The sequence below is a fragment of the Ruegeria sp. K5 genome (assembly GCF_056531805.1).
Genome location: NZ_JBQFML010000009.1, coordinates 1 through 56,454, shown reverse-complemented (window position 1 = coordinate 56,454; position 56,454 = coordinate 1). Strand labels below are relative to the sequence as shown.

Annotated in this window: 57 protein-coding genes (1 of these 57 only partly in view); 27 read left to right on the top strand and 30 right to left on the bottom strand. The window is 60.1% G+C overall.

Annotated elements, in window-relative coordinates; translation table 11 throughout:
- Positions 1-1,771, top strand: partial view of an esterase-like activity of phytase family protein gene (locus ACR0MO_RS18445; RefSeq protein ID WP_480892683.1) — the 3' portion only. The gene continues 413 nt to the left of window position 1, outside the view; 1,771 of the gene's 2,184 nt are visible here — the last part of the coding sequence; its start codon lies off the left edge, out of view; it ends in the stop codon at positions 1,769-1,771.
- Between the two features lie 116 nt (positions 1,772-1,887).
- Here ACR0MO_RS18445 and ACR0MO_RS18440 read toward each other — a convergent pair whose 3' ends face one another.
- The 7 genes from ACR0MO_RS18440 to ACR0MO_RS18410 form a co-directional block, all read right to left on the bottom strand.
- On the bottom strand, positions 1,888-2,301 hold the full coding sequence (locus tag ACR0MO_RS18440; RefSeq protein ID WP_170455868.1) for a DUF7684 family protein: 414 nt from the start codon (positions 2,299-2,301) through the stop codon (positions 1,888-1,890).
- A gap of 220 nt (positions 2,302-2,521) precedes the next feature.
- Positions 2,522-2,989, bottom strand: a complete 468-nt coding sequence (locus tag ACR0MO_RS18435) for an Hsp20 family protein (protein ID WP_170455870.1) — start codon at positions 2,987-2,989, stop codon at positions 2,522-2,524.
- A 124-nt stretch (positions 2,990-3,113) separates the two neighbouring features.
- On the bottom strand, positions 3,114-3,929 hold the full coding sequence (locus tag ACR0MO_RS18430; protein ID WP_170455872.1) for a trypsin-like serine protease: 816 nt from the start codon (positions 3,927-3,929) through the stop codon (positions 3,114-3,116).
- On the bottom strand, positions 3,926-4,717 hold the full coding sequence (locus ACR0MO_RS18425; protein WP_480892680.1) for a trypsin-like serine peptidase: 792 nt from the start codon (positions 4,715-4,717) through the stop codon (positions 3,926-3,928). The genes ACR0MO_RS18430 and ACR0MO_RS18425 overlap by 4 nt, the downstream gene beginning before the upstream one ends.
- A 110-nt stretch (positions 4,718-4,827) precedes the next feature.
- On the bottom strand, positions 4,828-6,147 hold the full coding sequence (glcF, locus tag ACR0MO_RS18420) for a glycolate oxidase subunit GlcF (RefSeq protein WP_480892677.1): 1,320 nt from the start codon (positions 6,145-6,147) through the stop codon (positions 4,828-4,830).
- A 4-nt stretch (positions 6,148-6,151) separates the two neighbouring features.
- Entirely contained in the window at positions 6,152-7,252 is a 1,101-nt protein-coding gene (gene glcE / locus ACR0MO_RS18415; protein ID WP_170455876.1) for a glycolate oxidase subunit GlcE, read from the bottom strand.
- Between the two features lie 67 nt (positions 7,253-7,319).
- Positions 7,320-8,759: an FAD-linked oxidase C-terminal domain-containing protein gene (locus ACR0MO_RS18410; RefSeq protein WP_480892674.1), complete on the bottom strand. Its 1,440-nt coding sequence runs from the start codon at positions 8,757-8,759 to the stop codon at positions 7,320-7,322.
- An 82-nt stretch (positions 8,760-8,841) separates the two neighbouring features.
- Between ACR0MO_RS18410 and ACR0MO_RS18405 the strand changes: the two genes are divergently transcribed.
- Positions 8,842-9,552: a DUF599 domain-containing protein gene (locus tag ACR0MO_RS18405; RefSeq protein WP_480781893.1), complete on the top strand. Its 711-nt coding sequence runs from the start codon at positions 8,842-8,844 to the stop codon at positions 9,550-9,552.
- A 35-nt stretch (positions 9,553-9,587) separates the two neighbouring features.
- Positions 9,588-9,935: a hypothetical protein gene (locus ACR0MO_RS18400; protein ID WP_170455882.1), complete on the top strand. Its 348-nt coding sequence runs from the start codon at positions 9,588-9,590 to the stop codon at positions 9,933-9,935.
- 3 nt (positions 9,936-9,938) lie between these two features.
- On the opposite strand, the gene ACR0MO_RS18395 is transcribed toward ACR0MO_RS18400, so the two are convergent.
- Genes ACR0MO_RS18395 through rsfS form a run of 3 tightly spaced genes read right to left on the bottom strand, consistent with a single transcriptional unit; the run spans position 9,939 to position 11,300 of the window.
- Positions 9,939-10,424, bottom strand: a complete 486-nt coding sequence (locus tag ACR0MO_RS18395; protein WP_480892671.1) for a flavodoxin family protein — start codon at positions 10,422-10,424, stop codon at positions 9,939-9,941.
- Position 10,425: 1 nt separating this feature from the next.
- Positions 10,426-10,896: a 23S rRNA (pseudouridine(1915)-N(3))-methyltransferase RlmH gene (rlmH, locus tag ACR0MO_RS18390; RefSeq protein WP_480627168.1), complete on the bottom strand. Its 471-nt coding sequence runs from the start codon at positions 10,894-10,896 to the stop codon at positions 10,426-10,428.
- A gap of 44 nt (positions 10,897-10,940) precedes the next feature.
- Positions 10,941-11,300, bottom strand: coding sequence for a ribosome silencing factor (gene rsfS / locus ACR0MO_RS18385; protein WP_039525373.1), 360 nt, complete (start codon positions 11,298-11,300; stop codon positions 10,941-10,943).
- 233 nt (positions 11,301-11,533) lie between these two features.
- Between rsfS and ACR0MO_RS18380 the strand changes: the two genes are divergently transcribed.
- The 6 genes from ACR0MO_RS18380 to ACR0MO_RS18355 all read left to right on the top strand — a co-directional run bounded on the left by ACR0MO_RS18380 (position 11,534) and on the right by ACR0MO_RS18355 (position 16,505).
- Complete coding sequence (locus ACR0MO_RS18380) at positions 11,534-11,632, top strand: isopropylmalate isomerase (RefSeq protein WP_170455888.1); 99 nt, start codon at positions 11,534-11,536, stop codon at positions 11,630-11,632.
- 52 nt (positions 11,633-11,684) lie between these two features.
- Entirely contained in the window at positions 11,685-13,088 is a 1,404-nt protein-coding gene (gene leuC, locus ACR0MO_RS18375) for a 3-isopropylmalate dehydratase large subunit (protein ID WP_170455890.1), read from the top strand.
- A 37-nt stretch (positions 13,089-13,125) separates the two neighbouring features.
- Positions 13,126-13,668: a DUF308 domain-containing protein gene (locus ACR0MO_RS18370; RefSeq protein ID WP_170455892.1), complete on the top strand. Its 543-nt coding sequence runs from the start codon at positions 13,126-13,128 to the stop codon at positions 13,666-13,668.
- Between the two features lie 43 nt (positions 13,669-13,711).
- Positions 13,712-14,317, top strand: coding sequence for a 3-isopropylmalate dehydratase small subunit (gene leuD / locus ACR0MO_RS18365; protein WP_170455894.1), 606 nt, complete (start codon positions 13,712-13,714; stop codon positions 14,315-14,317).
- A gap of 332 nt (positions 14,318-14,649) precedes the next feature.
- Positions 14,650-15,480: a hypothetical protein gene (locus ACR0MO_RS18360; protein ID WP_170455896.1), complete on the top strand. Its 831-nt coding sequence runs from the start codon at positions 14,650-14,652 to the stop codon at positions 15,478-15,480.
- Entirely contained in the window at positions 15,477-16,505 is a 1,029-nt protein-coding gene (locus ACR0MO_RS18355; RefSeq protein WP_480892668.1) for an endonuclease/exonuclease/phosphatase family protein, read from the top strand. The genes ACR0MO_RS18360 and ACR0MO_RS18355 overlap by 4 nt, the downstream gene beginning before the upstream one ends.
- Here ACR0MO_RS18355 and ACR0MO_RS18350 read toward each other — a convergent pair.
- Complete coding sequence (locus tag ACR0MO_RS18350) at positions 16,469-17,383, bottom strand: Rossmann-fold NAD(P)-binding domain-containing protein (protein WP_480892665.1); 915 nt, start codon at positions 17,381-17,383, stop codon at positions 16,469-16,471. The genes ACR0MO_RS18355 and ACR0MO_RS18350 overlap by 37 nt on opposite strands.
- 83 nt (positions 17,384-17,466) lie before the next feature.
- Here ACR0MO_RS18350 and ACR0MO_RS18345 point away from each other — a divergent pair, with 83 nt between their 5' ends.
- The gene (locus ACR0MO_RS18345; protein ID WP_170455902.1) at positions 17,467-18,360 is read left to right on the top strand and encodes a LysR family transcriptional regulator; all 894 of its coding nucleotides are present in this window, start codon (positions 17,467-17,469) and stop codon (positions 18,358-18,360) included.
- Here ACR0MO_RS18345 and ACR0MO_RS18340 read toward each other — a convergent pair.
- Complete coding sequence (locus tag ACR0MO_RS18340; RefSeq protein WP_480892663.1) at positions 18,357-18,884, bottom strand: redoxin domain-containing protein; 528 nt, start codon at positions 18,882-18,884, stop codon at positions 18,357-18,359. The genes ACR0MO_RS18345 and ACR0MO_RS18340 overlap by 4 nt on opposite strands.
- 91 nt (positions 18,885-18,975) lie before the next feature.
- Here ACR0MO_RS18340 and leuB point away from each other — a divergent pair, with 91 nt between their 5' ends.
- The gene (leuB, locus tag ACR0MO_RS18335; protein WP_170455906.1) at positions 18,976-20,079 is read left to right on the top strand and encodes a 3-isopropylmalate dehydrogenase; all 1,104 of its coding nucleotides are present in this window, start codon (positions 18,976-18,978) and stop codon (positions 20,077-20,079) included.
- A gap of 55 nt (positions 20,080-20,134) precedes the next feature.
- On the opposite strand, the gene ACR0MO_RS18330 is transcribed toward leuB, so the two are convergent.
- Positions 20,135-22,321: a transglycosylase domain-containing protein gene (locus ACR0MO_RS18330; protein ID WP_480892658.1), complete on the bottom strand. Its 2,187-nt coding sequence runs from the start codon at positions 22,319-22,321 to the stop codon at positions 20,135-20,137.
- 259 nt (positions 22,322-22,580) lie between these two features.
- Here ACR0MO_RS18330 and ACR0MO_RS18325 point away from each other — a divergent pair, with 259 nt between their 5' ends.
- Together ACR0MO_RS18325 and ACR0MO_RS18320 are read left to right on the top strand one after the other, a co-directional pair.
- A complete protein-coding gene (locus tag ACR0MO_RS18325) occupies positions 22,581-22,919 on the top strand; it encodes a P-II family nitrogen regulator (RefSeq protein ID WP_170434072.1) in 339 nt (112 codons plus the stop codon).
- Positions 22,920-22,953: 34 nt separating this feature from the next.
- Complete coding sequence (locus tag ACR0MO_RS18320; protein WP_170524184.1) at positions 22,954-24,264, top strand: ammonium transporter; 1,311 nt, start codon at positions 22,954-22,956, stop codon at positions 24,262-24,264.
- A 68-nt stretch (positions 24,265-24,332) separates the two neighbouring features.
- On the opposite strand, the gene ACR0MO_RS18315 is transcribed toward ACR0MO_RS18320, so the two are convergent.
- The 4 genes from ACR0MO_RS18315 to ACR0MO_RS18300 form a co-directional block, all read right to left on the bottom strand.
- Complete coding sequence (locus ACR0MO_RS18315) at positions 24,333-25,517, bottom strand: amino acid aminotransferase (RefSeq protein WP_480585860.1); 1,185 nt, start codon at positions 25,515-25,517, stop codon at positions 24,333-24,335.
- Positions 25,517-26,371: a 3-mercaptopyruvate sulfurtransferase gene (gene sseA, locus ACR0MO_RS18310; RefSeq protein ID WP_480781901.1), complete on the bottom strand. Its 855-nt coding sequence runs from the start codon at positions 26,369-26,371 to the stop codon at positions 25,517-25,519. The genes ACR0MO_RS18315 and sseA overlap by 1 nt, the downstream gene beginning before the upstream one ends.
- Positions 26,372-26,441: 70 nt before the next feature.
- Positions 26,442-26,714: a CBU_0592 family membrane protein gene (locus tag ACR0MO_RS18305; protein ID WP_170455916.1), complete on the bottom strand. Its 273-nt coding sequence runs from the start codon at positions 26,712-26,714 to the stop codon at positions 26,442-26,444.
- A 4-nt stretch (positions 26,715-26,718) separates the two neighbouring features.
- Positions 26,719-27,282 carry a helix-turn-helix domain-containing protein gene (locus tag ACR0MO_RS18300; protein WP_480883040.1) on the bottom strand — a complete coding sequence of 188 codons (564 nt, stop codon included), beginning with the start codon at positions 27,280-27,282 and terminating at the stop codon, positions 26,719-26,721.
- 107 nt (positions 27,283-27,389) lie between these two features.
- Here ACR0MO_RS18300 and ilvD point away from each other — a divergent pair, with 107 nt between their 5' ends.
- The gene (gene ilvD / locus ACR0MO_RS18295) at positions 27,390-29,222 is read left to right on the top strand and encodes a dihydroxy-acid dehydratase (RefSeq protein WP_480892655.1); all 1,833 of its coding nucleotides are present in this window, start codon (positions 27,390-27,392) and stop codon (positions 29,220-29,222) included.
- A gap of 96 nt (positions 29,223-29,318) precedes the next feature.
- On the opposite strand, the gene ACR0MO_RS18290 is transcribed toward ilvD, so the two are convergent.
- Complete coding sequence (locus tag ACR0MO_RS18290) at positions 29,319-29,675, bottom strand: immunity protein Imm33 domain-containing protein (protein ID WP_480892652.1); 357 nt, start codon at positions 29,673-29,675, stop codon at positions 29,319-29,321.
- 129 nt (positions 29,676-29,804) lie between these two features.
- Complete coding sequence (locus tag ACR0MO_RS18285; RefSeq protein WP_170455924.1) at positions 29,805-30,623, bottom strand: sulfotransferase family protein; 819 nt, start codon at positions 30,621-30,623, stop codon at positions 29,805-29,807.
- Between the two features lie 141 nt (positions 30,624-30,764).
- On the opposite strand from ACR0MO_RS18285, the gene ACR0MO_RS18280 reads away from it, so the two are divergent.
- Positions 30,765-32,342 (top strand): DUF5928 domain-containing protein, encoded by a 1,578-nt coding sequence (locus tag ACR0MO_RS18280; RefSeq protein WP_170455926.1) that lies wholly within the window; start codon positions 30,765-30,767, stop codon positions 32,340-32,342.
- A 36-nt stretch (positions 32,343-32,378) separates the two neighbouring features.
- Here the strand turns inward: ACR0MO_RS18280 and amaB are convergent, their stop codons facing one another.
- The 11 genes from amaB to ACR0MO_RS18225 all read right to left on the bottom strand — a co-directional run bounded on the left by amaB (position 32,379) and on the right by ACR0MO_RS18225 (position 42,710).
- On the bottom strand, positions 32,379-33,875 hold the full coding sequence (gene amaB / locus ACR0MO_RS18275) for an L-piperidine-6-carboxylate dehydrogenase (RefSeq protein ID WP_170455928.1): 1,497 nt from the start codon (positions 33,873-33,875) through the stop codon (positions 32,379-32,381).
- An 18-nt stretch (positions 33,876-33,893) separates the two neighbouring features.
- Entirely contained in the window at positions 33,894-35,000 is a 1,107-nt protein-coding gene (locus tag ACR0MO_RS18270) for a saccharopine dehydrogenase family protein (protein WP_480892649.1), read from the bottom strand.
- A gap of 208 nt (positions 35,001-35,208) precedes the next feature.
- Positions 35,209-35,466, bottom strand: a complete 258-nt coding sequence (locus ACR0MO_RS18265; RefSeq protein ID WP_170455933.1) for a hypothetical protein — start codon at positions 35,464-35,466, stop codon at positions 35,209-35,211.
- A gap of 13 nt (positions 35,467-35,479) precedes the next feature.
- On the bottom strand, positions 35,480-36,175 hold the full coding sequence (locus ACR0MO_RS18260; RefSeq protein ID WP_170455934.1) for a NapC/NirT family cytochrome c: 696 nt from the start codon (positions 36,173-36,175) through the stop codon (positions 35,480-35,482).
- A gap of 32 nt (positions 36,176-36,207) precedes the next feature.
- Positions 36,208-36,645 (bottom strand): nitrate reductase cytochrome c-type subunit, encoded by a 438-nt coding sequence (locus ACR0MO_RS18255; RefSeq protein WP_170455936.1) that lies wholly within the window; start codon positions 36,643-36,645, stop codon positions 36,208-36,210.
- A 12-nt stretch (positions 36,646-36,657) separates the two neighbouring features.
- Entirely contained in the window at positions 36,658-37,575 is a 918-nt protein-coding gene (gene napH, locus ACR0MO_RS18250; protein ID WP_170455938.1) for a quinol dehydrogenase ferredoxin subunit NapH, read from the bottom strand.
- Positions 37,572-38,393: a ferredoxin-type protein NapG gene (gene napG / locus ACR0MO_RS18245; protein ID WP_170455940.1), complete on the bottom strand. Its 822-nt coding sequence runs from the start codon at positions 38,391-38,393 to the stop codon at positions 37,572-37,574. The genes napH and napG overlap by 4 nt, the downstream gene beginning before the upstream one ends.
- A 27-nt stretch (positions 38,394-38,420) precedes the next feature.
- Positions 38,421-40,913 carry a nitrate reductase catalytic subunit NapA gene (gene napA, locus ACR0MO_RS18240; protein ID WP_170524143.1) on the bottom strand — a complete coding sequence of 831 codons (2,493 nt, stop codon included), beginning with the start codon at positions 40,911-40,913 and terminating at the stop codon, positions 38,421-38,423.
- The gene (locus ACR0MO_RS18235) at positions 40,910-41,203 is read right to left on the bottom strand and encodes a chaperone NapD (RefSeq protein ID WP_170455944.1); all 294 of its coding nucleotides are present in this window, start codon (positions 41,201-41,203) and stop codon (positions 40,910-40,912) included. The genes napA and ACR0MO_RS18235 overlap by 4 nt, the downstream gene beginning before the upstream one ends.
- Positions 41,200-41,715, bottom strand: coding sequence for a ferredoxin-type protein NapF (gene napF / locus ACR0MO_RS18230; RefSeq protein ID WP_170455946.1), 516 nt, complete (start codon positions 41,713-41,715; stop codon positions 41,200-41,202). The genes ACR0MO_RS18235 and napF overlap by 4 nt, the downstream gene beginning before the upstream one ends.
- Before the next feature lie 119 nt (positions 41,716-41,834).
- Positions 41,835-42,710 (bottom strand): LysR family transcriptional regulator, encoded by an 876-nt coding sequence (locus ACR0MO_RS18225; protein ID WP_170634592.1) that lies wholly within the window; start codon positions 42,708-42,710, stop codon positions 41,835-41,837.
- 104 nt (positions 42,711-42,814) lie between these two features.
- On the opposite strand from ACR0MO_RS18225, the gene ACR0MO_RS18220 reads away from it, so the two are divergent.
- From ACR0MO_RS18220 to ACR0MO_RS18165, 12 genes are all read left to right on the top strand, one after another.
- On the top strand, positions 42,815-44,257 hold the full coding sequence (locus ACR0MO_RS18220) for an aldehyde dehydrogenase family protein (RefSeq protein WP_170624796.1): 1,443 nt from the start codon (positions 42,815-42,817) through the stop codon (positions 44,255-44,257).
- Positions 44,257-45,255: a membrane dipeptidase gene (locus tag ACR0MO_RS18215; RefSeq protein WP_170624797.1), complete on the top strand. Its 999-nt coding sequence runs from the start codon at positions 44,257-44,259 to the stop codon at positions 45,253-45,255. The genes ACR0MO_RS18220 and ACR0MO_RS18215 overlap by 1 nt, the downstream gene beginning before the upstream one ends.
- Positions 45,248-46,909 carry a hypothetical protein gene (locus tag ACR0MO_RS18210; protein ID WP_170624798.1) on the top strand — a complete coding sequence of 554 codons (1,662 nt, stop codon included), beginning with the start codon at positions 45,248-45,250 and terminating at the stop codon, positions 46,907-46,909. Before ACR0MO_RS18215 ends, ACR0MO_RS18210 begins: the two co-directional genes overlap by 8 nt.
- Complete coding sequence (locus ACR0MO_RS18205; protein WP_170624799.1) at positions 46,906-47,469, top strand: DUF3726 domain-containing protein; 564 nt, start codon at positions 46,906-46,908, stop codon at positions 47,467-47,469. Before ACR0MO_RS18210 ends, ACR0MO_RS18205 begins: the two co-directional genes overlap by 4 nt.
- A 12-nt stretch (positions 47,470-47,481) precedes the next feature.
- Positions 47,482-48,492: an Ldh family oxidoreductase gene (locus ACR0MO_RS18200; RefSeq protein WP_170624800.1), complete on the top strand. Its 1,011-nt coding sequence runs from the start codon at positions 47,482-47,484 to the stop codon at positions 48,490-48,492.
- 97 nt (positions 48,493-48,589) lie between these two features.
- Positions 48,590-49,615 (top strand): LacI family DNA-binding transcriptional regulator, encoded by a 1,026-nt coding sequence (locus ACR0MO_RS18195; RefSeq protein WP_170455962.1) that lies wholly within the window; start codon positions 48,590-48,592, stop codon positions 49,613-49,615.
- A gap of 95 nt (positions 49,616-49,710) precedes the next feature.
- Complete coding sequence (locus tag ACR0MO_RS18190) at positions 49,711-51,015, top strand: ABC transporter substrate-binding protein (protein WP_170455965.1); 1,305 nt, start codon at positions 49,711-49,713, stop codon at positions 51,013-51,015.
- 107 nt (positions 51,016-51,122) lie between these two features.
- Positions 51,123-51,989 (top strand): carbohydrate ABC transporter permease, encoded by an 867-nt coding sequence (locus tag ACR0MO_RS18185; protein ID WP_170455967.1) that lies wholly within the window; start codon positions 51,123-51,125, stop codon positions 51,987-51,989.
- A 12-nt stretch (positions 51,990-52,001) separates the two neighbouring features.
- On the top strand, positions 52,002-52,832 hold the full coding sequence (locus tag ACR0MO_RS18180; RefSeq protein ID WP_170455969.1) for a carbohydrate ABC transporter permease: 831 nt from the start codon (positions 52,002-52,004) through the stop codon (positions 52,830-52,832).
- A gap of 12 nt (positions 52,833-52,844) precedes the next feature.
- Positions 52,845-53,849 carry an ABC transporter ATP-binding protein gene (locus ACR0MO_RS18175; RefSeq protein ID WP_170634606.1) on the top strand — a complete coding sequence of 335 codons (1,005 nt, stop codon included), beginning with the start codon at positions 52,845-52,847 and terminating at the stop codon, positions 53,847-53,849.
- Positions 53,846-54,619 (top strand): L-iditol 2-dehydrogenase, encoded by a 774-nt coding sequence (locus ACR0MO_RS18170; RefSeq protein WP_480585804.1) that lies wholly within the window; start codon positions 53,846-53,848, stop codon positions 54,617-54,619. Before ACR0MO_RS18175 ends, ACR0MO_RS18170 begins: the two co-directional genes overlap by 4 nt.
- Complete coding sequence (locus ACR0MO_RS18165; protein WP_480892642.1) at positions 54,619-56,109, top strand: mannitol dehydrogenase family protein; 1,491 nt, start codon at positions 54,619-54,621, stop codon at positions 56,107-56,109. The genes ACR0MO_RS18170 and ACR0MO_RS18165 overlap by 1 nt, the downstream gene beginning before the upstream one ends.
- Positions 56,110-56,454 lie beyond the last annotated feature (345 nt).

Sequence of the window (56,454 nt, the reverse complement as noted above, 5' to 3'; positions counted from 1 at the left end):
CGGTCAGCCCGACAGCGTGGCGATCGCACCCGATGGCAGCTTTGTTGCCGTAGCGATCGAGAATGAGCGGGACGAAGACCTGAACGACGGCATCATCCCGCAATTGCCCGCCGGATCGCTGGCACTGGTGCCACTGAAAGACGGCGCGCTGGATTGCGCGGGCATGAAAATGGCCTCGCTGACCGGTTTGGCCGAAGTTGCGCCCACCGATCCCGAACCGGAGTTTGTTGACATCAACGCCCTCGGCGAAACCGTCGTTACCTTGCAGGAAAACAACCACATTGCGGTTGTCGACAAGGACGGCAATGTGGTCAGTCATTTCTCGGCAGGCAACGTGGATCTGGAAGGCATCGACGCCACCGACGAACGCGGCGCGCTGATCTTCACCGAAAGCCAGCCGGGCCGCCTGCGTGAACCCGATGCAGTGAAATGGATCGACGACAGCCACTTCGCCACCGCCAACGAAGGCGACTATCAGGGCGGTTCGCGCGGTTGGACCATCTTCCACAAGGACGGAACCGTTGTTTACGAGAATGGCACCGAGTTCGAGAAGGCGATCATCCAGATCGGCCACTACCCGGATAAACGCTCGGACAGCAAAGGCGTAGAGCCCGAAAGCGTGACCGCAGCCACCTTTGACGGCACGCCGATGATCTTTGTCGGGGCCGAGCGTGCCTCGGTCGTTGGTGTCTATGACGCCACCGACCCGGCCAATCCGGTGTTGAAACAACTGCTGCCCTCGGGAGTTGGTCCGGAAGGGTACGTGGCGATCCCCGAGCGCAACCTGCTGATCTCGGCCAACGAAAAGGACCTGATCGAAGATGGCGGCCCGCGCGCGCATGTCTCGATCTTCGAGTATCAGGACGCCCCCGCCAGCTATCCGCACCTCACTTCGGAAGGCGCGGATGAACTGATCGGTTGGGGCGCACTCTCCGGTCTGGTCGCGGATGAGGACGGCATGATCTATGCGGTCAATGACAGCTTTTACGGTTTCCAGCCGTCGATCTTCAAGATCGACCCCAGCCAGCAGCCCGCCCGCATCGTGGACGTGATCCGCATTCACCGTCAAGACGGCAACCCGGCGCAGAAGCTGGACCTGGAAGGCATCACGCTGGACGGCAAGGGCGGCTTCTACGTCGCCTCGGAAGGTCGCACTGACCGGGTGATCCCGCACGCGATCTACCATGTCTCGGCCGACGGTCTGATCAAGGACCGCAAGGGCGAGATTGGCCTGCCGCCGGAATTGATGGCCGTCGAAAAGCGCTTTGGTTTTGAGGGCATCACCAAGACTGGCGACACCCTGTGGATGGCGGTTCAGCGCGAATGGCAGGACGACCCGGAAAACCACGTGAAACTGGTCGCCTACAATCTGGAGACCCAGGAATGGGGAGCGGTGCATTATCCCAAGGCGGATCCGGAAACAGGCTGGGTTGGCCTGTCGGAAATCGTGGCCTTCGGTGACCATGTCTATGTCATCGAACGCGACAACCAGCACGACCACCGCGCCGTGACCAAAAAGATCTACCGCATCCCGCTGTCCGAAATGACCCCGGCCCCGCTGGGCGGCCCACTGCCTGTGGTCAGCAAGGAAGAGGTCCGCGACCTGCTGCCCGACCTGACCTCGACCGGCGGTTACGTTCTGGACAAGATCGAAGGTCTGGCCATCCTGCCCTCGGGCGAGGCATTTGTTATGACCGACAATGACGGCGTCGACGATGCCTCGGGCGAGACGATGTTCTGGTCGATCGGGTCGGTAACTGCTGGGAATTGAACCCACTTGCAACACGTTGGATGACCCCGCGCGAATTTGTGCGGGGTCATCTTGTTTTTTGACGTCAGCTTTGAGCCCAAACTACCGGATGCTGCGTGACAGACGAATGGCGGCCATCACATGTTCAGGTAAAGCTTCTCGATAAAGTCCCCGCGCTCCTGGGGCCCAAAATCGAGAACCAGAATGTCGTCTAGTTTTACGTCAGAATACTTGGTGCAATGCTTCGCGAACTCCACGGCTTCTTCAAGCGTTTCTTCGTCATGCCACGAAGTCATTACGAACTTTTCTTCGGGGTATTCGCCGTAGTCATAGAGTTCAAGAAAAGCCCAATCCACGCTATCGTCCCACAAGGTGCAGTCTAGACCCCACGCCAAAGCAAAGAGACACCCAGCTTTCACGAGAGCCCCGCTGACTTCGTGCCTGTAGTCAGCATCCACCTCGCGCTCAATAAGTATGAGGCACTTGAAGCTCGTCATTTCTTTTGGAACCGAAATTGGAATATCGGCAGGGAGAAACAGGTACTTGAACATCATAAAATTGGGCGATGTAAACGCGCCAAAGTCAAGTTCGTATCAACTATGAGATGTATGGATTGATGTCAAAACAGACATCTAACAGCCTTTGCGAACGGCAGGTTTGTCCGCATAGCGAACCTCCAGACACAAAAACAACGCCCCGCGTCTGGAGGAACGCGGGGCGTGTGTTGCGGCAGTCTGGGAGGAGGCGACTGCCGCGGAACGTTAAAGCGTGTTAGTTGACCGCTTTGGCGTCAACCACGTCCTTCTCGATGGCTTTGGCCGAAGAAATCTCGATCCGGCGCGGTTTCAGGGCTTCGGGCACTTCGCGCTTCAGGTCGATGTTCAGCATACCGTTTTCGTGGCTCGCGCCGGTGACGCGGACGTGGTCGGCCAGCGCGAAACGACGCTCGAATGCGCGGGTGGCGATGCCACGGTGCAGATAGCTGCGCTCCTGATCCTCGGCGGCTTTCTTACCGGCCACGACAAGCGAGTTTTCCTTCACTTCGACGGACAGGTCTGCTTCGGAAAAACCAGCGACAGCGACGGAAATCCGGTAGGTGTCTGCGTCGGTTTTCTCGATATTGTATGGGGGATAGCTGGGCTGAGCCACGTCATTGGTCAGAACGCGGTCCATCATGTCGGCGATCTGGTCAAAGCCAATGGTGGCGCGGTGCAGCGGTGCAAAATCAAATGTACGCATGTGTCGTATCCTCATCCTTGAGCGATTTACGATATATGCCCTCCGAACGGACGGGCGATTTCAACTGCCAGGCCCCGTTTGTGGCGACCCGGTACAGTTCACATGGGTAGCATTTTGACCAAGTTCAACCCCCGCCCGAGCTGATGAATTTCGCGCCGGAACTGGACTTGCCGGTTCCGACCTGCAACCGGCGGATCGACGCTTTGGGCTGGGGCGCGTCGCGGCGCATGATTGCTTTGAGGTCCGAGACCACGCCCTCAAGCTCCATCCCAAATCCGGTCTTTCGGCCACCCTGCACACTGACGGCCGAAACCACGGACAAAATCTGCCAGCGCGAGCCGTTCTTGGCCAGAATGGCTGACCCGGACGAGCCGAAGGTGATGTCGCAATCAAAGGTGATCAGCCCCTGCCGCCGTTGCAGAATACGGCACGAGCGTTCGCGCGTAATCGCCTCGGCCCGTCCGCGTCCGTATGAGGCGATGCTGATCTCTCCGTTCGCCACCCGCCCGTTATGCAGGGCAAACGGGTCGGCAATGTCATAGGGGATCGGTTCTTCCAGCCGCATCAGGGCGACATCGTCCTGAATGCTTTGAACGGACAGGGGCGCGTTTGCGACATAACCGGGATGGGCGGCGATCTGCACCACCTTGCGTTCAGCCAACGCGGTGCCGTTGCTGAGGCCCGCGCGAAACGTAACCTCGCCCGGCACATAAGGTTTGCCCGTCCGTTTGTCCAAAGCGCAATGTGCGGCGGTCAAAACCAGATCCTGTGCAATCAGCGTTCCGGTACAGAAGGAACGCGTGCCGACGTCCAGCCGGCCAATCGCTTCCCACCCGTACAGATCCTCTCGATCTGTCAGTTTGCGCTTGTTGGTCTGGGCCTGCGCGGTGGTTGCAATGACAGAAAGACCGAGAAGAAAACAAAGAATGACCCTGATCATGGCTTGACGAACCTCGCCCCTACGTTTTTGCCCCCACCGTTTCCTGACGCCGAGGATGTGAACCCGCGCCCTGCCGCAAGCTCGGCCTGCAACAGCTCAAGCGCGTGTTCGACTGCGGTGCCAATGGCCACGCTTTGCCCGTCCATGCTGGCCTTGGCGGCCACGACCGAGACGATGCGCGGCTCGGGCCCCGAGAAGGAAAAGACTGGCGCGCCGGAAGCCCCGAAATCCACATCGCAGGACATGACCAGAATGCCCGCCTGCCGATTCATGACCGAACAGACCTCTTGCAACGACGGGGCCTCGGCCCGATCCGCCGCGTAGGACACCACGCCGACCTCTTCGCCGCGTTTCGGCTGCGCGCCGGTGTCAAACGGGGTCACGGAGGTGTTTCGAATTGGCTGCCACAGCTCGATCAAGGCAATATCCGTGCTGACACGGTCAGGCGACGCGTCGGCACCAAAGCTATAGCCTGGGTGAATCACTGCCTGCCGTGCATCGCGATAGGCCAAGGCCCGCCCCAGACGCCAGCCTGCTAGAAATTCGATATCCGCCAGATCGATGATCTGACCGGTGGCTTTGTTGAAAAGGCAATGCGCGGCGGTCAGGACCAGATTCGGCGCAACCAGCGTGCCGGTGCAAAACCCCACGCCCTTGATGTTCAACCGACCGACAGCCATCCAATCCCGACCGGAATCAGAGGTTTCCAGGCTTTTAAGCCCAGTGTCCTGTGCCGCTGCCGTGAAAGGCAACACGCACAGCGCCATCGCTTTGATCCATTTGCGCACGCGGTACTCCGCCCGTTTCCTCCGGCCCACTGTCTTATGGGGCGCGTGCGGCGAAAATAGGGCGGGTTGGGTTTTGTGACCGATATGATGCCACCGGGCATCACGCGGTTTCAGCGCAGGATTGGCACGTCTTGATTTGCCCGGCTGGTGGTCAGTGCCCGGGGCTTCGGCCCCCCGGTTGCCCAGTCCAACAGCTCGACCGTATGCACAATCGGAACCTCGGTGGCCGAGCCGATCTGCATCATGCAGCCGATATTCCCCGCAGCGATAATATCGGGCCGTTTCGCCTCAAGCGTTTTGACCTTGCGCTGCTTCAACTGGCCCGAGATTTCCGGCTGCATCAGGTTATAGGTGCCCGCGCTTCCACAGCACAAATGGCTGTCGGCAGGCTCCACCACCTTGAACCCGGCACGCTTCAAAAGGTCCTTTGGATAAGTCTTGATCTGCTGCCCATGTTGCAAAGAACAGGCAGCGTGATAGGCCACGGTCAGATCCTGATCCGATTGCTCAGGCAGCTCCAACTGCATCAGAACTTCGCTGACATCCATGGCAATCGCCGACACCCGGGCCGCATCCTCGGCCAGCGCATCATTGCGGAACATATGCCGGTAATCCTTGACCGTGGTGCCGCAGCCCGAGGTGTTGATAACGATGGCGTCCAGCCCGTCCCCGTCCATCTCGCGCGTCCAGGCGCGGATATTCGCCGCTGCCGCCGCGTGGCTGTCGCGGCTTTTGCCCATGTGATGGGTCAAGGCACCGCAACACCCGGCCCCCTCGGCCACCACAACTTCGCATCCCAATCGGGTCAGCAACCGGATCGTGGCATCGTTGATATCGGTGTTCAGAGCCTTTTGCGCACAGCCCGTCATCAGCGCGACGCGTTTTCTGCGCGGGCCGATGGGCGCAAAGCTCTGCGGATCGTCATTGCGACTGACCGGAGGGATCTGTTTCGGTGCCATGTCCAGCATTGCCCGCAACCGCGCATCCGGCATCAGGAACCGAAACGGACGGCCCAGCTTGGCCCCAATCAGGGCCCAACGAAACCGCATCGGATAGGGCAGAATTTGCGCCAGCACCCAGCGCAATACCCGATCCGACAGAGGGCGCTTGTAATTGTTCTCGATATATTCCCGCGCGTGATCGACCAAATGCATGTAATGCACCCCCGACGGGCAGGTCGTCATGCAAGCGAGGCAAGACAAACAACGGTCGATATGTTTGACCGTTTTCTCATCCGGCACACGCTCATTCTCCAGCATGTCCTTGATCAGGTAGATGCGACCGCGCGGGCTGTCGAGCTCATCCCCCAGCACCTGATAGGTGGGGCATGTGGCAGTGCAAAAGCCGCAATGCACGCAACTGCGCAGAATTTCATTGGAGCGCCGGATCGCCGGGTCCTGCAGTTGCTTTTCGGTAAATGTCGTCTGCATCTGTCTACCCCATCAGGCCCGGATTGAAACGGCCATGCGGGTCGAACCGCTGCCGCAACCCACGGGTCAAGGCTGCAACCTGTGCGGGTTCAGGCTGAAACCGGCCCAGAGCATTCACCGTCTCCGGGGCCGCCCGCACCAGCGTTGCATGGCCTGAAAAATCCCCCAATCGCGCCCGAACGTCCGACCCGTCATCCACCAGCGCCCAGATCAATCCGCCACCCCAATCCAGCAACAGCCCGCTGGCCTCAAGCCGCGCAGAAATCTCAGGTGCGTCGCTCGGCTTGACCGAGATACGCCAGACATCGCCATCCTTGCCCGCAAACGCGCGGGCATCCCGGATCGCGCACCAAATATCTTCAGGGTTTTCCATGCGCGAAACCTCGCCAAACCCGGATAAAACCGTCTGCAACCGCTCCGCGCGATAGGCAACCGAATCCTCAAACCCCTCAACCCGTAGCAGAGCCTGCCCCATCGCTGGATCATACGCGGCGCCGCTGACCTCGAAGGGGGATTTCAACGCCGCAGACAGAACCTCAATCGCACTCGCGACATGGGGGGCCGAAACGCCCAAAGTCGCCGTCGCCTTGGGCATGGGCAGCACCTTCAACGATACCTCGGTCAACACGCCCAAAGTGCCCCAGGACCCGGCCATCAGCTTGACCAGATCATAGCCGGTGACGTTCTTCATCACCCGCCCGCCATTCTTGACCACCTGGCCGCGCCCATCGACAAAGCGCACGCCAAGCAGAAAATCCCGGCACGCCCCGGCCTGCACCCGGCGCGGGCCCGAGATATTGGCGGCCACGACCCCACCAATCGTCGGCTCTCCCGAATGTCTAAGCAGTACCCGATAATCCGCAGGCTCAAACGCCAGTTGCTGCCCTTCCGCTGCCAATGCAGCCTCGATCTCAGCCACCGGGGTCCCCGCCCGCGCCACCAAGGTCAGCGCACCCGGCTCATAAAGCGTTATTCCGCTCAGAGCGGCCGTGCTCAAAACCGGCTCGGGTCCCTGCACGCCGCGCGTGCCGCCGCCCTCAATACGCACCGGCCCGTTCAGCCCGGCCACGATCTCGGCCAGTTCCATCTCTGTCTCAGGTCTCATGATACTTCTTCTTGTTCAAAAATACGGCGGGGTGAATTGGCCCGCAGGGCCAAGAGGGGCTGGCCCCTCATTCCGCCGCCATCCGCCGCCCTTGCGACGCATCCAATGGAAACACCTTGGCCGGATTCAGCAGCCACCGTGGGTCGAACACATCCTTTACCGCCATCTGCGCCTCAAGATCGGCGGGCGTGTATTGATGCGACATCAGATCCCGCTTTTCGATTCCCACCCCATGCTCTCCGGTCAGGCACCCGCCGACATCGACGCACAGCTTCAGGATATCCGCGCCAAACGCCTCGCATTTCTCAAGATCACCGGGCTTGTTGGCATCGAACAGGATCAAGGGGTGCATGTTGCCATCGCCCGCATGGAAGACATTGCCTACGGGCAGGCCATATTCCTCGCTCAACTCACCGATCCGGCGCAACACCTCGGGTAAGGACGACACGGGGATCGTCCCGTCCAGGCACATATAGTCATTCATCTGCCCCATCGCCCCAAAGGCCGACTTCCGCCCCAGCCAAATCTTGGCGCTTTCTTCCGCCGACTGGCTCTCGCGCAATTCGACCGGGTTGTGACGCTTGGCAATCTCGATGATCTTCGAAAGCTGATAGTCGATCTCGGCCTCGGACCCCTCGACTTCGACTATCAGCAAAGCCGTGCAATCGGGATAACCCGCATGGGCGAAGTTCTCGCAGGCCTTGATGCACAGCGTATCCATGAACTCGATCGCCACCGGCAGGATGCCCGACTTGATAATGTCCGAAACGCATTGCCCGGCCACCTCATTGTCATCGAACCCCATCAGCACAGGCCGCGCGCCTTCGGGCTTGCGCAGAATGCGCAGCGTTGCCTCGGTCACGACGCCCAACTGCCCTTCAGAGCCGCAGATCACACCCAACAGGTCCAGCCCACCGGAATCCAGATGCGCGCCGCCGATCTCGACAACGCTGCCATCCATCATCACCATCTTGACGCCTAACAGGTTATTGGTGGTCACACCGTATTTCAGACAATGCGCCCCGCCCGAGTTCATCGCGATGTTCCCCGCAATCGCGCAAGCCAGTTGCGAGGACGGATCGGGCGCATAGAAGAAATCCTCCTCCTCGACCGCGCCGGTCACACTCAGATTGGTGCGACCGGTCTGAACGCGGATGAAGCGGTTGTCGTAATCCGTCTCCAGCACCTCATTCATGCGCGCCACACCCAGAATCACGCAATCCGCCGTGGGCAGCGCTCCGCCCGCCAGCGATGTGCCGGACCCGCGCGGGACCACCGGCACGCCCTCATCATGGCAGATGCGCAAAACGTCCGAGACCTCTTGCGTGGTTGATGGCAACACCGCCAGCATCGGCGGACAGCGATAGGCGGTCAGCGCATCACATTCATAAGCGCGCGTTTCCGCCGGGTCGTGAATCACCGCATCCCCGGGCAAAACCTGCAGCAAACGCGCCAGAACGCTTTGCTTGCGTGCAAGCACATCGGGATTTGGCTGGGGCATGTCCATTGCTGATCCTCCAATTTGGTAAAATAATATTACCAATTTATCGATCTGGCAAGTTCAATGATCTGTGCCTACTGTCGCGCCCATGACCTGGATTGATCGCGCGCTTCTGTTTTCGACACTGGACTATGTCGCCATCCTGTTGCTGATCGGGGCCTGGCAGGGGATCGGCTGGAAGATCGAGCATCCCTTACCCAACAGGCGATCCGTTTCCATGATGATGGACGACTTCCGCCGGGACTGGATGCGCGAGATGGTCACCCGGCAACCGCGCATGTTCGACGCGCAGGTCGTGGCGGCGATGCGGCAGGGCAGTACGTTCTTCGCCTCGACCACGATGATCGCCATTGGCGGCGGGCTGGCCCTGCTGGGCAATACCGAACAACTGTCCGGTGTCGCCAGCGATCTGGCCATCGGCAGCGCGCCTGCGCTGGTGTGGGAGATCAAGATACTGGTCGTGATCCTGTTTCTGGCCAATGCCTTTCTGAAATATGTTTGGGCGCACCGTCTGTTTGGCTATTGCGCCGTGCTGATGGCTGCTGTTCCGAACGACCCGGAGGACGCACAGGCCTACCCTCGCGCGGCCCAGTCGGCCGAGATTTGCGTGACCGCCGCCCGCAGCTTCAACCGCGCGCTGCGGGCCACCTATTTCGCTCTTGCCTCTTTGGCCTGGTTCCTGGGGCCCATCACGCTGATCCTTGGAACAGCCATCACGGTTGGCGTTCTCTACCGGCGTGAGTTCGCCTCGCACTCTCGCTCAGTTCTTTTGACCTTGCCGCCTGACACCAAGACGTGATCGCAATACTGCGCTTAACAAATTATGGTCTACCCATGCGTTATCTGATTCTTACCGCCCTGTTTGCCACGCCCGTCCTGGCCGATCCGCCGACAATCGAGGAGGTCTCGGCCCGCCAAAGCGGCGATACATGGCGGTTTGACGTCACCATCCGGCATCCTGACACCGGCTGGGACGATTACGCAGATGGCTGGCGTGTGCTGGACATGGACGGGAATGAGCTGGGGATGCGCGTGCTGCATCATCCGCATGTGGATGAGCAACCCTTTACCCGATCACTTGGTGGCGTCGCCATTCCCGAAGGCACCGCGCAGGTGCAGATACAGGCGCGTGACAATGTCGGCGGCTGGGCCGAAGACACCACGGTCATCGATCTGAACTGACGCTCAGAACACCCCAAGGCTTAGCCCAGCGGCCATCGCAGCACCGATCTCACGACAGTGCTCAAGCTGTTCGTCGGGGATTGTCTTTTCGGCCAGAATTGCCTCGGGCGTCTGCGCATGGGTGCAGATGATCAGCGGCGGCTGAACCTCTTTCAACCGCCAGCCGGTGGCGATGCGAGCAGTTTGACGGGCGGCGTTCTCTCCGTCTGACCCGGCGCAGATCATCTGGGCATAGGGGCGGCCCTCGATCCGGCCCAGCACCGGATAGTAGCTGCGGTCGAAAAACTCCTTCATCAGACCCGAAATCGCCGCCAGATTCTCGGGCGTGCAGAAGATATAGCCATCGGCGGAGAGCAAATCCTCAGGCCCGGCCTGATCGGCGAATTTCAGAACAACCTCAGCCTCGTCACGCCCGGCCTCAGCCGCCGCTTCGGCCATCTGCCGGGCTCCGCCGGTGCGCGAATGGTAAACGATCAGAAGCTGCGCCATGTCAGACCCGGTGATAGGGGCCGCCCGACAGGATGGTTGCGGCCCGGTAGAGTTGTTCGGCCAGCATCACACGGACCAGCATATGGGGCCAGACCATCGACCCGAATGAGATGGAAAAATCCGCCTCAGCCCGCAGGCTGGGGTCGATCCCGTCCGCCCCGCCAATGATCAGCGCCAGATCCTGCCGCCCGGCATCGCGCCAGCCGCCCAGTTTTTGCGCAAAATCGGGCGAGGACATGACCCGCCCCCGCTCATCCAGCGTGCAGATCACCGCCCCCTTGGGAAGCGCCTTGCGCAGCAGCGCGGCCTCGGCCCCCATGCCTGCGCTTTTCTTGTCCTCAACCTCGATCACCCGCGCAGGACCAAGGCCCAGGCTACGGCCGGTCCGGTCAAATCGGGTCAGGTAATCGTCAAGCAGGGACTTCTCGGGCCCGGCGCGCAATCGCCCGACCGCAACTATGCTGATACGCATATCTCTCTCGCCTCCGGCCCCTTAATACGGGCCGGGATGGCGCCTCAGTTCGCCGAGGCGCTGCCGCCCGCAGGCAGCCACATCTTTTCCAGCTGGTAGAATTCGCGCACTTCGGGGCGGAAGATATGGACGATCACGTCGCCCGTATCGATCAGCACCCAGTCGCCGGCATCCTTGCCTTCGACCTTCGAGGTGAAACCGAATTCCTGCTTGATGCGATCCGTCAGCTTTTCCGCCATGGCCGAAACCTGCCGGGTCGAACGACCCGAGGCAATCACCATGTGATCTGCAACAGAAGACTTGCCTTGCAGGTTGATCTGCACAACGTCTTCGGCCTTGTCATCGGAAAGTGAGGAAAGGATACGTTCAAGCAGCTTGTCGCTGATTGACTGAGAGTGGGCCATCACGCTGGCCCCATCTTCGGCAGGCAAACCCGCCTGAGTATGTAGAGACAGGACATAGTCCTCCTTTGCTGCGCGCCGTCAGATCCCCGGCGCAGGGATACTTATAAGGTAACAAGCACCTCGTGACATTTCAATGAAGGCCCCCGGAACCCACACAGCATTGTGCCCTGACGGCATCTGCGGGGTCGTAAGGGACCTTGATAGACTCGGCCAGTATCTATATCTGACCGCTTATGAGACCTCATACGGCCCCGAATATCGACCTGCAAGACCGCGCGCGCCTGCGTGAACGGTTCTTTGGGGCTGCCCGCACGGTTCTGGCCCGCCTATAGGCGGCGTCCAGCCACTCGCCAGCTATTCTCATCTAAATACGGGAGAGGACCGATGTCCCCCAAAACACTCTATGACAAGATCTGGGATGCCCATGTCGCGCATGAAGCCGATGATGGCACCTGTTTGCTGTATATCGACCGCCATCTGGTGCACGAAGTCACCAGCCCACAGGCGTTCGAGGGCCTGCGCATGGCGGGCCGCAAGGTGCGCGCGCCGGAAAAGACCATCGCCGTGCCGGATCACAACGTACCGACCACGCCGGATCGCGTGAACGGGATCGAAAACCCCGAATCGCGTATTCAGGTCGAGGCGCTGGACAAGAACGCCAAGGATTTCGGCATTCACTATTACCCGGTGAATGACGTCCGTCAGGGCATCGTCCACATTGTCGGCCCGGAACAGGGCTGGACCCTGCCCGGCATGACCGTTGTCTGCGGCGACAGCCACACCGCCACCCACGGCGCGTTTGGCGCGCTGGCCCACGGCATCGGTACCTCCGAGGTCGAGCATGTGCTGGCCACGCAGACCCTGATCCAGAAGAAATCCAAGAACATGAAGGTGGAAATCACCGGCAAATTGCAGCCGGGCGTGACCGCCAAGGATATCACTCTGGCCGTAATCGGCGAGACCGGCACCGCTGGCGGTACCGGCTATGTCATCGAATATTGCGGCGAAGCGATCCGTGATCTGTCAATGGAAGGCCGCATGACCGTCTGCAACATGGCGATCGAAGGCGGCGCCCGCGCGGGCCTGATCGCGCCGGATGAGACCACGTTCGAATATGTCAAAGGCCGCCCGCACGCCCCGAAAGGGGCCCAGTGGGAAGCGGCTATGGACTGGTGGAAAACCCTTTTCACCGACGAAGGCGCGCATTTCGACAAGGTCATCACCCTGCGCGGCGAAGACATCGCGCCGGTCGTCACCTGGGGCACCAGCCCGGAAGACGTGCTGCCGATCACCGCATCGGTACCGCACCCCGAGGATTTCGAAGGCGGTAAGGTCGACGCGGCCCGCCGCTCCATCGAATACATGGGTCTGGAAGCGGGGCAGAAGCTGAGCGATGTCGAAATCGACACCGTCTTTATCGGGTCCTGCACCAATGGCCGCATCGAAGACCTGCGCGCCGCGGCTGAGATTCTGAAGGGCAAAAAGATCAAGGACGGTATGCGCGCCATGGTCGTGCCCGGCTCTGGTCTGGTCCGTGCGCAGGCCGAGGAAGAAGGTCTGGCTGACATCTTCAAAGAGGCCGGGTTCGAATGGCGTCTGGCGGGATGTTCGATGTGTCTGGCGATGAACCCCGATCAGTTGCAACCGGGCGAGCGCTGCGCCGCGACCTCGAACCGCAACTTCGAAGGCCGTCAGGGTCGTGGTGGACGCACCCACCTGCTGAGCCCGGCGATGGCTGCCGCAGCGGCAATCACAGGACGGCTGACAGACGTCCGTGAGTTGATGTAAGGTGCCCTCATATCTAGATATTTGAGGGATTGAAGACATGAGTGACTGGATCAAATGGCTCTTGCTTGGACTGCTGTCCATCGCGTTCGGCATCTTTGTGCTGGGCGCGCCGGTGGTGGCGTCTGTTGCCGTGACGGTGGTGACCGGCGTGTTGCTGCTGATTGCAGGCGGGCTACAAATCGTCGGCGGCCTCACGGTTGAAGGCACCGGCAACAAGATCCTGTCACTCATCATGGGTGCGGTGATGCTGTTTCTGGGCTGGTCCTTTCTGGATCACCCGCTGCAAGGCACGCTGACGCTGGCGACCGTGATGCTGATCCTGTTCATGGCAGGCGGCATCGCGCGGGTCATCCTGTCGTTCCAGATGCGCGGAACGCAGTTCTTCTGGCCCACGCTGATCTCGGGCATCTTGTCCATCGTGCTGGCCGGTATCATCTGGTCTTACGCGGCATCGGAACCCGCAGCTCTGCTGAGCTTGCTGGGCATCCTGCTGGGCATCGAGATGCTGTTCAACGGGTTCGGATTGGTCTTCATGGCGTTCTTTGTCAAAAACGCACCCAACGAAACGAAACAAGCTTAACCGCGGGACATGGGCGCGGCCCTCTCCCGCACGGAGTGTGAACATGGAAAAGTTTGAAAAAGTCCACGGGGTGGCCGCCCCAATGCCTTTGATCAATATCGATACCGATATGATCATTCCGAAGGTGCACCTGAAAACCATCAAACGGTCCGGCCTGGGCGTCGTGCTGTTTGACGAGATGCGCTATCACGACCATGGCGGCGAGAACGAGGATTTCGTTCTGAACAAACCCGCCTATCGCCAGACCGAGATTCTGGTCGCGGGTGACAATTTCGGCTGCGGCTCGTCCCGCGAACACGCGCCCTGGGCGATCAAGGATTTCGGCATCAAGGTCGTGATCTCGACCAGCTTTGCCGACATCTTCTTCAACAACTGCTTCAAGAACGGCATCCTGCCCATCGTGGTCGAAGAAGAACACCACGCGATTCTGATGGAAGACGCGCACAAGGGCGAGAACGCCCGCATGACCGTGCATCTGGAAGATCAGCAGATCACCACCTCGGACGGTGTTGTCATCGAGTTTGACATCGACCCGCACCGCAAGCACTGCCTGCTGAACGGTTTGGACGATATCGGCCTGACGATGGAGAAAGACCACCACATCGACAAATTCGAAGAACATGCAGGTCAGGCGCGCCCCTGGGTGTGATTCTGGGGACGAATCTGTTGACACTCAACCTAACGGGGTCGCGCACGCGGCCCCGTTCGCATTCTTGGGGTTGATTTTTCCCAAACCACAACATCTAGGTATCAAATTGAGATACACGTCGGATTTGCGTCCAAAATGATGCAATCCCGCACCAGTTGCGCCATCATTTTGCCCGAAATCACATGTTATCTGCACCCTGACTTGAGCGAAATGTCGCTTATCGTCCATGGTGACGGAAAGAGGCATCCGTCAGAATTAAGAAACGGGCGGGCACAAGTTGGAAATCAAGTCGGCAAAGATCGGCTGATCCAGTTTGAAAAAGGGTTCGGATAGTGATTGCGCGCACAACTGGGGCGGCGATACGTGGAATATTGGTTGCACTTCTGGTGCTGACACCCGCGTTGTACCTGCCTGTATCATCGACGAACGGGACCGAGATAGTGGTCTTCCTCGCGATCCTCGCGTTCATCCTGACCTTTGCCGAATACAACTCTGCCTTTCCCAGCTTTATCGAATTCCGCGACGCCCCGCCGGTGAATCGGCTGCGTTTTGTCGGCCTGATGTCGATGGTCACGTTCCTGACTTTGGTCTGCAAGAATGGCTATGCACCAACCGATCTGACCACATTCTCGTATTCAATGGGTCTGGCCGTCGCCAATGTGGTGGACTTCCCGTACTCACCCGTCCGGCTGATCGTTCTGATGTTGCCTGCCGACGCCAGCGCGCCGCTGGTTGAACTGGTGCGGATCACAGCGAGTGTCGCCTATGTCGCCGCTCTGGTCACGATTGCCAGCTTTGCCTATGCGGTGAAACTGCGCGGATGGCCCACTGGCAACGGGGCCTTCAACGTCTGGACCAACCTGCCGCTGTTCGACCCCACCAAAGGCGGTGACGTGGTCAGCCGCCTGCAGCGTGACGGTCGTCTGAACATCTGCATCGGTATCCTGCTGCCGTTCCTGATCCCGGCCGTGATCAAGCTGTTGACCAATTTCGTGACGCCGATTTCGCTGAACAACCCGCAGACCCTGATCTGGACCATGAGCGCCTGGGCCTTTCTGCCCGCCAGCATGATCATGCGTGGCATGGCGACCCTGCGTATCGCCGGGCTGATCGTGGAAAAGCGCCGCGCTTACTCAACATCCGAGACAACTCAGGCCGCATGATCCGCGCCCTGATCCTGCTGTTGCTGCCCATCGCGGCGCAGGCAGATGTGGTGCGCATTGCCAGCTTCAACACCGAGCTCAGCCGGCAAGGTCCCGGCCTGCTGCTGCGCGACATTCAGCGCGACGAGGCGCAGGTGCGGGCGGTCATCGATGTGCTTGTGGCCACGGGGCCCGACATCGTGGCGCTGCAAGGCATCGACTGGGACATGAACGCGATGGCCCTGACGGCTCTGGCAGAAAGCCTCAGAGAGGCCGGGCTGGATTACCCCTATCAGTTTACCGCGCAGCCCAATACCGGGCGGGACAGCGGGCTTGATCTGGATGGGGATGGCCGCACGCAGGGGCCGGGAGACTCGCAGGGATGGGGATTGTTTACCGGTCATGGCGGGCTGGCGGTGTTGTCGCGTTATGAGATTGCGTTGTCCGAGGTGCGGAATTTCTCGGACCTTCTATGGCGCGATCTGCCAGGGGCCGAGTTGCCTGTAGCCGAGGGCGCACCGTACCCGTCCGAGCGGGCACAAGCGGCGCAGCGACTGTCATCGACCGGCCATTGGGTCGTGCCGATCAACACCCCCTCGGGCCGTCTGAACCTGATGACCTTTCACGCAACCCCGCCTGTGTTCGATGGCCCCGAGGATCGCAACGGCCTGCGCAACCGGGATGAGATCCGGCTCTGGTCGGTGCTGATGGATGGTGGCATTGGCCCAGCCCCGACCGATCCGTTTGTGATCGCCGGGGATGCCAATCTGGACCCCAATCACAGCGACGGGCGCAGAGAGACCATCGCCAACCTTCTCTCGGACCCGCGCCTGCAGGATCCGCAGCCCAAGTCCTCCGCGGGTGACAGCGCCACGGTTGATTGGAAGGCAGTGGGAGAGTTGCGGGTGGATTACGTTCTGCCCTCAGCCGATCTGAAGGTTGTTGATGCCGGTGTCTTCTGGCCCGCGCCGGGTGATGCGAAAAGGGAAAGTGCCGAACGCGCCAGCCGTCATCGGCTGGTCTGGGTGGATGTCTCGATGCCATGAGGCACCGCAGTCGCGGTCTGCTCTGATGGTATCGCTGAACGCATTGCCTGATCCAGATCGGTGTGTGGCACGCTGCCGATCAACGTGGTCAAGGCCGTATCGTCCAGCCGGTGCGGCACATCCCACAAATAGCGCATTTCCAACAAATGCGGGGCCATGCGCCAGAAAGGACCGGCAAGCTGCAGGGGCCACCATTGCATCCGTTTGAGCGCCACTTCACCCCCCGTCACCCGCGACAGAGACTGCGCAATCTCGCGCCCGGTCAGCGTATGTCCGGCAAACGGCACATCGCAGAATCGAGGCAGGTCTTGCCGCATCTCGGCCAACATGACGGCCGTCGTTGCAAGGTCAGGCAGGTACGCCCATGCATGGGGAATATCGGGATTGCCCGGATAGACCAGCCGCCCTTTCGACAGGCTCTTGATCATCACCTGATCGAACCAATTGCCCGAGGCGCAGGTGTCGATGAAATCCCCAGCCCGCAGGATGATCACCCGTGCGCTTGAACGGTGATAGGCGTCCTCCATATCGATCCGGATACGACCCAAAGGGTTCCGGGCCAGATGCGGACTGTCAGTAGACCACGGGCCGGGAGTATCCGCCCCGAATACATATACATTGCCCGGCACGATGACCGTTGCACCAGTGCGTTCAGCCACGTCAATCACCCGCCGGTGCAGGCCCGGCACCAGACGGGCCCACTGGGTATAAGGCGGATTCCAGGCGTTGACGATCAAGTCCGCGCCACGCGCCGCCTGATCCAGCTTGTCAGCCTCGCGATTGAATTTCCGCACGGTCCAACCGGCTTTGCGAAATGCAAGTTCGGCATTGCGGCCAAACCGGCCACTGGCGCCGAGTATCAGTACGGTGTGTTGCATGGTGCCCTCCTGTGGGGACCAACTTAACCTTGCACATGATTCAGGGAATTGCCGGCAAACGCAGATCATGTATTCATATCTGAATGGACAAAGCGCTTACCCATGCCGATTGGTCGCTGATCCAAAGCTTTCTGGCGGTGGCCGAAACCGGGTCTCTGTCCGCCGCCGCGCGGCAACTGGACCGCAGCCAGCCGACACTGGGCCGGCAGATTCATGCGCTGGAGGAGGAACTTGGCGTGTCGCTGTTTGACCGGCACGCGCGGGGGCTGAAACTCAGCGATGTGGGCAACCAGCTGCTGCCCATGGCGCGGCAGATGCATCAGGCGATGAACGCGTTCAGCATGACGGCGGCAGGCCAGTCGCAAGAGCTGGAGGGCACGGTGCGGATCACCGCTTCCGTCTTTGCCTCTCACCACCTGTTGCCGCCCATATTGGCGCATATCCGACAGCAGGAACCGGCCATTCAGCTGGAACTGGTCGCAACGGACGCAACTGAAAACCTGCTCTATCGCGAGGCCGATATCGCCGTGCGCATGTATCGTCCCGAACAGATGGATATCGTGTCGCGCTACCTTGGTGATGTCCCGCTGTGTTTCTGCGCGGCCACAACTTACCTGAACCGCGTCGGACGACCCAAGACGCCCGAGGATCTGTTCCATCACGATCTGGTCGGGTTCGACGCCAACGAAGACATCATCCGGAAGATGCAGGAAAAGGGATGGCCCGCCAGCAAGGACAGCTTTGCCACCCGCTGCGATCTGCAAAGCGCCTATTGGGAGCTGATCCGCGCCGGGTGCGGTATCGGCTTCAGTCAGGTTCAGGTCGCCGAAGAGGACCCTCTGGTCGAGGTTCTGCCGCTGGATGTAAAGATTCCGATCCTGCCGGTCTGGCTTGCCGCGCCGCAAGCGATGCGCCAGACCCCGCGCATTCGCAGGGTCTGGGACTTGCTGGCCGACGGGCTGAAAGCCAGCCTTTAAAGCGGGCCGTTATAGGTGCCGCGCGGCGGATAGCCATTGTCCAGCGCGTATTTGATACCACCCTGCATGTCAGCGACCGAGGGGCGGCCAAACGGGGTCGATTGCTGCCAGGCGAAATACAGCGTCCGGTCGGGGGCGATGTAGAAATGCCCCGGTTCTGCAAAGAACGCGGCCTCGGCGGTGCCTTCGCGACCTTTGGACAGATACAGGCCCCAGTCTTCCCGCGCAGCGGCCAGCGGCAGGCTGTGCCCGACGCGCAGCCGGGTCGTGCCCGCTTTTGCCACGGTTTCCGCAGCGCGTTCGGCGGTGTCGGTGCTCAGCATGATGACCTCAAGCCCCAGCGCGGCGAAGTCGTCCAGCGCGGCTTCAACCTCACCCATCTGCCTGATGCAGATCGGGCAATGCAGGCCGCGATACTGAATCACCAGCGTGCCGTTTTCGCCCTTGTCGGCATCCAGATCAAAACTTCCATGGCCCACGGTTTCGATTTTCAGGCCTGGGACGGGATTTCCCGGTATCAACATGTGTTTTCCTCGTGATTCTGCCGGATCGTCTCATTGACCCGCTGCGGCGCAGACGCTAGGGCCTGAGCTGTGAAACGCAAGGAGACCCTTCATGTCCAACCCCTCGCTCCTCATCCTGCCCGGAGACGGAATTGGCCCGGAAGTTATGGCCGAAGTGCGCAAAATCATCGACTGGTTCGGCACCAATCGCGGCCTTCACTTTGACGTGAGCGAGGATCTGGTCGGTGGTGCGGCCTATGATGCCCACGGCAAGCCCCTGTCGGACGAAACCATGGCCAAGGCGCAAGAGGTCGACGCGGTGCTGCTGGGTGCCGTAGGCGGTCCGAAATACGACGATCTGGATTTCAGCCTCAAGCCCGAGCGCGGCTTGCTGCGCCTGCGCAAGGAAATGGATCTGTATTCCAACCTGCGCCCGGCCCAGTGCTTTGACGCGCTGGCAGATTTCTCGTCGCTGAAAAAGGATATCGTCGCTGGCCTCGACATCATGATCGTGCGCGAGCTGACCTCTGGCGTCTATTTCGGCGAGCCCCGTGGTATCTTCGAGGAAGGCAACGAACGCGTCGGCATCAACACCCAGCGCTACACCGAATCCGAGATCGAACGCGCCGCGCGCTCGGCCTTTGAACTGGCGATGCGCCGGAACAAAAAGCTGTGCTCGATGGAGAAGGCCAACGTGATGGAATCGGGCATCTTGTGGCGTGAGGTTGTGACCCGCGTCGCCGCCGATTACCCCGAAGTCGAGCTGTCCCATATGTATGCCGACAATGGCGCTATGCAGTTGGTGCGCGCGCCCAAGCAGTTCGATGTGATCCTGACCGACAACCTGTTCGGCGACATCCTGTCGGATTGTGCCGCGATGCTGACCGGCTCGCTGGGGATGTTGCCCTCGGCGTCCCTGGGCGCTCCGATGGCCAATGGCCGCCCCAAGGCGATGTACGAGCCCGTGCATGGTTCGGCCCCCGATATCGCGGGTGAAGGCAAGGCCAACCCGATTGCCTGTATCCTCAGCTTCGCCATGGCGCTGCGCTACAGCTTTGATCAGGGCGATGAAGCCACCCGTCTGGAAACGGCGATCGAAAAAGTTCTGGCCGATGGCGTTCGCACCGGCGATCTGCTGGCGGATGAGGGCGTGACCCCGGTTTCGACCACGGAAATGGGTGCGGCGATCATCGCGGCGCTGGATTCCAGTCTGTAAGCTATCCCAATAGAATTGAAAAAAGGCGGTGCCCGGTGCGCCGCCTTTTTTCGTATCAGTTCCCGCCGAAGATATCCCTGATCAGGTTATTGATGGCCCGTTCAAAGCCGCCACCTTGGCGGCGTCGGGGTTGTGGTTGCGCGACCTGCACCGGTGGTTCCGGCACGATCATGGGCAAGGGTGTTGGCGTCATCCCCTCGGTCACGCGCAGCATGGTTTCTTTCCAGATCTCGGCAGGCAAGCCGCCGCCTGTCACGCCCGAAAGCGGCGTGTTGTCGTCATAGCCCATCCAAACCCCCGCCACGTAATCCGCCGTGAAGCCAATGAACCACGCATCCCGCGCGGCCTGAGTCGTCCCGGTCTTGCCTGCCACCTGCCATCCGGGCAATTGCGCCCGGCCACCGGTGCCTTCGGAGACCACACGCTCCATCATCCAGGTCAGTTGTTTGGCCGCGTTGTCATTGATCACCCGCTCACCGATCCCGGTGGTCGTCACCATGACCGGCGTGTCATCGCCCAGCAGCTTCAACTCGGTCAGACCATATGGTTCAACCGATGATCCGCCGTTCAGGATGCCCGCATAGGCCCCGGTCATCTCGATCAGCGTGCTTTCGGATGCGCCCAACGCCAGCGCCGGTCCCTGCGCCAGATCGCTGGCAATCCCGAAGCCGCTGGCCACGGTGCGCACATTGTCCAGCCCGGCCACTTCGGCCACTTTCACGGCGGGAATGTTCAGCGAGTTCTTCAGGGCGTCGGCCAGCGTCACGCGGCCATAGAACTTGTTCGTATAGTTCTTGGGGCACCAGTTGCCCGACCCCGGAATGTCGACGCAATAGGGTTCATCGACCACAATGTCATAGGGCGAATAGCCCAGCTCCAATGCTGTGGCATAGACGAATGGCTTGAAGGACGATCCGGTTTGGCGCAGCGCCTGTGTCGCGCGGTTGAACGCGCCCGACACGCGGGTCTTGCGCCCGCCGACCATGGCCCGAACAGCGCCGTCTGCGGACATCACCACAATCGCCGCCTGAGCCTTGGACCCTTCGCGAACCTTCTCCTGAAAGATGAATTGCAGCGCCTCTTCTGCCGATCTCTGAATACGCTGGTCCAGAGTCGTACGGATCACCACATCCTCGGTGGTGTTGCGGGTGAAAAACTCGGGCCCGCTGGCCATGACCCAATCGGCGAAATAGCCACCGGCCCGCGCTGCCGCAGCCTCGGACAGTTCCGCCGGACGGCTGCGCGCTTCGCTGGCCTGCGCGCTGGACAGATAACCCTGATCCTCCATCAACCCGACCACAAGTCGGGCGCGATCCTGTGAGCGTTGCAGGCTGTTGGTGGGCGCATAGCGTGTCGGGGCAACCAGAAGACCCGCCAGCATCGCCGCCTCGGCCGGTGAAACCTCGGCCGCGGATTTGCCGAAATAGCGCTGGCTTGCAGCCTCGAACCCGCGCGCGCCTGCACCCAGGAAGGCCCGGTTCAGATAGATTGTCAGGATTTCGTCCTTGGAGTATTTGACCTCCATCGCCATCGCATAAATGGCTTCTTTCCCTTTGCGCCACAGCGAGCCCTGACGGCAATCCGACTCATATGCAGCCTCCGATTCCCACTCACTGGGATCGTAGGGAACACCAAGACACAGCAGCTTGGCGGTCTGCTGGGTGATGGTGGAACCGCCATGGCCCGACAATGGCCCGCGCCCCTCGCTCAGGTTGATACGCACGGCGCTGGCAACGCCGCGCGGACTGACGCCGAAATGGCGATAGAATCGCTTATCCTCGGTGGCGATCACCGCGTTCTTCAAATGGGGTGAGACGGTGTCCGCCGTAATCACCCCGCCAAACTGATCGCCGCGCCAGGCAAAGACCTTGCCGTCACGATCCAACAGCGTCACAGACCCCCGCGCGCGCCCGTCCAGCAAGGCATCCACATCGGGCAGCGAGGTGTAAACGACCCCCACCGCCAGCGCGATCAACATCGCCACCACGGCCCCGACGCGCCAGGTCACGCCCCAGATCAGACGCCAGATCCAACGGAAAAGACGGCGAAAAATCCCACCGCCATTGCCGCCCGAGCGTTTGCGTGTCTTCTTGCGGGCGGTCTTGCGCGTAGCCGTCTTGCGGGCGGTCGATTTCTTGCCCGCCGGTTTCGCAGCCCGCTTGGTCGCCGAAGGTTTGCGTCCCTTCGACGGGTACCGTTTATCCGCGACCAATGTCAGTTTGCGGCGCTTGGACTCAGTCATGCTCAAACTCTGCCCGGTTATACTTTTGGCCCACCATACCCCGGTGGCCTGCCTATGTTGAGGTCCGATTTACCGGAATTTCCCCTCCCATATCCGCCTAAAATTTAGACGCACGGCAGGTTTTGTGCAAAAATTGTGCAACTTTGCGTCATTTTTGAACCGAATTACGCCCCAAAACCGTTTCTTACCGCCTCGGGTCACGCTCTTTTTCTGCAGGTGCAAACAAGCCGGTCAGACCGGAGAAGCAGAGGGGAAAGACGTGAAACTGATCATTGCGACAATCAAGCCGTTCAAGCTCGAGGAGGTGCGCGAGGCACTGACCCAGGCTGGCGTGCGCGGCATGATGGTGACCGAAATTAAGGGCTTCGGCTCGCAATCCGGTCACACTGAAATCTATCGCGGCGCCGAATACGCCGTGAACTTCGTGCCCAAGATCAAGCTCGAGATCGTGGTGCCCGCCACGATGGCCGACCAGATCGTTGAGACCATCACCACAACCGCCAAGACCGGCAAGATCGGTGACGGCAAGATTTTCGTCCTCGATGTCGAGCAGGCGCTGCGCGTGCGGACCGGGGAAACCAACGAAGAGGCGCTGTAAGCGCCGACACTCACACTCAATCCGAGGAAAACACATGAACCTGATGAAATCTCTCATCCCTGCTGCCGCGCTGGTCGTGCTGCCGCAGATGGGTTTGGCGCAAGAAGCCGCAGAAGGCGAGGCCGCGCTGCACACCCAGTATATCTTTACCACCCTGCTGTTCCTGATGGCGGGCTTTCTGGTCTTCTTCATGGCGGCAGGTTTTGCCATGCTGGAAGGTGGTCTGGTGCGGTCCAAGAATGTGGCCATGCAGATGATCAAGAACGTGGCGCTGTTTTCCTGCGCCGCGATCATGTACTGGCTGGTCGGCTTCAACACGATGTATCCGGGCGACTTCAACGGGTTCTTTGCCCTTGGCGGTCCGACGGTACTTGATGCGGTGGGTGTTGACCCTGCCGAAGCCGCCCTGGACTATGCCTCGATCGGCTCGGACTTCTTCTTCCAGCTGGTCTTTGTGGCTGCGACCGCGTCCATCGTGTCGGGCGCCGTGGCCGAGCGGATCAAGCTGTGGCCCTTCCTGATCTTCGTCATCGTGCTGACCGGCATCCTGTATCCGATTTCGGGGTCGTGGAAATGGGGCGGCGGCTGGCTGGACGCCATGGGCTTTTCCGACTTCGCCGGTTCGACCGTCGTGCACTCGGTCGGGGGCTGGGCCGCTCTGGCTGGCTGTCTGATCCTTGGCCCGCGTATCGGCAAGTACAAGGACGGCAAGGTTCACCCGATGCCCGGTTCGAACCTGGCGCTGGCAACTTTGGGGACGTTCATCCTGTGGCTGGGCTGGTTCGGCTTCAACGGCGGCTCGCAGCTGGCGATGGGCACCGTGGGTGACGTCTCCGACGTGTCGCGCATCTTCGCCAACACCAACATGGCCGCCGCGTCAGGTGCAGTTGCCGCCCTGATCATGACCCAGGTCCTGTATAAAAAGCCCGACCTGACCATGGTGTTGAACGGCGCGCTGGCCGGTCTGGTCTCGATCACTGCTGAACCGCTGGCCCCGACCTTGTTCGGCGCGCTGTGGATCGGTGCCGTGGGCGGTATCATCGTGGTCTTCGCGGTTCCGATGCTGGACAAGTTCAAGATCGACGACGTGGTCGGTGCCATCCCGGTCCACCTGTTCGCAGGCATCTGGGGCACCATCGCCGTGATCTTCTACGGCGAGGCCAACCTGATCACCCAGCTGACCGGTATCGTTGCCTACGGTGTCTTCACCTTCGTCGCCGCGCTGATCCTGTGGATGGTTCTGAAAGCAACCGTCGGCATCCGCGTCAGCGAAGAAGACGAGATCAACGGTCTGGACATGGCAGAACTGGGTATGGAAGCCTACCCGGAGTTCTCGAAAGGCTAAGCTGCAATCTGCTCAACAAAAAAACCCGGGCGCTCGTGCCCGGGTTTCTTTTTGGAATGTTGTTTGGACTAAACCCCAACGTCAACAATCGCCTGTGCCAGAATCGGCACGGTTGTTGCGTTCAGACCGGCGATGTTCAGGCGGCTGTCGCCAACCATGTAGATGCCGTGATCGGCGCGCAGTTTCTCGACCAGTTCCGGCGCGGCACCAAGACGCGAGAACATGCCCCGATGCTGGGCGACAAAGCCAAAGCGGTCCGATCCTGTCAGGCGTTGCAATTCGTCGGCCAGTTGCTGACGCAGGCCCAGCATGGACAGGCGCACCTCTTCCAACTCGGCGGCCCAATCGGCACGCAGGGCGTCGTCGTTCAGGATCGTGGTCACAACCCGCGCACCGTGATCGGGCGGGAAGGAATAGTTCTGACGGTTGAGGAAGGCCAGGGTCGCTTGATTCAACGCCGTCTGCGCCGGATCATCGCTGATTGCCATCAGCAGGCCGGTACGCTCGCGATAAACGCCGAAATTCTTCGAACAGGACGCCGCGATCAGGCAGCGCTTGACGGACGAGGCCACCAGGCGGGTTGCCTGTGCGTCTTCTTCAAGCCCGTCGCCAAAACCCTGATAGGCAATGTCGATCATCGCCACAAGGCCACGCTCGTTGATCAGGTTCACGACCTCTTGCCATTGCACCATGTTCAGGTTTGCACCGGTCGGGTTGTGGCAACAACCATGCAGCAGAACCACATCGCCTGCGGTGGCGGTTTTCAGGTCCTCGATCATGCCATCGAAATCAACGCCGCGCGTTTCGCCGTCGAAATAGCGGTACTGGACCGTCTCCATCCCCAGATAGTTCAGGATCGACAGGTGGTTGGGCCATGTCGGGTTCGACACAAATACACGGGCCGAGGGGTTGGCCATACGGATCATCTCAAACGCCTGCCGACACGCGCCGGTGCCGCCGGGGGTCGCCACGGCGGCGATATTGCCGCGCGGAACTGCATTGCCAAGGATCAGGCCGATCATCGCATCCGAATAGGCCGGATCACCGGCCAGACCAGTATAGGCCTTGCTCTCCTGCTCTTGCCAGATGCGCTGTTCAGCGGCTTTGACCGCACGCATCACCGGGGTTACGCCCTCGGCATTCTTGTAGACGCCCACGCCCAGGTCGATCTTCTGATCGCGCGGGTCTTCGCGGTACATCTGCATCAGCGCCAGAATCTTGTCGGCGGGCTGCGGTTTGAGGTTCTCGAACATCAGGTCTCTCCGGTTGCGACGGGCAGGGTCGGGAAGGCACCCCATTCCGCCCAGGAGCCGTCATAAAGCGAGTGGTCTTTCTTGCCCATGCGCTCGAGCGCAAGGCTGAGGATTGCGGCGGTCACGCCTGACCCGCAACTGGTGATCGCAGGTTTCGACAGGTCCACGCCTGCGGCCTCGAACACGGCACGGCAATCGTCGGGCGATTTCATCGTGCCGTCCCCATTCAGCAGGTCGCCAAAGGGCACGTTGTGCGATCCCGGAATATGGCCCGAGCGCAAGCCTTCGCGCGGCTCGGCCTCGGTTCCGGCGAAACGGGCGGCGGAACGGGCATCGATGATCTGGTGATCGGCCAGCTTGGCAGCAGCAGAGACCTGCGTAACATCGCGCACCATCTGGTTCTGCACCCGTACGGTCATGTGGCGGTCGCGAATAACGGGGGGCAGATCCTCGATCTCACGTTCTTCGGCTTGCCACTTGGGCAGACCGCCATCCAGCACGGCGACGTTCTCTTGCCCCATCAGGCGGAACAGCCACCAGACCCGCGCCGCCGAGAAAAGCCCCGCGCCGTCATAGACCACCACCTGATGGCCGTCACCCACGCCCATGGCCCGCAGGCGCGACATGAACTTTTCCACCGGCGGTGCCATATGCGGCAGATCCGAACGGTGGTCGGAAATCTCGTCAATGTCGAAGAAGCGCGCGCCGGGAATGTGGCCCGCCTCATATTCGGCCCTGGCGTCACGGTTCTGCGCAGGCAGATACCACGACCCGTCCAGAATCCGCAGATCCGGGTTCTTGATATGTGCGGCCAGCCATTCGGTAGATACCAGGGTTTTCGGATCGTCCTGCATCAAAGCCTCTCCTCAGCGAGCTTGAATTTTCCCTATACCCGGCAGGATAGGGGTTCAAGGCTGGATAGGCCTATTCTGACGCCCGGCGCAGGCGAAAATGCTGAATAATCCCGATCAGACTGATCAGAATCCAGAACCCTTCGATCAGCATCGAGGCAAGGTTGAAATTATGCACCAGCGAATAGACGATCAGCACCGAGCCCAACAGGTTCACGACCGGAAAGGTCAGATCGTCGGAATTCATCATCCGCATCTGCGTTGCAAAATAGGCCGCCACCACGATCAGCGCCCCGAAGGACCCGATGGCGTCCACGATGGTCAGGGTTTCCAGCAAGGCGGTCATGCGGTCAGGTTCCGTTCAGATGGTCAGGCTGTTGCGAATAGTGGTGCATATTCAGAAAAGCCGCCCCTTGGGCACCGGCCCTGTATCCATGCGGCAGATCGGCGGCAAAGCGCAGGCCCTGCCCGGTCTGCAAGGGCAGCCATTCCCCATCGCGCAGAATCTCCAGATCTCCGCTGAGGACAAAGACCTCTTCGGTGACGCCGGCGGCGTGGGGGGGCGACTCGTGGCTTTGATTGGGCGCAAGCTGGACGTGAAAGGTTTCCGCGCCCAGCGCCGGGTCGAAGGGAAAGACGATCTTGACCTCGATACTGCCGGGAAAGGTGACGGTCTGAAACACGCCCGCATTGGTCGGATCGCGCAGAACGGACGACCCGATCAACGCGCTGAGCGGAAGTTGGAACCCTTTGGCGATCTTCCACAGGGTCGCAATGGTCGGGCTGGATTCGCCCCGTTCGATCTGGCCCAGCATGGCTTTGCTGACACCGGTCATTTCAGCCACTTTCGACAGGCTCAGCCCCGAGGCCGCGCGCACATCCCGTAGTTTCAGTGTAATGTCGTCCGGTGCCATGTCGCTGTCTTTCGAATCCTCTTGTGCGTTATAGCGCACATGTGATACGTGCGCTATAACGCACAATCTCGACGCAATGCAACCCGAGGCAATAGGGAAACAGCATCATGCCAATGTACCGATCCAGAACCTCCACCCATGGCCGCAACATGGCCGGTGCCCGTGGCCTGTGGCGCGCCACCGGCATGCAGGATGACGATTTCGGCAAGCCGATCATCGCCATCGTCAACTCGTTCACCCAATTCGTACCGGGTCACGTCCACCTGAAAGACCTTGGCCAGATGGTCGCGCGCGAGGTTGAAGCCGCAGGCGGTGTTGCCAAGGAATTCAACACCATCGCCGTGGATGACGGCATCGCCATGGGCCATGACGGGATGCTGTATTCGCTGCCCTCGCGGGAGGTGATTGCGGATTCGGTCGAATACATGGTCAACGCCCATTGCGCCGACGCGATGGTCTGTATCTCGAACTGTGACAAGATCACCCCCGGCATGCTGATGGCCGCGATGCGCCTGAATATCCCGGCCATTTTCGTCTCGGGCGGGCCGATGGAGGCGGGCAAGATCGATATTGCCGATCTGGACGCCAAGAAGATCGACCTTGTGGATGCCATGGTCGCCGCCGCTGATGATCGCTTTACCGATGAACAGGTCCAGCATATCGAGGAAAACGCCTGTCCCACCTGCGGGTCATGTTCGGGCATGTTCACCGCGAACTCGATGAACTGTCTGGCCGAGGCGCTGGGCCTGGCGCTGCCGGGCAACGGCTCGACCTTGGCTACCCATGCAGACCGCAAGAACCTGTTCCTTGAGGCCGGTCGCCGCATCGTCGAGATCACCAAGCGGCACTATGAGCTGGACGAAAAAGGCTTCCTGCCGCGCGAAATCGCGACCTTCGATGCCTTCGAGAACGCCATGAGCCTGGACATCGCCATGGGTGGTTCAACCAACACGGTTCTGCACCTGCTGGCCATTGCCCACGAAGGCGGCGTCGATTTCACCATGTCCGACATGGACCGGTTAAGCCGCAATGTCCCCTGCCTGTGCAAGGTCGCGCCCAACACCGAGAACGTGCATATGGAGGACGTCCACCGCGCCGGTGGGATCTTCTCGATCCTTGGCGAGCTCAGCCGCGCCGGATTGTTCCACGAACATTGCAGCACGGTGCATACCCCGACCATGGGTGAGGCGATTGCCAATTGGGACATCAAGATCGCCAACAACCCTGCCGCGCAAGAGCTGTTCAAAGCAGCCCCCGGCGGCGTGCGCACCACTCAGGCGTTCAGCCAGTCGAACCGGTACAAGGAACTGGACACTGACCGCGAAGGCGGTGTGATCCGCTCCAAGGAACACGCGTTTTCTCAGGACGGAGGCCTTGCGGTGCTGTTCGGTAATATCGCGCGGGACGGTTGCATCGTGAAAACCGCAGGCGTGGATGCCAGCAGCCTGACCTTCACCGGCTCGGCCTATGTGTGCGAAAGCCAGGATCAGGCGGTCAGCGACATCCTGACCGGCAAGGTAAAAGAGGGCGACGTGGTCGTCATCCGCTACGAAGGTCCGCGCGGTGGGCCGGGGATGCAGGAAATGCTGTATCCGACCTCGTATCTGAAATCCAAAGGTCTGGGCAAAGCCTGCGCGCTGCTGACCGACGGCCGTTTCTCGGGCGGCACCTCGGGCCTGTCCATCGGCCATGTCTCACCCGAGGCCGCCGAAGGCGGCGTGATCGGTCTGGTCCGTCAGGGTGACAAGATCGAGATCGACATCCCCAAACGCTCGATCCATCTGGCGGTCTCGGATGAGGAACTGGCGCAGCGACGTGCAGAGCAGGACGAAAAGGGCTGGGAACCGGCAGAACCACGCAAACGCAAGGTTTCTACCGCGCTGAAAGCCTATGCCAAGCTGACCACCAGCGCCGCCAAAGGGGCGGTGCGTCAGGTTTGAGTTGGAAACCGCTCAACTAAAAAACGGTCTACCTGTCCGGTGGGCCGTTTTTGTTCATTTGTGGGATTAAGCTAACGTTCGAGTCTCAGGAGGCTTTCAGTCTTCGATTTCAAGCAAGGCCGGATCGAACCAGACATCCTCGTAAGTTCCGTCAGTGAGGAAGCGCCAACCGGGTGGAAGAATCAGAAACTTAAGACTGAGTTCGCATCGGGTTTCAAGGTGAGCTAGATGCATCGGTTTAAAGAAATCAACAGCATCTGAAAGCTCTACTCCACCCCAAAGATACCAACCACTTACACCTGATGTCGGCGGATGACGAAGCCCGTTAAGTGGCATCAGCCCCTCTAGTGCAGATTGTGAAACACCTACTTTGTCCCCATCGAAGGCTTCGCAAGTTTTGAGTTCAAGGTCCGCACAGACTTGTTTTTGCGATTGTCGAATACTCTGCTTCAAAATTGCTTTCCCATTGTCCCGCGACACTATCCACTTTCAAATTTGAAGCAACTTTGGACTAGAAGCAGACGCTCATCTGCAAACCATGTTCCGGGCAGATGTATCGCTGCCGGGGATACCTATCGCCGCTCAATCACCCAGCTTGGCGTGCACTTCGTCCAGATCGATCTCACCCACGGGCATCTTGTTGGCCGGGTTTTCGAAATCGTATTTGAACAGCTCGAAATCCTGTTTGTAGATTTCATAGACCAGATGCATCGATAGATCGTCGAAATAGTCCTCGACCGGATGCGCGCGTTTGGGGCCGTGGCCTTCGGATTCGTTGAAACGGGGGATTGCGGACAGATCAATGGCGTGTGGGGTCTCAAGACTGTCCAGCACGCCCTGCATCCCATCGTTGAACTTTTCGGTCCAAAAGATGCGATCATACCGCCCGCCATTCACGATGAAGGTCGACACATGCCCCGACATGGCGGACCAGTGAATATCCGGATCCATCGGGCGCCGCCAGCGGATCGTATCGCGGGCAAACAGCAGGAACCGGCGGAAGCTGGCGATCTGGTCGAACTCACCCTTGCCATCATCTCCGCCCACTTCGATCCCGTAATTATACACCAGCGTCGGCACCAGATTGCCCCGATACCTCTTGCCATTGCGCTGGATGCCGCAAATCTTGTCGAAAAAGGAACTCAGAATCCGGGTGTACGGATTGCGCACACAGGTAAAGGAATACGACCCGTGATTGCGCACATTTTCCGCGATCATACCCTGGCTTTGATCGAAGGCCCATTTGTGCATCCCGTCCTTGGCGTCGTGGATATCGCCGTCAAAGAACTGCCCGTGATCCGAGTAATACATGATCTGACCAATGGTCGAGCACGCGCATTTCGGCACCACACGGTAAACCATGCTTTCGCTCTCGGTCATCCAGGTGCCGGGAAACCCCATCTGCGTGCCTCCTATGCTGGTCGGGTATCAGGTTGATAGGCCAGCTTTTGAAATCAAAAAACCAAAAATACTCTGTTTATTCAATCGCTCATCCTCAGTATCACAGGTGCAATCGGGCAAAAACGGAAATCGCGACACCAAATGGCAAAGATTGCCTATATCCTGCTGTGCCACAAAGACCCTGACGCGATCATCGCGCAGGCCGAGCAGCTGACCGCCGCCGGCGATTGCATGGCGATCCATTTCGATGCCCGCGCGCGTGAGGCGGATTATGACAAGATCCGCACCGCGCTGAAGGGCAACCCGAATGTCACCTTCGCCGACAAGCGCATCAAATGCGGTTGGGGTGAGTGGTCTTTGGTGCAGGCCACGCTTTATGCGCTGCAAGCGGCTGTCGAGACATTCCCCCGGGCCACCCATTTCTACATGCTTTCGGGCGATTGCATGGCGATCAAGACAGCGGAATACACGCATAATTTTCTGGACGAGCAGGACAGGGATTTCATCGAAAGCCACGATTTCTTTGCCAGCAACTGGATCAAGACCGGGATGAAAGAAGACCGGCTGATCTATCGCCACTATTTCAACGAACGCACGCAGGCCAAACGGTTCTATGCCGCTTATGAGCTGCAAAAGCGTTTCAAACTGATCCGTGAGATTCCCGAAGACTTACAAGTCATGATCGGCAGCCAATGGTGGTGCCTGCGCCGCCGCACGGTCGAAATGATCCTTGAGTTCTTGCAACAGCGTCGCGACGTGATCCGGTTCTTCTCGACCACCTGGATCCCGGATGAAACCTTCTTTCAGACGCTTGTCCGTCATCTGATCCCGAAGGGTGAGATCGAAAACCGCACGCCGACCTTCCTGATGTTCTCGGATTACGGAATGCCGGTGACGTTCTACAACGATCATTTCGACATGCTGCTGGGGCAGAACTATCTGTTTGCCCGCAAGATCAGCCCCGAGGCGCATGAGTTGAAGGACCGGCTGGGCGCGCTGTATGCCAGCACTGGCGTCGAGTTCCCTATCTCGGATGAGGGGCGCAACCTGTACGCCTTCCTGACCGGGCGGGGCCGCGTGGGCCGCCGGTTCGGGCAGCGGTTCTGGGAGGCCGGAAATACGCTGGGTCCCGAGCGTGAACTTTTCCTGATCGTCTGCAAAAAGTGGCACGTGGCCAAACGGCTGGTGGATCAGATCGCCTCGGAAACCGACATCCCGTGCGTCGAGTATCTGTTCAACGAACAGGACACGCCCCTGCCCGATCTGGGTGGGATCGAGACGACGCTCAACAAACGCTCGCGCCATCGCCGGGCGGTTGTCCAAATGCTGTTTCAGCATTTCGGGTCAAACCAACTGGCGCTGTGTCTGGACCCGTCCAATCTGGACGTCATTCAGGATTTCTGCGGTGACGCGGCCAAGACTCATGTGCTGGAGATCGAGTGCGACTATTCCGACGACTACCTGATTGGCCACGCCCGCCGCGTCGGGCTGGCGGGTGAAAACAGCCCGGCTGAGACGGTTTCCCGCCTGTTGCCCACCTTGCGCAATGATCTGGCCTATGAATCCCAGCAAATCCGCGAGGCCGGGATCGATGGCTATCTGCGCCTGCGCGAAAGCGCCGACCGCGCCGAAAATGAGGCCGCCATTGCCCGCTTTCTGGGTGTGGAAAGCGACAAGGCGCAGTCCATCATGAAGCTGGATTACCTGTTTTCAGACTAAGGCCCGGCGGCACGATCCGCACCGCCGGGACCGTGATCAGATGTCGAACTTGACGCCCTGCGCCAGCGGCAGTTCCGCCGAATAATTCACGGTATTGGTCTGACGGCGCATATAGGCTTTCCAGGCATCCGAGCCGCTTTCGCGCCCGCCACCGGTTTCTTTTTCGCCCCCGAAGGCACCGCCAATCTCGGCCCCGGACGGCCCGATATTCACGTTGGCGATGCCGCAATCCGATCCAGCTGCGGCCAGGAATTGCTCGGCCTCGCGCATGTTCAGAGTGAACACGCACGAGGACAGGCCCTGCGGGACGTCGTTTTGCAAGTCCAGCGCGTGATCGAATTCGTCATAGCCCATCACATAGAGGATCGGGGCGAAGGTTTCGGTTTTAACCACGTCTGTCTGACCGGGCATCTCTACAATGGCAGGTTCCATGTAGACACCGCCAGGCACCCCTGCGGTCACGCGTTTGCCACCAAACACGGTGCCGCCTTCGGACTCAGCCGCCTTCAGCGCAGCAGTCATCGCGGCACCCGATGCCTCGTCCACCAAGGGGCCAACCAAAGTCCCTTCGGCCAACGGATCGCCAATGGGAAGACCGGCATAGGCTTTCTTGAGGCGCGCAACCAGTTCATCCTTGATCGAGTTATGCACGATCAACCGCCGCAGCGTGGTACAGCGTTGCCCTGCGGTTCCAACAGCCGAGAACACAATCGCCCGCACCGCCATTTCCAGATCCGCCGAGGGGCCAACGATCATTGCATTATTGCCGCCAAGTTCCAGAATGCACTTGCCGAACCGCGCCGCGACGATGGGCGCAACTGCGCGGCCCATGCGGGTTGACCCGGTGGCCGAGATGATCGGAACGTTTTCGCTGGCCACCAGCGTCTCACCCAAAACGGCCCCGCCGATCAGGGTTTGCAGCAGGTTGTCGGGTGCGTCGCCAAACCGGGCCAGTGCGCGTTCGAATATTTTCTGACAGGCCATTGCCGTCAGCGGCGATTTTTCGGACGGTTTCCAGATCACCGGATCGCCGCAGACAATCGCCAGCGCTGCGTTCCACGACCAGACCGCAACCGGGAAGTTGAAGGCTGAGATCACCCCGACCGGCCCTGCCGGATGCCACGTTTCCATCATCCGGTGGCCGGGGCGTTCGGACGCGATGGTCAGACCGTACAGCTGCCGCGAGAGGCCAACGGCAAAGTCGCAGATATCGATCATCTCCTGCACTTCGCCCAGACCTTCGGACGTAATCTTTCCCGCCTCCCAACTGACCAGCGCGCCCAGGTCGTCCTTGGCGGCGCGCAGTTCTTCGCCCAGCAGTCGGATCAACTCACCCCGACGCGGGGCTGGGACCGTGCGCCACGCTTTGAACGCGGTTTTGGCATTGGCAAAGATGGTCTCCATCTCAGAGGCCGGGGTTTCGTGCACTTCGGCCAGAACGCGCCCGTCAATTGGGGATTGCACCGTCAGCGTGCCGCCTGTCAGGTCTGCTGCGGTCAGGTCGAGGTTTGCCAGAGTGGTTTCTGCAGTCATCACAACATCTTTCATATCTCAGGCCGCCTTGTTCTGTGGGGTTACGTCACCGGCCCGATAGAGTCGGCCAAATTCGGTGTTCAGGAAATCGGACAGCTTCAACTGCTCTTGCCGGACAAACCCGGTCGAAGGCAGAACGCCGGTGCGCATCAGATCGACGACGCCCAGAACACCTGCGGCGGTGGTGACCTGAATGGCGCTCCAGACCTGTCCGTTGATCTCGCGGGCGAAGCTTTTGTTGATCAGGGATTTCTCGCGTAGCGCTCCGTCGATCATGCCTTTGGCCGTGCAATAAACCAACACCACATCCTGATCGGTACGCGGCAGGGCGGCTTCGAAAATCTCTTTCAACAGATCGCGGCGGCGTTCCAGCCCCAGATCGTGCAGCAGCAGTTTCAGGATATCACAATGGCCCGGATAACGGATCGAGCGATAGGAGACCGCCCGCGCCCTGCCCTCCAGCGTTTCCGGCAATGTCCCCAGCCCGCCCGAGGTATTGAAGCATTCGTATTCCACCCCGTCATGGCCCAGCACCTCATAGTCTTCCAGCGGCGCGGTCTTGACGCGTTCACCATTCACGATGGCATCGCAGGGATTGCAGTATTCGTTGATCAACCCGTCCGTGGACCATGTCAGATTGTATTTCAGCGCGTTGGTGGGGAAAAGCGGCAAGGCCCCCACCCGCATGTGCAGGCTGTCGATCTGATCGAACTCCGCCGCAAGAGACGCACCCGCGATGCCGACAAATCCTGGTGCCAGACCGCATTGCGGCATGAAGGCGGTTCGGCTTCCGTCGGCCAGTTCGCGAACGGCGTTGGTGGCCGCGACATCCTCGGTCAGGTCAAAGTAATGCGCGCCCGCCTGTTTGGCCGCTTTGGCAATGGTCGGGGTCAGAAAGAACGGGGCTGCTGAGATGACGGCGTCGAAGCCATCCAGCCCCTCGGCTAGCCCCTCAGCGTCTTTCGCATCGATCTGCTTGGTGGCCACGCCCAGCTTTGCAACCTCGCCCAGCGCTTTCAGATCGTGATCTGCGACGGTGACGCTGTAATTCGGTGATCCTTTCAGAAGCGTGGCGATCATCTGCCCGATCTTGCCAGCCCCCACGACGCAAACAGTCCAGGACATTGCGTGCCTCCTCTTTCTGGTTTTCCTTCAAGAGTGGCGCAGAGGATGGTCATTTCGCAGGGGGTATCTTGACGAAAAGCAGGTCATATTCGTCATTATGCCGAGATTTCCGTCATTATGGAAAGCCAAGGGTCTAACAGAAAAACGCCCCGGACCGCAGTCCGGAGAGTCTGATATCAATCCGTTGTTTGCCCGGGGTTGAACGCCGTCAGACGGTTGCGCCTTTCAGCCGGATCATCGTGCCGACGCTGCCTGCACAAACGCCAACCACGATAGCAATCATCAGCTCCAACGCTTCGACATGGGCGAACTGAAACCCGGCAAATACCAGGGTTTCGGCCACACCGACCAGACCGCCCAACATTGCGCCCAGCCACAGACGGCGGGTCATCATGCCAAGGGCGAGGCCAAGAATGCCCGGCAAGCTTAGGATATTGCCGCCGATGGTTCCCAGAATATCAAGCATATCTCGCCCCTTCTCAATCGGTCCGCGTGGACAGGAATGACCGGATTTCGTCGCTGTCGGCGGTTGCGTGCTGCTGCAACGGTGCTTTGCCTTCCAGTTCGGCCGTTACATCCTCGTAGGTCTCAAGGTAGTTGGGCGGCAGGCTGTGCGCGATGCCCTGATGGCAGTCGATGCAGGTCATGTTGTTGTCGATGGCGCGCTGATGCTCGGATGCGGCGCGGGTTTCCTGAATGGTGAAGTCCATATAGTCGAAGTTGTGGCAGTTCCGGCACTCGCGGCTGTCCGACGCCTTCATCTTCTTCCAGACCGCCGAGGCCATGGACAGACGGTGATCTTCGTATTTCTCAGGCGTGCTGATGGTCCCGGCCAACTCGTGATAGACATCCTTCACGGCCATGATCTTGGCCTTGATCTTGTGGTTCCATTCATGCGGAACGTGGCAGTCGGAACAAATCGCCCGCACGCCGGAGTGGTTGTTATAGTGGATGGTCTCGCGATATTCGCCCAGGTTGGTTTCCATCGTGTGGCACGAGACGCAGAATTCCTCGGTATTGGTCAGTTCCAGTGTCCAGTGGAACCCACCCCAGAACAGGATACCGGCCAGAAAACCCGCCAGAATCAGGAACCCGGAACTGAAGGCCACAGCCGGGGTCCAGATCCAGGACCAGAGGCGGCGGATCCAACCGCGTTTTTCAGGAGATGCTGCCATATTGGTGCTCCTTTATTTTCTTGTGGGTTGGATTAGTTGCCCGAGGACGGCTGAAACACGTTTTCGACCAGCGGCGGAGCATCCGCCTGCGGCACGTGGCACTGGTTGCAGAAATACCGGGTGCCCGCGATCTGATCCAACTCGCGCCCTTCGCGATCCAGATAGTGGGTCATCGACAGGGTCGGCGCGTTACGCTCACCCGCTTTGGTCCAGTCATGGCAGGACAGGCACTGATTGGTGCGGATGTCGATCTGGTACTGTTCGATCGAATGCGGGATCAGCGGCGGTTGCTGGCGATAGTTGCGCTGCATGCGCCCTTCGACATTCTTGTGGATCTGATCAAGCGGGATCAGCTCATCCACATCCGCACCCCGCAGCGTTTCCACCTGGGCTGACTGCGCAAGGGCAAACCCACTCAGGAGCAGGACGGGGATCAGGGCAATTCCACCTGTCACGATTGATATTTTCATCTTGGCACTCCCTTAATGAAGTCTGGCGGCGCGCGTCTCTGGCGCGGCAACTGGACGGATGGGTTTGGTGACGTGGTCGTCGAACCGGTGAGTAAAGTTGAAGACGTCGACCGCGCAGACATCTATGCAGCGGCCGCAATTGGTACAGTCGGGCGACAGGATCAGCGGGCTGGATCCCGGTTTGCCCTTGAGAGCGGGCGAGATCACCTGATTTTCGGGGCAGACCGCATAGCAATCCATGCAATCGTCACAGGCAACGCGGTTGTGGGCGCTGACCCGCAGCAGGCTTTTGGTTCCGATCAGGCCGTAGAACGCACCAACCGGACACAGGTGCCCACACCAGCCATGGCGCGAAACGAAAAGGTCAAAGACGAAGATGGCCGCAACCATGGCCCAGACAAAGCCCATGCCAAAGATCAATCCGCGATGCAGCATGGTGATCGGGTTCACCAGTTCCCACGCAATCACACCGCCCAGCCCCGAGACGATCAGGACCGTGGCCAGCACCCACAGGCGGGTTCCGCGTTTGGGTTGCCAGCCTTTGGGCAGGTCCAGCTTGCGGTGCAGCCAGTTGGCCGCGTCGGTCACAGGGTTGATGGGACACACCCAGGAACAATAGACCCTGCCTCCGATCAGCGCATAGGCGACCAGCACGATTACCCCGCCGATCAGGGCCGTCAATTCGGGCCAATGGCCTGCAATCAGGCTCTGCATCAGAACAAACGGGTCGGTCAGCGGCAAGACGCCAAGGGTCAGCGACCCGGCCAACGTGCCCTGAACGATCCAGATGCCGAACCATGGCCCCAGAAGGAACAGCGCCAGAAACAACAGCTGGCTGCTACGGCGCAACAGCAGGAACTTATGTGCGCCGATCCAGCCCTTGGCCTCGATGGCCTCACGCCCGACAGGCATATGGGTGCGCGCGCTCATTGCCCTGCCCCCGGCAGAGCGTATCCGGGCTCGAACCCGCCGGGTGTAGCCAGATTGTCGATCCCCGGTCCCGGCAGGCGATCGGGCAGATCGATCAGACCCTCGACCAAGGGGGCGCCCCTGGCCTCTTTCTCTTCCCAGCCTTTGCGGTAGTGATCCGCGCTGCTGCCGCGCGCCAGTCGGGTGGGCAGGACCTTGATCGCCGCATCGGGAAGAACGCAGCTTTTCTCACACACACCGCAGCCGGTGCAGCGGTCAGCGTGAACCGTTGGAATGAACAGCGCATGGTGGCCCGAGCGGGTGTTATGCGCGGTTTCCAGTGTGATCGCCTCGTCAATGACGGGGCAGACCCTATAGCAGACATCGCAGCGCAGGCCGAGGAAGTTCAGGCAGTTCTCCTGATCGACCAGCACCGCAACGCCCATTTCGGCGTCGTCGATGTTTTGCAGACCCGGATCCAGCGCCCCTGTCGGACAGGCCGCGACGCACGGAATGTCGTCGCACATTTCACAGGGCACATCACGGGCAGTGAAATAGGGTGTGCCCGTTGCCGCAGCATCAGATCCTAACTCAGCCAGTTTCAACGTATCGTAAGGACAATCCCGCACGCAGAGCCCACAGCGAATGCAGGCCGACAGAAACTCCTTTTCCGGCAGCGCACCGGGCGGGCGCAATGCCTCGGCCGGCAGGGCACGGGCATCGCGGGCCAGCCACGCCAGCCCGAGCCCGGCGACTGCGCAGCCGCCCGCCGCCCGCGCCGAGTCCTGCAGGAACCGGCGCCGCTGCGGCGAAAGGGGTGTGTCGACAAGGGGATACATGGGGACGACCTTTGCGATCCTTGCCGGTTACGCGCGCTCGACCTTACAGGCGCATTTCTTGAAGTCGGTCTCTTTCGACAGCGGGCAGGTCGCGTCCAGCGTCAGCTTGTTGGTCAACTGATGCTCGTCAAACCAGGGCATGAAGACCAGACCACGCGGCACCTTGTTGCGGCCACGGGTCTCGACCCGGCTTGTGACCTCGCCACGGCGAGTGGACAGCACGATTTCCTGCCCGCGCCGCAGACCACGATCCCGCGCGTCTTCGGGGTGCATGTAGACGACCGCATTCGGATAGGCGCGGTGCAGTTCCGGCACACGGCGGGTCATCGAACCCGAGTGCCAGTGCTCCAGAACCCGACCGGTGGACAGCCACAGATCATATTCTTCATCCGGCACCTCTGCAGCGGGTTCGAACGGCGCAAAGATGATCTTGGCCTTGCCATCCTTGTGACCATAGAATTCGACGCCCGCACCTTCGGACACATAAGGGTCATAGCCTTCGCGGAAGCGATACAGCGTTTCCTTGCCGTCCACGACCGGCCAGCGCATGCCGCGCGCCTGATGGTACATCTCGAACGGGGCCAGATCGTGCGCATGTCCGCGCCCAAACTCGGCATATTCTTCGAACAGACCTTTCTGAACGTAGAACCCGAAATGTTCCGCATCGTCATTGTCGAAACCTTCGGCGGTTTCGGACAGCGGGAACTTATCGACCTGTCCGTTTGCGTAAAGCACGTCGAACATGGTCTTGCCGCGATGTTCAGGCATCTTGGCCAGCAGTTCCTCGCCCCAGACCTCTTCGACGGTGAAGCGTTTGGAGAATTCCATCAACTGCCACAGGTCCGATTTCGCCTCACCCGGCGCTTTCACCTGCTGCCGCCAGAACTGGGTGCGGCGTTCGGCGTTGCCATAGGCACCTTCCTTTTCAACCCACATGGCGGTGGGCAGGATCAGGTCGGCGGATACGGCAGTGACCGTCGGATAGGGATCGGACACGGTGATGAAGTTTTCCGGGTTGCGGTAACCGGGATAACCTTCCTCGTTGATATTCGGCGCGGCCTGCATGTTGTTGTTGCACTGCACCCAATAGGCGTTCAGGTCGCCATCCTTGAGTTTGCGGTGCTGCAGAACCGCGTGGAAACCGGGCTTGGGCGGAATGGTTCCTTCAGGGATATTCCACGCGGTTTCACAGATTTTCCGGTGCTCATCATTTGCCACCACCATGTCAGCGGGCAGACGGTGGGCAAAGGTACCAACCTCGCGCGCTGTCCCGCATGCCGAGGGCTGACCTGTCAGCGAGAAGGGCGAGTTGCCGGGTTCCGAAATCTTACCCACCAGCAGGTGGACGTTATACATCAGCGAGTTCACCCAGGACCCGCGGGTATGCTGGTTGAAGCCCATGGTCCAAAGGCTCATGACCTTGCGGTTCGGGTCGGCATATTGCTTGGCCAGTTTCTCCAGCTTGTCGGCCGGAACGCCGGACAGTTCGGCGGTGTATTCCAGCGTGTAAGGCTCGACTGCCTTGGCATATTCCTCAAAGCTGATCGGCTCGAGCTTGCCCGAGTTCGGGTTCTCAGCCTCTTGCTGTAGCGGGTTGTTGTCGCGCAGGCCGTAACCGATATCGGTTGCGGTCTTGGTGATGTTGACGTGGTTCTTGACGAACTCTTCGTTCACTGCGCCGGTCTGGATGATGTAGTTGGCGATATAGTTCAGGATCGCCAGATCGGTCTGCGGTTCGAACACGATGCCATTGTCGGCCAGCTCGAACGAGCGATGTTCGAAGGTCGACAGCACATGCACTTCGCAGCCCGGCTTGGTCAGGCGCGTGTCGGTCAGGCGCGACCACAGGATCGGGTGCATCTCGGCCATGTTCGAGCCCCACAGAACAAACGTATCCGCGTGTTCGAGGTCGTCATAGCAGCCCATCGGCTCGTCAATGCCGAAGGTGCGCATGAAGCCCACCACGGCCGAGGCCATACAGTGCCGCGCATTGGGGTCGATATTGTTCGACCGGAAGCCAGCTTTCATCAGTTTCGAAGCGGCATAGCCTTCCCAAACCGTCCACTGTCCCGAGCCGAACATGCCCACGCTGGTCGGGCCTTTCTTGGCCAGGGCCTCTTTCCACTTGGCGGCCATCACGTCAAAAGCTTCGTCCCAGCTGACCGGCTCGAACTCGCCATTCTTGTCGTATTCGCCATTGGTCTTGCGCAGCAGCGGCGTGGTCAGGCGGTCCTGACCGTACATGATCTTGGACAGGAAATAGCCCTTGATGCAGTTCAGGCCCCGGTTGACCGGTGCGTCCGGGTCGCCCTGGGTTGCGACCACGCGGCCATCCTTGGTGCCCACCAGAACCGAGCAGCCGGTGCCGCAGAACCGGCAGGCTGCCTTGTCCCAGCGGATGTCGGGCGCATCGGCCTGTGCATTCGCCTGACCGGCAGCCATCGGGATACCGGCGGCCGAAGCGGTGGCGGCAGCAGCAGATGCCTTGAGGAATGTACGACGGGATTCAGAAACAGTCATTGGACGAGCCTCCTGCTGGTCGGTTGGCTTGGGGCATTGGGTTGGGGCGGGGATTCCGCCAGATCTTCGAAATGGTGATAGGTCAGCGTCAGTGAAATCACGCCGGGGATCTGATGCAGATCCATGATCGTCTCGGATGCCAATCGGTCGGACGTATCTTCGACGACAACAACGAAACGGCCATCTTCGGCTTCGGCATGAACCTCGACGCCATCGGTTTCGGTCATGGTTGCACGGGCTGATGCGGTTCGATCCGCAGCCACGTGAACAAGGCAACCGCAAATGTTCATTGGATGACCTCTGGTTTGGGTGTTTGAGGGCGTTCAAGCGCGACCGCGCCAACCGGGCAGGCCGAGGCGCAGGCGGCGCAGCCGATGCAACTGTCCTGATCCAGAACGGGTTCCGCACGCCCGCCCAGTTGCAACTGGAAACGGATCGCACGCGCATCGCAACTGTCCTGACACACACGGCAACTGATGCCCTTCATCGACAGGCACGTGGTCGCCTGTACGGCGGCGCGCCATGGCCAGTCAGGCACGCGATCAACCTGCAGCGCATCGGTTTCGCAGACCTCAGCGCAGCCTGCACAAAAGGTACAGGCACCGGCATTCAGTTCAAGGATCGGGTATCCATCGGCGTCCTTTGACAAAATCCCTTCGGGGCAAGCGGTTATGCAATCCCCGCATGCGGAACAGGCATCCACAAAACCAGATTCCACCGCACCCGGAGGACGAATCGCGTCCTTATCCTCGCGAAGTGCGCGTGCGCTGAGAAACGCGCGTCTTGTGGTCATCTGGCTCATGTGCTGGCGACCGTGTCCTGGACAATGTCAAACGTATCAGCCGTGCTAACAGTTTTCAAACTTACCGAATTTGACGCAGGTCAATTTTCACGCGGCAAAACAAATAATCTCATTAAGAATCATGTTTTGGCGCTGGACGACCGGATTACCCCGGCGGCCTCGTCCGCCAGCATCGGCCAGGCGGTGGTTTCGGACTGGTACAAAAAGACCTCGCGCGTTTCCGGCAGATCAACGATTTTTCGGAACTTTAGATCGGATGAGACAAGCCGAGTCGCGGCCTGAGGCAACAGCGTGCCCCAGCTGCCGGTGCTGACCATGGCCAGCAGGGAATGGGTGTTGTGAACGGTGACATCGATTCTGGCCAGATGGTCCTGAATGCGCCGCGACTGTATCTGATCGCACAGCGCATTGCGCAGAAACGGGCTGCGAAACACGTCACTGATGGTGATCGGTCCAGAGACCGAGGCCAGCGGGTGATGATCCGACATCACCAACCCGAACGGGTCCTGAAACAGCGGCGCAACTTTGGTGCCTTTCACCGGCCTTCTGGACGAGGCGATCCCGATATCCGCCCAGCCCTGCCCGATGGCGTCCAGAACCTGCTCGGTATCGGTGTCCCGCAGCTCGATCTTCACCCCCGGATGGTGGTCGGTGAAATGACGCACGAGGGGCGGAAAGACCAATGCCGCCATCGACGGTACTGCCGCAATCCGCAGCAGGCCTTGCGGCGCGCGGGTCAGCATGTCGATGGTTTCCAGCGTCGAATCGAACTGACGCAACTGGCTTTGGCCCAGTTGAAGCACATGGGCACCCAAATCCGTCAGGCGGTTTTTGCGCTCTCCGACAAACAAGGGGCGGCCCAGATGCGCCTCAAGCTGTTTCAGCGTCATGGAAACCGCAGATTGCGTACGGCCCAGCCGGTCTGCCGCATCCGCCAGATTGCCCGTTTCCGCCACCGTGCAGAAGCATCGCAACATCTCGATCTTGATCGCCATATTTCAATTTTCCTGAAGTTTTCTCAAGAAATTTGAGTTTGACTGATGTTTTGCCCCATGTCCATCATCCCGCAACCTTGCTCAAACCCTTCCCGAGGCTTTCCGTGACCCACAAGAACCTTATCGCTGGCGAATGGCTGGCGGGTGATACCGAGATTGAAAACCGCAACCCGTCGGATGTAACCGACCTGATCGGCCTGTACGCTCAGGCGACATCGGATCAGCTGGACGCCACCCTGACCCGCGCCTGCGCGGCTCAGGCCGAATGGGCGGCTTATGGGCTGGAGCGGAAACAGGCCGTGCTGAACGCCATCGGCACCGAAATGATGTCCCGCGCAGAAGAGCTGGGCACATTGCTGAGCCGTGAAGAAGGCAAACCGCTGGCCGAGGGCAAGGGCGAAGTCTATCGCGCCGGTCAGTTCTTCACCTACTACGCCGCCGAATGCCTGCGCCAGATCGGGGAAAACGCCGATTCCGTGCGCCCAGATATTGAGATTGACGTGCGCCGCGAGCCCGTAGGCACCGTTGCGATCATAAGCCCCTGGAACTTCCCGACCGCGACCGCCTCGTGGAAGATCGCGCCTGCGCTGTGCTATGGCAACGCGGTCGTATGGAAACCGGCGAATGTGACCCCGGCATCGGCGGTCGCGCTGACCGAGATCATCGCGCGGCAGGATATCCCCAAAGGTCTGTTCAGCCTGATCATGGGTTCGGGCGGCACGATTGGTCAGCGTCTGGTGGAAAGCCCGCTGATCGACGCGATTTCCTTCACCGGCTCGGTTCCCGTGGGCAAGGGGATCGCCGCCGCTGCAATCCAGAACCTGACCAAAGTGCAGATGGAGATGGGGTCCAAGAACGCGCTGGCGGTTATGGACGATGCCGATCTGGATCTGGCCGTCACGCTGGCACTGGGCGGGGCCTTTGGTGGCACAGGACAGAAATGCACTGCCTCATCCCGGCTGGTGGTCCACGCCAACATCCATGATGCATTTGTCGAGAAACTGGTCGCCGGTGCGCAGGCGATGAAGGTTGGCCACGCGCTGGAAGAGGGCGTACAGATGGGGCCCGTCGTCAGCCAGCAGCAGTTGAACGAAAATCTGGCCTATGTCGATCTGGGCAAATCCGAAGGGGCCGAGCTGGCCTGTGGCGGCGCAGGTCTGGATATGCCGCATGACGGGTTCTACATGAGCCCCGGCGTGTTCCTGAACACCACCAATGACATGGCGATAAACCGTGAAGAGATGTTCGCCCCCCTGACCAGCGTCATCAAGGTCGGCAGCTATGACGAGGCGCTGAGCGTCGTCAACGACACCAATTTCGGCCTGACCTCGGGCATCGTGACCCGCTCGCTGGCGCGGGCCACGCATTTCCGCCGCAATGCGCGCACCGGTGTGGTCACGGTGAACCTGCCGACAGCGGGCACCGACTATCACGTGCCGTTTGGCGGGCGCGGCGACAGTTCCTACGGACCGCGCGAACAAGGCAAGGCCGCGGCCGAGTTCTACACCACGGTCAAAACCGCCTACATAAGCGCAGGCCCCGTCTGATGCGGCCCACCCTCAGAATAGACGGGCTGCAATATGCCAACTGGTCGGAAAAGATTTTCCGGCAGCTTCGCGAAGGCGGGGTCGATGCGATCCACGTCACCATCGCCTACCATGAGAGCTTTCGCGAAACCGTCCTGAACTTCGAACGCTGGAACCGCTGGTTCGAGCAGTATCCGGATCTGATCATGAAGGGGCTGACCGCCGCAGATATCGACCGCGCCCGTGCAACCGGGCGCACGGCGGTGTTCTTCGGCTTCCAGAACCCCTCACCCATCGAAGACGATATTGGCCTGGTGGAAATCGTGCACACCTTGGGCGCGCGGTTCATGCAGCTGACCTATAACAACCAGTCCCTTCTGGCGACCGGCTGTTATGAGGCCGAAGACACCGGCCTTACCCGAATGGGCAAGCAGGTCGTGCGCGAAATGAACCGCGTGGGGCTGGTGATCGACATGAGCCATTCCGGGGATCGCTCGACCATCGAAGCCGCCGATCATTCCACCCGCCCCATCGCCATCACCCACGCCAACCCCCACGACTGGCATCCTGCTTTGCGCAACAAGCGCGACGATGTCATCCGTGCAGTGACAGAAAATGGCGGCATGTTCGGCTTTTCGATCTACCCTCATCACCTGAAGGGCGGCTCGGGCTGCTCGCTGCAGGAGTTCTGCGAGATGATCGCGCGCACGGCGGACAGGTTTGGCATCGAGCATTTGGGGATCGGCACGGATCTGTGTCAGGATCAGCCCGACAGCATTGTGGAATGGATGCGCGTGGGACGGTGGAGCAAAGAGATCGACTATGGCGAAGGCTCGGCCGCTGCGCCGGGGTTTCCGCCCATGCCAGACTGGTTCCGGGACAATCGCGACTTTGGCAACATCGAATCCGGCCTGCGCGCAACCGGCATGGATGACTCGGATGTCGCCGCCGTGATGGGCGGCAACTGGTATCGCTTCTTCGCTGAAAATTTCACGTCGCAGGTGCAACCAGATGGCTGAGCTGCGCCCACCCGAGAAGATCATGACTCTGGAACGGCTGGGGTCGCTGCATCAATGCCGGCTCAGCTTCATGCGGCAGCTGACCCGCCGGATGGCTCGGGAAAGCTGGGAATTCTCACGCCCGGTTTTTGAGATCGACGCACAGGGCGTGGGTCACGCCGTTTATACCGCGCAAGGGCCGGAGCGCGCCTATTCGCTGGTGGCATTCGCCCATGATCTGCCGGACCACATGCGCTCGGACCGGGTGATTGCGACCGCATGGGACACGACATTCACCCTGTTTGACGGCGTGCCCGAGCCCCATGACATCGAGCGCCTGTCGCAAAACGTGCCCCTGCAAGAAGCGGGCCGGGTCACTGAACGTGAGATTTCGGTCAGCCGCGCCAACCGCTCGGTCCGGTTGTGGGAACATGTGGTGGACTGCCTGTCCAATGGCCGCCAGCCGGATGCGAACCAGCTTGAGGCGGTCGGGTATCTGATGCGCACTACCGCTGTTTACGGCTCGGGCAAGCTGGGGGCCGCCGACCGCGAGGTGATTGCCAACCGGCCCGAGATGCAGTCGCCGTTTCAGGCCGAGATGCTGTCGGTCTACCTGACCCGCTGGTTCGTACGCGATCTGGTCGAGCATATGGCACAGGTGCGCGGCGGCGACAGGGCCGCGCGTTTGGACGAAGGTCTTGCGCGGCAGATCGGCATCGGCAATTCGACCGGGCTGGGCATGGCCCCCTATCTGGTCAACCATCCGGTTTTGCTGAACAATTGGATTGTGGCCCGCGAAACCGCCATTGCGCGGGTGCGCGACCTGCCCGCCTCGCCTGAACAGATCGACCTGTTTCGCGATCTGGTCAACAGGTGCGAACAGCTTGTGGCGACATGGCGATCTGAACACCCAATCCAGATCGTCAAGCTTCAGCACCTGACGGACGATCTGGCCGCGCTTGGGTCTTATTTGGAAGATACAGGGCTGTCGGGCGCGACGCCTTGGAATAATCTCATGATTTGGACGGACCAAACGCTCAGCGCTGAAGGGCAAGAGCTTGTCGCCTCCTTGATTCTGGAGCCGCATGGCGATCTGGTCGATGATCTGGCGACCACAATGTCCGATCACAGCGGGCCCTTTGTGCTGGATGGGTCCATGCCTGTGGCTGAGGTGTCCAACCTGTTGCGTCGGAATTTCGGCCCCTTGCTGGATCGGGACTGGACCGCGCCCGAGAACTGCGCAAGGGCGTGGTATATCTCGGAAGAGAAGCTGGAACCAAGGTTAGGCGAACGGTTCGAGGAACCGATAGAAGCCTACGAACAACCGCTGGCCCCGGCCCGTGATGCCACGGCAGCGTTGGCCGTGCTTGTAACAGCGGACCCGCACAGCCCGGTGGCAGACACCCTCGCCCACCACCCCGAACATCGCCAAAGCGTCCGGCGCGCCCAGATCACACGCTCAGCGCCCTATGGCGAGATCCGCTCGAACACGATCGGGGCCGACGTGGTGCCGATTGACATGCTGCGCGCCAAACTGTCCTTTTTTGGCGTAACCCGGTTTGATCCCCGCTCGGACCGGTGGGTGCGCGTGGTCATGTATGCCGGGGCCCCTTATCCGCCCGATCTGACGCCGGACAATGCCGACCTGTGGGTCTATCCCGAGCCGTCCGCATGACCCTGTCGTTGAATGAGGTGGAAACCATCGCCAAGCGGGCGACCCGTGGGGCGGGCCAACCCTGGGGGCTGGCGGACGAGGCGGCAAAGGCCTGCCGCTGGTTGTGCGCTCAGGGTCTGGACGGGGTCGGTGCTCTGACCACTGATCTGGAGACCGGGGCGCAAACACTGATCAAGGGCGTGTCCCTGTCGGATCGGGCGCGCGTTCTGACCACCGAAACCGTCACCATTCCCGCTGTCAGCACTCCGCTTATGATCCTGCCCTTTGCAGCCAACGCCGCCCGCCTGATCAAAGCGTGTGTCACTGTGAAATGCGGCGGCGTGGTGGCGGTGACAAATGGCAGGTCACTGGAGTTGGCGCAGGGATTTCCTGACCGGTCCGAGACCGTAACCATCGCAAGCGGCGGCGTTTTGACCACAGCCCGCGCCCATGCAACCCGCGCCGCGCCACTGCCGCGCGATTGGCAGGCACTGAACGCGCTGGCCCATCGAACCTATGCCCCGGCGACCGAGGAAAGCCGCGCGCGCGGCGCAGGTGCCGGGACAACTGACAATGACTGACCGAGTGAGTTGATGATGCAAACCAAGACCCTGACACTGGCCGAAATCGAAGATCTGGCCCTGCACGCATTGGTGGCCGCTGGAACGTCCGAGGCCAACGCCCGACCCCTGGCTGTTGCCACCGCCGCAACCGAAGCCGACGGCGTTGCCAGCCACGGGCTGGCCTATATCCCGATCTATTGCGAGCATGTGCAATGCGGCAAGGTGGATGGGCAGGCCACACCGGTTGTGGACCAGCCACGCCCGGGCGTGATCGCAGTTGACGCGGCCACCGGCTTTGCCCATTCGGCCATCGATGCGGGGTTCAAAAGGCTGATCCCTTTGGCCAAGGAACACGGGATTGCCGCGCTGGCCATCAAGAACAGCTATAATTGCGGGGTTCTGGGCTATCACACCTACCGGCTGGCACAGGCCGGGCTGCTGGGACTGGGCTTTACCAACGCGCCCGCGTCCATTGCGCCGTCGGGCGGGGCGAAGCCGGTGGTCGGGACCAACCCGTTCTCTGTCGCTGCACCCGGACCAGACGGCCAGCCTGCCTTGCTGATCGATCAATCCGCCAGCACAATCGCCAAATCCGAAGTGATGAAACACGCGCGCGAAGGCAAACCGATCCCCGTAGGTTGGGCGCTGGATAGCGAGGGAAATCCGACAACAGACCCTAATGTGGGGCTCAAAGGCTCGATGGCCCCGTCAGGCGGGTATAAAGGCGTCGGAGTTTCGCTGCTGACCGAAGTCCTGGCTGCCGCCATGACCGGCGCGACCCTGGGGATCGACGCGTCGCCTTTCTCGGGCACCGCAGGCGGCCCGCCCCGCACCGGCCAGATGTTTCTGGCCATCGATCCCGGCGCGACATCCGGTGGGGCGTTTGCCGACCGGATTGAGGCGCTTGTCCACGCCATTCGCGCGCAAGACGGCGCGCATCTGCCCGGCGATGGCCGTCAGGCGAAACGCCGCAACGCTGCCGAGCAGGGCGTCGCGGTAAATCAGGCGACCCTGGATCGGATCGAAGCGATCCTTGCCTGAACAAACGCGGCTGCCTGACCCTTGATTGTTATCGCGCGCAAAGATTATGTAAAGATAGCGCAAATCAAGACAGCTCTCCGGGTGCAGGCAGGGTAGAATGACCAAAATCAGGAATATGGAAGAATTCGCGGCCCTCAGCGGAATATCCCGGCCGACCGTTTCCAAATACTTCCATGATCCTGACAGCGTCCGCCCAACCACCCGCGCCCGCATCGAAGAAGCGCTGGAGAGGTTCGACTACCGCCCCAATATCTTCGCGATCAATCAGAACCGGAAACTGACCAAGAATATCGGCATCGTGGTCCCCTACCTTGCCGACCCGTTCTTTGCCGAGATCGCACGCTATCTGGAACAAAGCTGCATCGCCGCAGGCTATCGGCCTTCGCTGTTCAGCTCGCATGGTGAACAGAAACTTGAGGTCGAGATTCTGGACAGCCTGCGCTCGCTGAAACCGGCGGGTGTGTTGCTTGCGCCCTTGGGGCGCGACTCGGACCGGTCGGCGATTGAAAAGTTCTGCAAGAATGTGCCGACGGTCCTGTTCGACAGCAATATCGAGGGGCTGGGTGCGGCCTTTATCGGATCAGACAATTTCAGCTTTGTCTCGCAGACCGTGGAATACATGACCCGCACTGGCGAGCCGCCATCTTTCTTCGAGATGCGGACACCCGCAAACCCCAACGCCAACAAGCGGCGCAAAGCCTATGTCGAGGTGATGGAGCGCCTGGGGTTCGACCCCCATGTGATCAGGATCGACGGTGAAGGCTGGGCGTTTGAAGAGATCGGGCATCGGGGCGCGTTGAAAGTTCTGGAGGACGGCGCGCTGAAAACAAACTCGGTTCTGTGCAGCAATGACCGCCTGGCAATCGGGTTTCTTGCCGCCTGTTACGAGCAGGGGATTCGGGTTGGTCGCAAAGACGATTGCAGCTTGAGGGTCGCCTCGAACGACGATCATCCCTTTGCAAAATTCACCTGCCCGTCTTTGACCACGGCGGCGCATGACTATGACAATGTCGCGGGGCGCAGTGTCGAAACACTGTTCGAACTCATTGAAAGTGGGGGGAAATTTGACAGCCGGAGGGAAACCCTGTTCCCGGCCCGGCTTGTATTGCGGGAGTCTGCATGATCGCCAAACTTTAACGCGCGTAAAGTTTTTATTGACGCCGCGATAATTTACCGACTACCCTTCCTGCATGACATCCAAGCTCAGGGAGGACAGGGATGTATTTTAAGAACGCACTTCGTGCGGCGACTGCACTGACTTTCGTCGCCACGGCCGCGGCCCATGCGCAAACCATAACGATCGCCACCGTCAACAATGGCGACATGATCCGGATGCAGGGCTACACCGACAATTTCACCGAAGCGACCGGCATTGATGTGGAATGGGTGACGCTGGAAGAAAACGTGCTGCGTCAGCGCGTAACCACGGACATCACCACCAAGGGTGGCCAGTTCGACATCATGACAATCGGCATGTACGAAACGCCCATCTGGGGCGCAAATGGCTGGCTGGTGCCGCTGGATGGCATGTCCGATGACTACGATGTGGGCGACCTGCTGCCCGCCATGGCAGGCGGGCTGAGCAATGACGGCACGCTTTATGCCGCGCCGTTTTATGGCGAAAGCTCGATGATCATGTATCGCACCGACCTGATGGAGGCTGCCGGTCTGGAAATGCCCGAAGCGCCCACCTGGCAATTCATCCGCGAAGCTGCGGCGGCGATGACGGACCGGGACAATGACATCAACGGCATCTGCCTGCGCGGTAAGGCGGGCTGGGGTGAAGGCGGTGCCTTTATCACCGTAACCGGGAACTCATTCGGTGCGCGCTGGTTCGATGAAAACTGGAAGCCCCAGTTCGATCAGCCCGAGTGGAAAGAAGCACTGACATTCTTTGTCGATATGATGAATGAATCCGGTCCTGCGGGTTATGCCACCAACGGATTCAACGAAAACCTGTCACTGTTCCAGCAGGGCAAGTGCGGGATGTGGATCGACGCGACCGTTGCCGCATCATTCGTGACCAACCCCGACGATTCAACCGTGGCGGACAAGGTCGGCTTTGCGCTGGCACCAAATTCAGAAGGCGTTGATAAGCGCGCCAACTGGCTCTGGGCCTGGGCACTGGCCATTCCGGCTGGCACGCAGCAGGAAGACGCCGCGAAGCAGTTCATCGAATGGGCGACCTCGAAGGATTATATCGAGCTGGTGGCCGAGAACGAAGGCTGGGCCAATGTGCCTCCGGGTGCGCGGACCTCGCTTTATGAAAACGACAACTACAAGGACATCCCTTTCGCGCAGATGACGCTGAAGTCGATCCTTGCGGCGGATCCGCAGAACTGCTGCGCCCAGCCGACGCCCTATACCGGCATCCAGTTTGTCGCCATTCCTGAGTTTGCAGGCATCGCCACGCAGGTCAGCCAGGAATTCTCGGCGGTTTATGCCGGTCAGCAAACCGTGGACGAAGCCCTTGCCAAAGCGCAGGCCTTCACCACCGAAGAGATGGAAGCCGCAGGGTACTGAGGCCTCCCTCCCAGTGGGGGACAGGTGCCTGTCCCCCGCTCCCCACTTTCACAACTCGTGTTTTTCTCGCAGGCTAGCCCTATGCCTGAACAGAGAGGTCTTGCGCCATGGCAACCCAACATTCCCGATCCGTTGCCCGCCTGATGATGGCACCCGCAGTGGTCCTGCTGCTTGGCTGGATGCTCGTGCCTCTGACGATGACCCTGTATTTCTCCTTCAAGAAATACCTGCCCCTGCGCGGTGGTGATCTGGGTTGGGTCGGGTTCGACAACTACATCCGGTTCGTTTCCTCCAGTTCCTTCTGGCCTGCGGTTCAGGCGACGCTGTTGATTGTCGGCGGCGTGTTGGTGATCACGGTCATTCTGGGTGTGCTGCTGGCGATGCTGTTGGACCAGCCGATGTGGGGGCAAGGCGTTGTCCGCATTCTGGTGATCGCGCCCTTCTTTGTGATGCCCACCGTCTCCGCTTTGGTCTGGAAGAACATGTTCATGGATCCGGTGAACGGCCTGTTGGCGCATCTGTGGCGCTTTTTCGGGGCCGAGCCGATTTCATGGCTGTCCGAGGCTTCGATGACCTCGATCATCATGATCGTCTCATGGCAATGGCTGCCCTTTGCAACGCTGATCCTGCTGACCGCGATCCAGTCGCTGGACAGTGAGCAGCTGGAAGCGGCTGAAATGGACGGTGCGCCGGTGCTGAAACGCTTTTACCACATCGTCCTGCCGCATCTCAGCCGCGCGATCACCATCGTGATCCTGATCCAGACGATCTTTCTGCTGTCGATCTTCGCCGAGATTTTCGTGACCACCGGCGGCGCGTTCGGCACCCGCACACTCACCTACCTGATTTTCCAGCGCGTGCTGGAAAGCCAGAACGTTGGCCTCGGATCAGCCGGAGGTGTCTACGCCATCATCCTTGCCAATATCGTTGCCATCTTCCTGATGCGTATCGTCGGCAAAAACCTGGACGCGTGAGGAGGTAAGACCATGGCCCGCGCTGTCACACCCCGTCGTAAAACGCTGAACACCGCCCTCGCCTGGGCTGTTGGGCTGCTGATCTTTTTCCCGATCCTGTGGACCATTCTGACCAGCTTCAAGACCGAGGCGCAGGCGATTGCCAGCCCGCCCTTGTTCCTGAACTTCAACTGGACGCTGGAGAACTATGCCATCGTGCAGGAACGCTCGGACTATATGCGGTTCCTGTGGAACTCGGTCATCATCGCGGGGGGTTCAACCATTCTGGGCGTGATCATTGCGGTGCCCGCCGCGTGGGCGATGGCCTTTGTGCCCTCGAAGCGCACCAAGGACATCCTGCTTTGGATGCTGTCCACCAAGATGCTGCCTGCGGTCGGCGTTCTGTATCCGATCTACCTGCTGTTCATCCGGCTGGGTCTTCTGGATACTCGCGGAGGGCTGGTCGTTGTCCTGATGCTGATCAACCTGCCGATCATCGTCTGGATGCTGTACACCTATTTCCGCGAAATTCCGGGTGAGATTCTGGAAGCCGCGCGGATGGACGGGGCAACTTTGAAAGAGGAAATCCTCTATGTGCTGACGCCCATGGCCATTCCCGGCATCGCATCGACCGTGTTGCTGAACTTCATCCTGGCTTGGAACGAGGCGTTCTGGACCCTCAACCTGACAGCCGTCGATGCCGCGCCTCTGACCGCCTTCATCGCCAGCTATTCCAGCCCCGAGGGTCTGTTCTTTGCCAAGCTCAGCGCGGCCTCGACCATGGCGATTGCACCAATCCTGATCCTTGGCTGGTTCAGCCAGAAACAACTTGTCCGCGGCCTGACTTTCGGCGCTGTGAAATAAGGAAGACGACGTATGGGACGTATCCAACTCAAGTCCGTGACCAAAAGCTTCGGCGACGTTCAGGTCATTCCCCCGCTGGACCTGACCATCGAGGATGGCGAGTTCACCGTCTTCGTCGGCCCCTCGGGCTGCGGTAAGTCTACCCTCCTGCGTCTGATCGCGGGGCTCGAAGATATCACGTCAGGTTCGATCGACATTGACGGTTCGGATGCAACGGACGTGCCACCTGCCAAACGCGGGCTGGCGATGGTTTTCCAATCCTATGCTCTGTATCCGCATATGACCGTGCGCAAGAACATCGCGTTCCCGTTGCGCATGGCCAAGCTGGATCAGGCCGAGATCGACAAGCGCGTCGAAGGCGCGGCGGGCGTTCTGAACCTGACCGACTATCTGGACCGCCGCCCCGGGCAGTTGTCCGGCGGTCAGCGCCAGCGGGTCGCGATCGGTCGAGCGATTGTGCGGGAACCGGCGGCGTTCCTGTTCGACGAACCGCTGTCGAACCTCGACGCAGCGTTGCGTGTGGGAATGCGGCTTGAGATCAGTGAGTTACACGAACGCCTTGCGACCACGATGATCTACGTAACCCATGATCAGGTCGAAGCTATGACCATGGCGGACAAGATCGTCGTGCTGCAAGCAGGCGTTATCGAGCAGGTCGGCTCTCCACTGGAACTGTACCGCACACCGCGCAACCTGTTCGTGGCAGGCTTCATCGGCTCGCCGAAGATGAACTTCATCGAAGGGGACGAGGCCACAAAACACGGCGCGCAGACAATCGGCATTCGTCCGGAACACATCGCAGTGTCCGATACCGAAGGCACATGGTCCGGCGTTGTCGGCGTGTCGGAACATCTCGGGTCCGACACGTTCTTCCACATCCACGAAACCGGTCTGGCCGAAACCATCACCGTCCGCGCGGATGGCGAGGTCGGGTTCCGCCACGGGGATCGCATCCACCTGACCCCACGCGCCGACGTCATTCACCGGTTTGATCAACAGGGGCTGCGGATCGAATGACGCGCCTGAAGGGCAAAACCGCGCTGATTACAGGGGCCGCCCGCGGGATCGGGCTGGCCTTTGCCCAGGCCTATGTGGCCGAGGGCGCGCAGGTTGCCATTGCCGATATCGATATTGCCCGCGCCAAAGATGCGGCCGCACAGATTGGATCAGCGGCCTTGGCGGTGGAAATGGATGTCACTGATCAGGCCAGTATTGAGACCGCAATTGACCAAACCGCCGACCGGTTCGGCACCATCGACATTCTCATCAACAACGCAGCCATTTTTACCGCCGCGCCAATCACCGAGATTGATCGCGCCGACTACCAGCGCGTCTTTGACATCAACGTGGCGGGCACCCTGTTCACGTTGCAGGCGGTGGCGCGGCACATGATCAAAAACGACGTCAAAGGTCGGATCATCAATATGGCCTCGCAAGCCGGACGGCGCGGGGAACCTCTGGTCGCCGTCTATTGCGCCAGCAAGGCTGCGGTGATCTCGCTGACTCAATCCGCAGGGCTGAACCTGATCCAGCACGGGATCAACGTAAACGCCATCGCCCCCGGGGTTGTGGACGGTGAACATTGGGACGGTGTCGATGCCTTCTTCGCCAGATACGAAGGCAAAGCGCCCGGCCAGAAAAAGCGCGAGGTTGCGGCGGCGGTCCCCTATGGCCGCATGGGCCACGCCGGGGATCTGACTGGTATGGCCGTCTTTCTGGCCTCGGACGAGGCCGAATACATCGTGGCCCAAACCTATAACGTCGATGGCGGAAACTGGATGAGCTGATGGACCCGCGCTCGGAAACACATATGCCGATCAAACTGCGCCGATCTGCCTTGGCGGATCTGCCGGCAGAGGTCAAAACACCTCGGTACAGGCCCGAAGACCTAACACCGGGCATTGTGCATATCGGTTTGGGCAATTTCCACCGGGCCCATCAGGCCTGGTACATCCATCAACTGATGCAAATGGGCCGAGCGAATGACTGGGCGATCATCGGCGCGGGCGTTCGACCCTATGACGCCGAGATGCGTGAAAAGCTGATGGCCCAGGATTGCCTGACAACCCTGATCGAGCTCGACCCTTCGGGAATCTCGGCCGAGGTCATCGCCCCGATGATCGACTATGTGCCTATTGAAAAGGGGAACCGTGCCCTGATCCGACAGATGTCGGATCCGGCGATCCGCATCGTATCGTTGACGGTGACGGAAGGCGGTTACTATCAAGACCCTAACACAGGCGATTTTGACACAACACATGACGATATCCAACATGACACGCAAAACCCAAACCAACCCCGGACGGTGTTCGGAGCGCTGGTCGCGGCCCTGAAACACCGCCGGGACGCCGGGACGCGCCCGTTCACCGCGCTGAGTTGCGACAACCTCAAGGGCAATGGCGCAATACTCAGGTCCTGCGTCATTGGGCTGGCCCAATTGTCGGACCCGGATCTTGCCGATTGGATCGACCAACAGGGCGCTTTTCCGGATTCGATGGTGGATTGCATCGTCCCGGTCACCCGGGATCAGGTCATTTCAATGTGTCACGATCTGGGGGTCGATGACAAAGCCCCGGTCACCCACGAACGGTTTCGCCAATGGGTCATTGAGGACGCGTTTTGTGCAGGCCGACCACCATTGGAAGAGGTCGGTGTTACCATAACAAACGACGTTCATACCTATGAGGCCATGAAGCTCAGAATCCTGAATGGTGGCCACCAATTGCTTGCCAATGTCGGAGAGATATTAAGCGTTCCGACAATTGCAGATTGCATGAAAGATCCTGATCTTGCCGGTTTTTTCCGGAAAGTCCAGTCAGAGTGCATTGTGCCCCATGTCAAACCGGTCCCCGGCCTCACCCCCACTGAATACCTGACTCTGATCGGGCGCCGCTTTGCAAACCCAACCATCCAGGACACAACGCGCCGCGTTGCCTTTGACGGATCCTCTCGCCACCCCGAGTTCCTGTTGCCGTCCCTTCTGGACGCGCTTGGGGAAGGTGCGTCAATTTCGGGTTTGGCCCTTGCCGAAGCATTCTGGTGCCGAATGTGCGCGGGCACTCGGGAAAACGGAACCCAAATTCAAGCCAACGACCCCCTGTGGGACGAATTGCAACGGGCGGCAATTGCCGCCAAAGACGACCCAAAGGCGTGGATTGTTAAAACCGGTTTGTACGGTCAGGTCGGATTGAACGAACGTTTCGCTCAGGAATTTTCAGATTGGCTTTCCGAGATTTGGCAGAACGGAGCCCGGGCCACATTGAAACGGTACCTTTGACATTTTCTGGAAACCCAAGAAAATCACTTTGGGCCAAGAACGATACATCTATCGGATATTGCCCTTCGCTCAAACGCGTTGGGTACCCAATCGCCATCACCGGCCGCCGCCAAAGGTTTGACACTGTGAACCTTTGGTTAAACAGGTCGATGGGCTGTCTTTTTGAATCGGTTGGGTTTGTTCGGCTGGTTTCGGACGTAGGATTTGAACCTCTGACCTTCAGGTTATGAGCCTGACGAGGTGAAGACGTTAAGCAATTGATCCAGTGGATCAATAGTAGTCTGAACGGGCTGGGTTGGGGTTTTCTGACACTGGTTGCGGGAGCAGGATTTGAACCTGCGACCT

Coding starts and splice junctions, on each gene's coding strand:
- ACR0MO_RS18180 (WP_170455969.1), top strand. CDS start 52,002: ATGGCCCGCGCTGTCACACCCCGTCGTAAAACGCTGAACACCGCCCTC.
- ACR0MO_RS18235 (WP_170455944.1), bottom strand. CDS start 41,203: ATGAACATTTGCGGTTGCCTTGTTCACGTGGCTGCGGATCGAACCGCA.
- ACR0MO_RS18170 (WP_480585804.1), top strand. CDS start 53,846: ATGACGCGCCTGAAGGGCAAAACCGCGCTGATTACAGGGGCCGCCCGC.
- rsfS (WP_039525373.1), bottom strand. CDS start 11,300: ATGGCCCACTCTCAGTCAATCAGCGACAAGCTGCTTGAACGTATCCTT.
- ACR0MO_RS18350 (WP_480892665.1), bottom strand. CDS start 17,383: ATGCAACACACCGTACTGATACTCGGCGCCAGTGGCCGGTTTGGCCGC.
- ACR0MO_RS18430 (WP_170455872.1), bottom strand. CDS start 3,929: ATGATCAGGGTCATTCTTTGTTTTCTTCTCGGTCTTTCTGTCATTGCA.
- ACR0MO_RS18315 (WP_480585860.1), bottom strand. CDS start 25,517: ATGTTCGAGAACCTCAAACCGCAGCCCGCCGACAAGATTCTGGCGCTG.
- ACR0MO_RS18195 (WP_170455962.1), top strand. CDS start 48,590: ATGACCAAAATCAGGAATATGGAAGAATTCGCGGCCCTCAGCGGAATA.
- ACR0MO_RS18265 (WP_170455933.1), bottom strand. CDS start 35,466: ATGCTTGATATTCTGGGAACCATCGGCGGCAATATCCTAAGCTTGCCG.
- glcF (WP_480892677.1), bottom strand. CDS start 6,147: ATGCAGACGACATTTACCGAAAAGCAACTGCAGGACCCGGCGATCCGG.
- ACR0MO_RS18370 (WP_170455892.1), top strand. CDS start 13,126: ATGAGTGACTGGATCAAATGGCTCTTGCTTGGACTGCTGTCCATCGCG.
- ACR0MO_RS18285 (WP_170455924.1), bottom strand. CDS start 30,623: ATGGGGTTTCCCGGCACCTGGATGACCGAGAGCGAAAGCATGGTTTAC.
- ACR0MO_RS18355 (WP_480892668.1), top strand. CDS start 15,477: ATGATCCGCGCCCTGATCCTGCTGTTGCTGCCCATCGCGGCGCAGGCA.
- ACR0MO_RS18320 (WP_170524184.1), top strand. CDS start 22,954: ATGAACCTGATGAAATCTCTCATCCCTGCTGCCGCGCTGGTCGTGCTG.
- ACR0MO_RS18205 (WP_170624799.1), top strand. CDS start 46,906: ATGACCCTGTCGTTGAATGAGGTGGAAACCATCGCCAAGCGGGCGACC.
- ACR0MO_RS18280 (WP_170455926.1), top strand. CDS start 30,765: ATGGCAAAGATTGCCTATATCCTGCTGTGCCACAAAGACCCTGACGCG.
- ACR0MO_RS18330 (WP_480892658.1), bottom strand. CDS start 22,321: ATGACTGAGTCCAAGCGCCGCAAACTGACATTGGTCGCGGATAAACGG.
- ACR0MO_RS18255 (WP_170455936.1), bottom strand. CDS start 36,645: ATGAAAATATCAATCGTGACAGGTGGAATTGCCCTGATCCCCGTCCTG.
- ACR0MO_RS18210 (WP_170624798.1), top strand. CDS start 45,248: ATGGCTGAGCTGCGCCCACCCGAGAAGATCATGACTCTGGAACGGCTG.
- ACR0MO_RS18405 (WP_480781893.1), top strand. CDS start 8,842: ATGACCTGGATTGATCGCGCGCTTCTGTTTTCGACACTGGACTATGTC.
- ACR0MO_RS18395 (WP_480892671.1), bottom strand. CDS start 10,424: ATGGCGCAGCTTCTGATCGTTTACCATTCGCGCACCGGCGGAGCCCGG.
- ACR0MO_RS18305 (WP_170455916.1), bottom strand. CDS start 26,714: ATGACCGCCTTGCTGGAAACCCTGACCATCGTGGACGCCATCGGGTCC.
- ACR0MO_RS18215 (WP_170624797.1), top strand. CDS start 44,257: ATGCGGCCCACCCTCAGAATAGACGGGCTGCAATATGCCAACTGGTCG.
- ACR0MO_RS18165 (WP_480892642.1), top strand. CDS start 54,619: ATGGACCCGCGCTCGGAAACACATATGCCGATCAAACTGCGCCGATCT.
- glcE (WP_170455876.1), bottom strand. CDS start 7,252: ATGAGACCTGAGACAGAGATGGAACTGGCCGAGATCGTGGCCGGGCTG.
- leuB (WP_170455906.1), top strand. CDS start 18,976: ATGTCCAACCCCTCGCTCCTCATCCTGCCCGGAGACGGAATTGGCCCG.
- ACR0MO_RS18225 (WP_170634592.1), bottom strand. CDS start 42,710: ATGGCGATCAAGATCGAGATGTTGCGATGCTTCTGCACGGTGGCGGAA.
- ACR0MO_RS18440 (WP_170455868.1), bottom strand. CDS start 2,301: ATGTTCAAGTACCTGTTTCTCCCTGCCGATATTCCAATTTCGGTTCCA.
- sseA (WP_480781901.1), bottom strand. CDS start 26,371: ATGCAGGACGATCCGAAAACCCTGGTATCTACCGAATGGCTGGCCGCA.
- ACR0MO_RS18380 (WP_170455888.1), top strand. CDS start 11,534: ATGAGACCTCATACGGCCCCGAATATCGACCTGCAAGACCGCGCGCGC.
- ACR0MO_RS18435 (WP_170455870.1), bottom strand. CDS start 2,989: ATGCGTACATTTGATTTTGCACCGCTGCACCGCGCCACCATTGGCTTT.
- ACR0MO_RS18190 (WP_170455965.1), top strand. CDS start 49,711: ATGTATTTTAAGAACGCACTTCGTGCGGCGACTGCACTGACTTTCGTC.
- ACR0MO_RS18300 (WP_480883040.1), bottom strand. CDS start 27,282: ATGGCACCGGACGACATTACACTGAAACTACGGGATGTGCGCGCGGCC.
- ACR0MO_RS18400 (WP_170455882.1), top strand. CDS start 9,588: ATGCGTTATCTGATTCTTACCGCCCTGTTTGCCACGCCCGTCCTGGCC.
- amaB (WP_170455928.1), bottom strand. CDS start 33,875: ATGACTGCAGAAACCACTCTGGCAAACCTCGACCTGACCGCAGCAGAC.
- ACR0MO_RS18410 (WP_480892674.1), bottom strand. CDS start 8,759: ATGGACATGCCCCAGCCAAATCCCGATGTGCTTGCACGCAAGCAAAGC.
- ACR0MO_RS18345 (WP_170455902.1), top strand. CDS start 17,467: ATGGACAAAGCGCTTACCCATGCCGATTGGTCGCTGATCCAAAGCTTT.
- ACR0MO_RS18185 (WP_170455967.1), top strand. CDS start 51,123: ATGGCAACCCAACATTCCCGATCCGTTGCCCGCCTGATGATGGCACCC.
- ACR0MO_RS18270 (WP_480892649.1), bottom strand. CDS start 35,000: ATGTCCTGGACTGTTTGCGTCGTGGGGGCTGGCAAGATCGGGCAGATG.
- napG (WP_170455940.1), bottom strand. CDS start 38,393: ATGTATCCCCTTGTCGACACACCCCTTTCGCCGCAGCGGCGCCGGTTC.
- ACR0MO_RS18260 (WP_170455934.1), bottom strand. CDS start 36,175: ATGGCAGCATCTCCTGAAAAACGCGGTTGGATCCGCCGCCTCTGGTCC.
- ACR0MO_RS18175 (WP_170634606.1), top strand. CDS start 52,845: ATGGGACGTATCCAACTCAAGTCCGTGACCAAAAGCTTCGGCGACGTT.
- ilvD (WP_480892655.1), top strand. CDS start 27,390: ATGCCAATGTACCGATCCAGAACCTCCACCCATGGCCGCAACATGGCC.
- leuC (WP_170455890.1), top strand. CDS start 11,685: ATGTCCCCCAAAACACTCTATGACAAGATCTGGGATGCCCATGTCGCG.
- napH (WP_170455938.1), bottom strand. CDS start 37,575: ATGAGCGCGCGCACCCATATGCCTGTCGGGCGTGAGGCCATCGAGGCC.
- ACR0MO_RS18340 (WP_480892663.1), bottom strand. CDS start 18,884: ATGTTGATACCGGGAAATCCCGTCCCAGGCCTGAAAATCGAAACCGTG.
- napA (WP_170524143.1), bottom strand. CDS start 40,913: ATGACTGTTTCTGAATCCCGTCGTACATTCCTCAAGGCATCTGCTGCT.
- ACR0MO_RS18200 (WP_170624800.1), top strand. CDS start 47,482: ATGATGCAAACCAAGACCCTGACACTGGCCGAAATCGAAGATCTGGCC.
- leuD (WP_170455894.1), top strand. CDS start 13,712: ATGGAAAAGTTTGAAAAAGTCCACGGGGTGGCCGCCCCAATGCCTTTG.
- napF (WP_170455946.1), bottom strand. CDS start 41,715: ATGAGCCAGATGACCACAAGACGCGCGTTTCTCAGCGCACGCGCACTT.
- rlmH (WP_480627168.1), bottom strand. CDS start 10,896: ATGCGTATCAGCATAGTTGCGGTCGGGCGATTGCGCGCCGGGCCCGAG.